Raw genomic sequence first — 57671 nt, 5'->3', positions numbered from 1 at the left:
CGGCTTGCATCGGGGTAGGTCGACAGCAGCGTGACGGCGTCGATGACTGCGAGCACATCGCAACGAAGACCAGACATGGGCACCTCCTCCGCAACAAGGGGGGCGGCGCGGACGGCCGTCGCGCGGCCGCCCGCCTGCCGCGATCAGTTATGGATCGAGATGAACGGATCCCACGAGAAGCAGCCCTGGCTCTGACAGTTGCGATCGATGATCTGGAACTGGAAGTGGTAGGTCACGCGGCCGACCTTCAGGCATTCCGACGACCAGTAGTAGTTCGCGACTTTCTGGCACGTCGGCACTTCCGGCTTGCTGGTGTTCGGCACCGGGATCGACGCTTCCGCGACGCGCGGCGTCGGCGTCGAGATCAGGTCGTTGCCGACGTTGCCGATGAACTTGTAGAACACCACCTGGTTCTCGAAGCCCAGCGACAGGCTCGTTTCGCGCCAGCGGATCAGGTCGCCGACCTGCGCTTTCAGGTCGAGCTCGCCGCCCGCCTGCCCGGAGATCACGTTGTCCTGGTTGGTCACCATATAGACGTAATGCCAGTCGATCAGCGTCGGTGCGGCCGGGTTCCTGCTGGGATTCGGATATTTTTTGAGAATGGTTTCGGTATCGAACGAAACGAGCACATCGGTAACGCGTGACATAGAAGCTCCCGTTTTAAGTAATGGGACTTATCGTTGCGCGAATTGCTTCGTGCGGCCGCCATCGCCTTGTGCCGCAAGGCTTCGCTGCGGAATCGGCAGGTGCTGAAGCGACGGCGAATGCAGGTTATCCCGTTTGGTTAATCGTGGAAGCTGTAAAAGTAAACAGGTCGCCAATATTATCTGTATTATTAATTTTGAAATCGGAATCAATCGAATCGATACGCTACATAAATATAGCGACATTGAATCTGTTAATCGATTGGCCGATTATCTGCGGGGGAGGGGAAAGGCGGGGAAGCCGCTTACCGGTACGTCCACAGCCGGTGCAGCACGAACGTCGTCGGCGGGATCAGCAGCGCGATCGCGGCGATGCTCGTCCCGCGCGACAGGTCGAGCGCTTCGGCGCCGCGCGCCAGCAGCATCGTCTCGACGAAGCCGGCCAGCGTGACCGCGAGAAAGCGCACCACGTTGCGCGTGTGCACCGTCGACGAGAAGCTCCACAGCGTGTTCGCGAGATACGAGAACGCCGTCGCGCACAGGAAGGCGACCGCGTTCGCGGTCACCAGCGTCGCATCGAACAGCGTGAACAGCGCCGCGGCGACCAGCGTGTGGATCGCGGTCGAGAAAAGTCCGGACACGCCGAAGCGCACGAGCCGCGTGCGTTCGGCGCAGAGCAGGTCGATCATGGCGGCACGTGTGCGTCAGCGGGCGCCGATCCGCGCGCGGGTCGGCTGCGCGCGGCGGCGGGGGGCCAGGCGGCGCGCATCGCGCGCAACCGGAAGCTCGATCACCTTGCCGTGCGCCTGGTAGCGGCGGCGAATCAGGTAGACGGGCCGTTGCTTCGACTCGTCGTAAATTCGTCCGACGTATTCGCCGACGACACCGATCCCGATCAGCTCGATGCCGCCGATGAACAGCGTGACCGAGATCAGCGACGCGTAGCCGAGCACCGGATTGCCGAACAGCAGCGTGCGGAAGATGATGAACGAGCCGTACAGGAACGCGAGCGCGGCGATGCCGAGGCCGATGTAGGTCCAGCTGCGCAGCGGCACGGTGCTGAAGCTGGTGATGCCTTCCAGCGCGAAATTCCACAGCTTCCAGCCGGAGAATTTCGAGTGCCCGGCGCTGCGCGGGTCGCGCTGGTATTCGACGATCACGGTCTTGTAGCCGACCCACGCGAACAACCCCTTCATGAAGCGGTGCCGCTCGGGCAGGCTGCGCAGCGCATTCACGACCTTGCGGTCCATCAACCGGAAATCGCCGACGTTCTCCGGTAGCTTCACGTCCGACAGGATGTTGTGCACGCGGTAGTAGATCGCGGCGGCGGTGCGCTTCGCGAACGAATCGCACGCGCGGCTGCTGCGTTTCGCGGCCACGACTTCCGCACCGTCGCGCCAGTGTTCGATCATCACGGGGATCAGGCTCGGCGGATCCTGCAGGTCGGCGTCGAGCGGAATCACCGCGTCGCCGGACGCTTCGTCGAGGCCGGCCGTCAGCGCCGCTTCCTTGCCGAAGTTGCGCGTGAGGTCGATCACGCGCACGCGCCGTTCGGCGGTGCTGATCCGGACCAGGCGCTCGAGCGTGTCGTCGCGGCTGCCGTCGTTCACGCAGACGATCTCGAAGCGGATCGCGTCGATGGCCGTCAGCAACGGAATCACGACGTCGAAGAAGCGCTCGACGGCCTCGCCTTCGTTGTAGAACGGCACGACCAGCGAAACGAGCGGTGTATAGAGTGGTTCCCGCATGATGATTCCCCTTGTAATGACGCGTCACCGGTCGGCGCCGATGGTCGGGCGGCCGGTGCGGCGCATTCCGTACGCCGGGCGGTGGTGCGGCCGGACCGGATGAGCAAACCCGGTGTCGGTCGAGTGGTCGCGCGCGTCGGGCATCGACGGCACGTCGTGTCTTTCCTGCGCGATCCGGCTGACGAGCAGCGCGAGCGACGCCAGCGTGACGAGCGGCATGAACTGGAACGGCAGGTGCGGCATGACCGTGAGGCCGGCGAGCGGCATCAGCCACAGCAGCATCAGCCATTCGCGATCGAAGCGCCGCCAGCCGTGGGTCCATGCATAGCGGGCGTACCACGCGATCACGAGGCCGTACCAGGTCAGGTCGTAGTCGTACAGGTACGGGCTGACGAGCAGGCATGCGCATGCGAGGGTTGCGGCGCGCAGTGCGTAGGAGCACGCGCCGCGCCACGCGTAGACGGTGGCGAATGCGGCGGCGGTGGCGGACAGCAGTTGCAGGACGCGGGCAACGAGCACGGGCCAGCCGGCCATCGTCGCGAACGCGAACACGGACGGCATGCGCGAGAGCTTCGCGTGCCCGGTGCCGACGGCCGCGTAGACGTTGCCTATCACATGCGCGAACGTGACCCACGGGCCGACGCCGAACGCGAGCGTCGCGAGCGCGGCGCTACCGGCGATCGTCGCGGCCCACGCGGCCAGCGCGCGCCACTGGCCCGCGCACAGCAGCGCGAGCGGGAACAGCACCGCGAGCTGCGGCTTCATCGTCAGCAAGCCGAAGCAGATGCCTGCGACGACGGGGCGGCGGTTCAGCGCGAGCAGGCCGGCGCCGGCGAGCATCGCAGTGAAAAGGCTGCTCTGGCCGACGATCACGGTAAGGAATGCGCCAGGGAACGCGAGTGCGCACAGCCAGGCGGTATCGCGTTGCACCGTCGCGCGGATCGTCACGGCGAACAGCGTGTATGAGGTGGCGAGCCACAGCACGAGCGCCAGCGTGTACGGCAGCCAGCCGAGCGGCAGCACGAGCAGCAGCATCGTCGGCGGATAGAGCCAGGGCTGCGTGCCGTCCGTGAGCGTCATCGTCGGGACAGCAAGCTTCTGGACCGCGAACAGCGTGGGGAAATGCCACGCGTCGGCGCCGTGACCGTGCGCGGCGAGCCATGCGGCGCTCCAGATCGGCGAGAAATCCGGCGACAGCGGTTCCGGCGCGCCATGGTTCGACAGGATCACGCGGATCAAGTAAATGCCGATGAACAGCAGCTCGGTCAGCAGCGCGGCGGCCGCATAGAGGCGTACGCGGTCGCGATTGAGCCAGTGCGGGTAGCGGCGCGGGCCCGCGATCGGGAGTTCCGGATGTGCGTCGATGGCGGAATGCGCATGGCGGGCGAACGAAGGCGCTTTCATTGCGCGCTCCGTGACGTCAGTGCCGTGCGACGCACCGCGACGAACAGCACCGCGAGCAGCACGACCGGCCCGATCTGCGGCAGCTTCGCCAACCGGTTGAACATCTCGAAGAGCGGCAGCAGCCACGCGAGCACGAGGATGCCCTGGTCGCCGGGAAGCCAGCCTTCGTCGAGACCGTGCGCAATCAGGCAGAAGACCGCGATGCCGAGCCACGTCAGTTCGTAGTGCCACAGATACGGCGTCGTCAGCAGCGTGGCGACCGCCAGCACCGCGCCGCGCAGGCGCATGTCGTTCGTGCGGCGCCACACGCTGACGGCCGCGGCGATCGCGAGCAGCGCGACCGCCGCCTGTGCGGCCAGCGCGGCGGCAACCGGTGCGCCCGCGAGCCGCAACGCGGCGAACGGCGTCGGCGACGCGAGCCAGTACGACGCGAGCATGAAATGCTGCGCGCGTACTGTCGACATTGCGTGAGTCAACCCGTGCAGCGCGGCCGGGCCGGTCAGTGCGACACCGGCTGCCGCGAACAGCGTCGCGCTGATCGCCGCCGCCGCGAACGTGCGCCACGCACGCGTGGCAACCAGGACGATCGGGAACAGCACGGCCAGTTGCGGCTTGATCGCGAGCAGGCCGATCAGCACGCCGGCCACGACGGGGCGCTTGCCAAGCAGATGCAGCGCAAGCGCGGCGAGGCCGGCGGTCAGGATGCTGTTCTGCCCGAACAGCGCGGACATGCACACGCCCGAGTACGCGACCACGACGAGCGCCGCGGCGCGCGGCACGGGAAGATGCGCACGCAATCCCGACAACCGCGAGACGGCGAGCGCGTAGCATAAAAGACTGCCCGCGAAAAAGAGGAAATAAGCGGGCAGGAAAGGCACGAGGGCAACCGGCGCGATGAGCAGCAGCATCGTCGGCGGATAGAGCCAGGGAAGCGGCCGGTGTTGCAGAAACGCACCGAAGTGCGCGAACTCGGCCTGCGTGAATGACGAAGTGTCGTAGGCCGATGCGGCATGGCCTTGCAACACGAGATGCGATGCAGTCCAGAAGACCGAGAAGTCGGTGCCTGGACGGGCAGTGGCGTTCGACGTGAAGCCGTCGGTCACGACGCCCCACACGACCACCAGTGCGACGAAGAGCATCAGCATGATGCAGCTGTACGGAATGATCCGGTCCGCTGTCAGCCATTGAGCACAGCGTATGGCGCGATCGCGCGTTTCACGATTGGCTGTGTACATGATGCCCCGTCTGTCGTAGTGGCTGCGTGGTCTGTCACAGCCGTTTGATGTGGTCGTGCCCGCGGATCGAATCGCGTTGAAACGGCGTTGTCCGGTGAATTCATTGTTGAAGAAAAAATCGCGTGATGCAAATCACGCACTGGCTGCCGGAATTTCGATCGCCGAGTGACGGCCTTGAAAACCGTGTTTTCAAGTATGAAAAATCGAGGTAATCGGGTTTCGTGTTTCTGGCTTGAAACATTCGGTGAATTTCGCCGGGTTCGCACGCCGCCGAACGCGCGGCACGCGACCGGCGTTGCGCATCCGGGAAAGTCCCGACGAAATTTTTTCTGCCCTTTGTGCAGCGCGGCGGCGGGCATTCGGGCGGGCCGCGCCGGCCGCCGCGGGTCGTTCAAGTTTGAAACATTTCGGGCATCGCGCCGTGGGCCGGGGAGGGGGGAAATCGCCGGAACCCTTGATACGCAGAGATTCCACTCGGGATGGCCTGCTCTTTGCGTAAGCGTTGGCACGGCAGTCGGGCGACGTGACGACCGGGCGGTTCCGAAAAGACACACGGAACCGGCTACGGAGTCACCTGCGGAAGAGATGACCGGAGCGCGTCGGGGAACACGCAGCGCCAGGTCGACGAACCGCGAAACCAGTCGTCGATCGACCCAGCAGACCCGGAATCTTCAGGGCAATAAGAATTCGGCATGGCAGCACATGGGGAATAAAAATGAAAGACCACAGCACATCGCGGATCGCAAGCCGCGTTAAAGACACATTGCGGATGTGCCGGGAACTCGTCTCCCGTTCAACTGGATTCCATGCGTCGAGCGGCCGTCGTGCCGTTCCGGTCGGTCGGCATGCCCGGTTCGTCCGGCTGGTCGCCCCGTATACGCCTCTCTCGCGTTCCGCTTCACTGATACCCGTTCGCACGGACAGGGGTGTGCATCCCCGTTCCCGCAGCTGAACGTCGCGTTCCGTTTTTTCGTGTAGTGCCGGTGGTGCCCACCCCGACGTCTTGATCGACGAAGGGTATTTAATAGCAGTCCGAAAGGAGAGTGCTCATGTCGAGAATCATCGAAAAGATCGCCTGGTTCGCCGAGGATCAGGACGGTGTGACGGCCATTGAATACGGTCTGATCGCCGCGCTGATCGCGATCGGCATCGCCGCCGCGCTGACGACGGTCGGTACGGATCTGAAGACCGTGTTCAGTACGGTCGCCGACGATCTGGACTCTGTAGTAGCAGCAATTTGATGAGCGGTACGGCGGACGGCTCCTCCGAACTGTTCGTCGGCACCACACGGCATCAACAACCTGCCTCGACGTATCGATGCCGGATCATTCGATCCAGCCGGCACGCGAGGGCTTCGAAAGTGACTACGCAAGGAGAACGCCATGTCCAAGTTCATTCAACAAGTCAGCCGTTTCGTTCGCGATGAAGACGGCGTCACGGCCATCGAATACGGCCTGATCGCCGCCCTGATCGCCATCGGCATCATCGCCGCGCTGTCGACGGTCGGCAAGGACCTCAAAACCGTGTTCACCACGATCGCGGACGACCTCGATTCGGCGGTCGCAGCGATCTGATGGACCGTGCCGCGGACGGCTCGGCTGGTGCAGTGCTCGAGCCGTCCCCGGCCATCCGATCAACCAGGAACCGGAGACCATCATGCAAGCCACGATGCGTGCCGTCTGTCGCTGGATCGCCGACGAGCAAGGCGTGACGTCGATCGAATATGCGTTGCTCGCGGCGATGTTCGCCACCGCGGTACTGGGCAGCGTCGTCACGCTGAAAGGCTCGCTTGTCGACACGTACGAGGTGATTGCCACGGCCGTGACGTCCGCGGTAACCAACGCGCTGGCAATGGTTTCCTGATCCATCGATTCGATCCGAGAGGTCCGCCATGTTACCTGTTGCGCCGCCTTACCCGGTCCCGTTGTGCGTGACGCTGCTCGCCGTCGCCGCGGCCAGCACGGACATTGCAAGCCGCCGCATTCCGAACCGCCTCGTCGCGTTCGGGCTCGTCGGTGCGCTGGTCGCGCAGTGCATGCTGCACGGCGTCCTGGCCGGCGCACTCGAGTGGCTCGCAGGTGCGGCGACCGGCTTCGGCCTGCTGCTGCCGTTCTACCTGTTGCGCGGGATGGCGGCCGGCGACGTGAAGCTGATGCTCGCGATCGGCGCATGGGTCGGGGCGGAAATGACGTTCTACATCGTGCTGGCCACGTTCCTGGCCGGCGGGATCGGCGCCATCGCGTTCGCGCTGCTGCGCGGCCGGATGCGCCAGATGTGGGCGAACGTTCGCGTGCTGATCGCGCGTCGTTTGCAAGGGGCGCACGGAGAAGCCGCCGGCGGCCCCGTGGAAATCGCATCGGTCGGCACGCTGCCGTATGGCGTGGCGATCGCGGCCGGCACGCTGGGCATGTTGTTCGTGTCGTGTGCATAGCGCGACGAACACGCAACGAGGACGGAGCGACCATGAACACGAATCACACCGAACCGAGACGCGACGCGCAGGTGGCGCACCTGCCCGATCCGCTGCCGTCTCGGGAAGCCCATACCAAACTGGGCACGCAGTTGCCGACGGCGCCGCGCACGCTCGAGGAAACCGGGCTGAGCATGACGTTCGTCGCCGGGCTCGTGCTGAAGTCGACGCTGGTGCTTGGCCGCCCGTCGTACGGCGACCTGGTCGAGCGGCACTGCCTGCCGCTCGCGGTGCTCGACGACGTCTTCGCATTTCTGGTGCGCGAGCGTCTCGTCGAGCTCACCCATCGCGGGGCGACCGATCTCGACGTGTCGTTCCGCCTGACCGACGCGGGCCGCGTGCTGGCGCTCGAGGAACGGGCGCGCAGCGGCTACAGCGGGCCCGCGCCGGTGACGCTCGACGCGTATCTCGCGTGCCTGGACAAGCATTCGGTACGCAAGCTGCAGATCAACCAGAGCGACGTGTGGACCGCGTTCGAAGGCATCGTGATCGACACGTCGATCCTCGATGCGGCGGCCGCGGCGCTGAATTCAGGCCGGCCGCTGCTGATCTATGGTCCGGCCGGCAGCGGCAAGACCTTCCTCGCCGAGCGGCTCGGCTCGCTGATGCGCGGCCACGTGCCGGTGCCGTACGCGATCCACGCGGCCGGCGAAGTGATCCAGATCTACGACCCGCTCGTGCATGTCGACGCGGGATCGCGGGCCGGCGGCCAGTCGGTCGACCGCCGCTGGCGCCTGTGCGAACGGCCGATCGTGATGTCCGGCGGCGAGTTGACGCTCGGCGAGCTCGATCTCCGTCGCGACGAAGCCGCCGGTTTCTACCAGGCGCCGCCGCACATGAAGGCCAACATGGGCATGTACGTCGTCGACGATCTCGGCCGCCAGCGCGTCGAGCCGCGCGACCTGCTCAATCGCTGGCTGCGCCCGCTCGATCGCGGCGTCGATTTCCTGACGCTCGAATCCGGTAATCGCTTCGTGATGCCGTTCGATGTGTGGCCGGTGTTCTCGAGCAACCTGTCGCCGGAGCAGATCTGCGACGACGCGTTCCTGCGCCGCCTCGGGTCGAAGCTGCACGTCGGCGCGATGTCGGTCGAAGACTACCGTGCCGTGTACGACGCGGCCTGCGCATCGCTGGGGCTCGTCTCCGCGAGCGATGCCTTCGACTACCTGCTGCATCGGCTGCATCTGCCGACCGGCAAGGCGTTTCTCGCCTGTTTTCCGTCGGACCTGCTGCGTCTCGTGGCGGCCGGCGCGCGGTATCGCGGCGATCCGCTCGAAGTGACGCACGACGCGCTGTACGACGCATGGGCGAGCTATTTCGGTTCGGCGCCCGAACGTGACGGCGGTCATCCACCGACCGTCGAACGCGGTGGCCGTACGTTCATCACCGGTTGAGCCGTTTCTTTCACGAATCGTCGAGGAGCATTGCCATGAAAAACAGTCGAGCGGTCATGATGCTGGTCGTCGCGATGATCGCGGGTCTTGCCGCGGTCGTGTTCGCGTCCCACTGGCTGGTGCAGACATCCACGAATTCGGTCACGCCGGTCGCGGTGGCCACCACCGACCTGAACCTGGGCGAACCGCTCGGGCCGAACCAGATCCACATGGTCAACTGGCCGTCGGGCAGCGTGCCGACAGGCGCGTTCACCGATACGAAAGCGCTCGAAGGGCGCGTCGTGCGCACCAGCCTGTCGCGCGACGAGCCGGTGATCGAGTCGAAGCTCGCGCCGGTCGGCACCAAGGGCGGGCTGTCCGCGGTGATCGCCGACGGCAGCCGCGCGATCACGGTGCGCGTGAACGACGTGGTCGGCGTCGCGGGTTTCGCGCTGCCGGGCAATTACGTCGACGTGATCGTCAACACGCAGGAACAGCAGGGCAAGACCGACGGGCAGAGCATCTCCAAGATCGTGCTCGAGCACATCCTCGTGCTGGCCGTCGCGCAGCAGGTGAGCCGCGACGACACCGCACCGAAGGTCGTCAACGCGGTGACGCTGGAAGTCACGCCCGACCAGGCCGAACGGCTCGACCTCGCACGCAGCGTCGGCACGCTGTCGCTCGTGCTGCGCAACCAGATCGACCAGAAGACGCTGAACACCGGCGGCGCGACCAAGCTGACGCTGCTCGGCAAGGAACCCGCACCCGAAGCGCCGCCGGCTCCCGCACGCGTGCGGCCGGTACGCATGCACGTCGCATCGCACGCTGGGCCGGAAGTACGGCGCGACTGCGTCGGCGTACTGACGGGTGTGAAGGGCAGCGTCGAGTGTTTCTGAAACAGATCAAACCAGCCATATAAACAGATCGGCCGCCGGCAACGTGCGGCGGCCTTGGAAGTCGAAAACCGGCACGGCGCCGGTCTCTCGGGGGATCAGACGAAATGAAGATCAAACCGCAATGCACAGGTACCGGCCCGCTGCGGACACGCGTCGCACGGGGCACGATGATGGCCGCGATCCTCTGTACGGGATGGCTGACCGTTTATGGCGCACTCGCGCAGGAAGGCGTCGAGTCGGCCGTGCTGACGAAGGGCGGCGCCAGCGCGCCGGCCGCGGTCGGCAAGGGGCCGATGCAGATGACGATCAGCATGGCGCCGGTGCCGGCCGCCGCGCCCGCCGCCTCGGCGGGGCCGCTGCGCGGGCCGAACTGCGTCGGCGCCGTGCGCGAGTCGACCAGCGTCAGCGTGCCGCTCGGCAAGTCGCTGCTGGTGCCGATGCCGGAGCCGGTCCGCAATCGGACGATCGGCAACCCGGCCGTCGCCCAGGCCACGATGGTGTCGCCGCAGACGCTGTACATCCTCGGGCTTGCCGTCGGCACGACCAACATGATCGTGCAGGGCAAGAGCGGTGCTTGTCGCGTGATCGACGTCGCGGTCGGCGCGGACGCCGGCGGTTTGCAGGCGTCGCTGCTGCAGCTGATGCCGACCGAGCGCGACATCCACGTATCGACCGCGGCCGGCACGATCGTGCTGGCGGGCACCGTGTCGAGCTCGCAGGCCGCGCAGCAGGCCGTGCAGATCGCCCATGCGTACGGCGACAGCGCCGGCGACCCGGCCGCGGGCGGCAAGGGCGGCGGCGGTGTGTTGAACATGCTGAACGTCACGTCGCCGCAGCAGGTGATGCTCGAGGTGAAGGTGGCCGAGGTGTCGAAGACGCTGATCAACCAGATGGGCAGCGCGTTCAACATCCAGGGCGGGTTCGGTTCGTGGAGCGGCGCGCTGGTCAGCAACCTGCTGGCGGGCGTGGCGAGCGGCGCCGTCTTCAACAAGGCGAACAACAAGCCGTTCAGCATCGCGGCCGACGCGCAGAACACCGACAACCTCGTCAAGATCCTCGCGGAGCCGAATCTCGTGACGATCAGCGGCCAGGAAGCGACGTTCCTCGCCGGCGGCAAGATCTTCATCCCGATCCCGCAGAGCGGCAGCAACGGCGTCTCGTCGATCACGCTGCAGGAAGAGGAATTCGGCGTCGCGCTGAAGTTCACGCCGACGGTGCTGGCCAACGGCCGGATCAGCCTGAAGGTCGCGCCGGAAGTGTCGGAACTGTCGCAAACGGGCGTCACGCTGAGCGCGTCCAACATCGGCGGCACGTCGATCCTGCCGCTGATCACGACGCGGCGCGCGTCGACGACGGTGCAGATGGGTGACGGCGAATCGTTCGCGATCGGCGGGCTGATCAAGGACAACGCGAGCGGTGCGCTGAAGGCGATCCCCGGCGTCGGCGAAGTGCCGGTGCTCGGCGCGCTGTTCCGCAGCACGTCGTTCCAGCAGGACCGCACCGAGCTGATCTTCCTGATCACGCCGCACCTGGTGAAACCGCTGCAGACCGCGGACGTGCCGCTGCCGACCGACAGCTTCTCCAAGCCGAACGAAGCCGACGTGTACGCGACCGGCAACATGGAAGGCCGTGGCGGGGTTCGCAAGGCAGGCGCGCAACCCGCGAACGGCGCAGCCGCGGCACCGCAGGCACCGGCCCAGGCGCCGGCACCGGCACCGGCACCGGCACCGGCTCCGCAATCGGAAGTGCCCACCGGTCCGACCGCCGCGCTGCCCGCGCCGCGCGCACCGCAAGGCGCCGATGCGCAGTCGCCGGTGCTGGCCGAGCCGCAGAAGGTGCCCACGCCGGTGGTCGCCACCGTGCCGCAGCCCGACACGTCGAACGCGGCCCGCATCGCGCGCATCGAAGCCACCGCCGCGCGCCTCGCGGCAGGCGGCCCCGACACGCCGGCCAAGCCGGCGGCGCGACCGAAGCACCGGGTGACGGCAGCGCAGGCGCAGGTCGCGCGTGCGGGCACCGAACCCCAGTCCACCGATCGTTGAAGCCATCCAAGGGGACACTCATGAAATCCGCCTACCTCGTATTCGTGCGCCGCGCGGCGCTCGCCGTCCCGCTCGCGTTCGCGCTTGCCGGCTGCATGTCGTCGACCCCGGTGTGGGACAGCCGCTTCGGCGATTCGGTCCGCACCGTGATGCAGGCCCAGATCATCGATCCGCATGCCGGCGAACACCCGGCATCGGCATCGGGGGTCGACGGCGCCGCCGCCGCGGCCGCGCTCGACAACTACGAAAAGTCGTTCAAGCAAGCCGTGCCGCCTGCCAATGCCTTCGTGATCGGCATCGGCAAGTCCACCCAGTAACGACAGGACGCTCAGGGAGAACGCCATGAACAGCGCAGCCCGCTATCCGAAAGTCACGCGTCGCAACCTGCATCGCCAGCGCGGTGCCGTCGCGATCATCGTTGGTCTCGCACTGGCGGTGATGATCGGGTTCGTCGGGCTCGCGCTGGATCTCGGCAAGCTGTACGTCACGCGCAGCGAACTGCAGAACAGCGCCGATGCGTGCGCGCTGTCGGCTGCGCGCGACCTGACCTCGGCCATCAGCCTGTCGGTGGCCGAGGCCGACGGCATCGCCGCCGGCCACCTGAACTTCGTGTTTTTCCAGAACCAGTCGGTGCAGTTGTCGACGAATTCGAACGTCACGTTCAGCGATTCGCTGACCAACCCGTTCCTGACCAAGAACTCGGTCACGACACCGGCGAACATCAAGTACGTGCAGTGCGCGACGAAGCTGAGCAACATCGCGCACTGGTTCATCGAGGTGCTGAACGTGCTGCCGGGCACGAAGCTCGCGAACGCGGCGGAAGTGTCGGCGAGCGCGATCGCGACCGTCGGCGGCGGGCAGACGGCCTGCGCGATTCCCGTGTTCGTGTGCCGCGGCCCGTCCGATCCGGCCTACAAGGTCGGCGACTGGCTCACGTCGCCGTCCGGTTCATCCTACGGGCCCGGCAATTTCGGCTGGGCGGCGCTCGACGGCACGACGAACGAGCCGACGCTCGCGAGCGAACTGTCGGGCAATAGCTGCAATATCAAGAGCCCGCCCGATCTCGGCACCACCGGCTTGAAGTCGGCGTCGCTGCGCGCCTGGAACACGCGCTTCGGCATCTATACGAACGGCGCGAACGGCTCGAGCGGCCAGCCCGACTTCACCGGCTACGCGTATGTCGGCCCGAACTACGGGCCGCCCGGAACAGCGGGCATCAAGGGCGACGCCTACACGCAGTTCGTAGCCGACCGCGCTGCTTTCAAGTCCTACCAGGGCGACGGCGCGCCGCCGACGGGCAGCGGGATCGCCACCAACGGCACCGCGACCGCGAGCAACTACCAGAGTTACGGCGGCGACCGCCGAGTCGCGCTCGCGCCGGAAGGCGACTGCTCGACACTGAACGGCAGCAGCGGCAAGGTGCACGTCACGCAATGGGACTGCGTGCTGATGCTCGATCCGTTGCCCTTCAGCGCCGGCAGCGGCAACGTCATCGCCCACCTCGAATACCTCGGATCGTCCGTCTCCGGCAACAACCCGTGCGCGACGCACGGTTTGCCCGGCGACGGCAGTGCGTCCGGGGTCCAGGTGCCGATGCTGGTCCAATAGGGAGTGACGATCATGAAAATGCCCCCGATTCGTCGTTCGCGCACCCGTGGCGCCGTTGCCGTCGAGTTCGCACTCGTGCTGATGCCGATGATCATGCTCGCGACCGGCGTGGCCGAGTTCGGCCGTGCGATCTACCAGTTCGAGACGCTGACCAAGGCGACGCGCGACGCGGCGCGCTACCTGTCGATCTGGCTGCCGACCGACAGCGCATATCCGGTGTCACAGGCGCAGTGTCTCGTCGTCTACGGCAGCACGACGTGCGGTGCTTCCGGCACTGAGCTGGTGCCGGGGCTCACGACGTCGATGGTGACGATCTGCGACGCGCAGCACACGACCGGCTGCAGCGACGCGTCCGATCCGTCGCAGTTCGCGAACCTGCCGACCTACGACTCGAACAACAACGCGGCGGGCGGCACGGCGATGGGCGCGATCAACGTCGTCGAAGTGAAGATCACGGGCTACAAGTACCAGCCGATCCCCGCGTTCCCGGGGCTGCCGTCGATCACCTTCAACAACATCGTCACCGTGATGAGGCAAGTGTCATGAGCGCGCGCCATGCCCTCCCGTCACGCCGGCGCACCCAGCGCGGTGCGGCAATCGTCGAGTTCGCGCTGATCGCGTCGGTGCTGATCATGCTGCTGATCGGCATCTTCGAGTTCGGCCGCGTGCTGTTCTACTGGAGCACCGCGAGCGAGGCCGTGCGCCTGGGCGCGCGCACGGCGGTGGTCTGCGACGTGAACGCGGCCGGTGTCGTGAAGCGCGTGAGATCGCTGCTGCCGCTGCTGTCGAACGCGAACGTGTCGGTGAACTACTCGCCCTCAAGCTGTGACGTGAATTCTTGCGCGTTCGTGACCGTCAGCGTCACGAACGTCACCGTCAAGACGATGATCCCTTTCGTGAACGTCACGGTGACGATGCCGCCGTTCACGACGACACTGCCGCGCGAAAGTCTGACTTCCGCGACGGGCGGCACCGCCTGCAACTAATCGAACAGACGAGGCACACGACATGATCAACCTCCTCGTAGCTTCCGACGACACCGCGCGCCTCTCGCAGATCGCGCGCCTCGTGGCCGACTGCGGACGCTATCGCGCGACACGCGCGACCGGCCGCCCGTCGCAGATCGAGCATCGCACCGACGGGCTCGACGCGTTCGATGTCCTGCTGGTCGACGGCACGTCGCTCGACGCGTCCGAACTGTCGGCAATCGAGCGCATCTGCCGCGCACATGCGAACCTGACCTGCATTCTCGTGACGGCGGACGCATCGCCGCACGTGCTGCTCGACGCGATGCGCGCAGGCGCGCGCGACGTGCTGCAGTGGCCGCTCGAGCCGCAGGCGCTCGCCAACGCGCTCGAACGGGCGGCCGCGCAAAGCACGCGGCGCGACACCGACGATACGCGGATCGTGTCGTTCATGTCGTGCAAGGGCGGGGTCGGCACGAGCTTCGCGGCCAGCAACGTCGCATTCGAGATCGCCGAAGGCTTCAAGCGCCGCGTGCTGCTGATCGACCTGAACCAGCAGTTCGCCGATGCGGCGTTTCTCGTGAGCGACGAAACCCCGCCGTCGACGCTGCCGCAACTTTGCGCGCAGATCGAGCGGCTGGACAGCGCGTTTCTCGACGCGAGCGTCGCGCACGTGACGGAAAACTTCCACGTGCTCGCGGGCGCCGGCGACCCGGTCAAGGCCGCGGAGATGCGCGAGGACGCGCTCGAATGGATCCTGGGCGTCGCCGCGCCGCGCTACGACTTCGTGATCTTCGACGTCGGCGTCGGCATCAATCCGCTGACGATGGTCGCGCTGGATCGCAGCGACCAGATCCAGATCGTGCTGCAGCCCGCGATGCCGCACGTGCGCGCCGGCCGCCGGCTGCTGGAGATCCTCGTGTCGCTCGGCTACTCGACTGATCAGATGCGGCTGATCGTGAACCGCACGACACGCGCCAGCGAGCGCACCCGCACCGCGCTCGAGGAAGTGCTGGGCCTGCAGGCGGCCTGCACGATTCCCGACGATGCAGATACCGTGCTCGAGGCGATCAACCAGGGTCATCCGGTGTCGCGGCTCGCGCGCGGCACGGCGGTCGTGCGTGCGTTGCAGGGGTATGCAAAAAAGCTCGTCGACGGGGAGGTGCGCACCGGGCATGGCGCGGTGAACAGCGAACCGTTGATGTCCAGGCTCTTTGGCCGCAAGGCCACGCCGAAGCTCAAGTCCATGTAACTCTTTCGGGGAACCATCATGTCATTGCGCGAACAGATGTCGTTGCACCGGGCCCAGCCGCTGGCGGCGGGCAACGAGCCGGCCGGCCCGGCCCATTCGTCGGTGCGCGACGCCTACCAGAAGCTGCGCCGCGAGATCCACCTGGCCGTACTCGAACGCGTCGAACTCGAGCGCCTGTCGCGGCTGCCGCAGGATACGGTCCGCATGGAAATCGGCGCGCTGATCGCGCGCATCCTCGACGAGGGGCGGCTCCCGGCGAACGACATCGAGCGCCGGCAGCTCGCGGTCGACGTGTACGACGAGATGTTCGGCTTCGGCCCGCTCGAAGCGCTGCTGCGCGACCCCGGCATTTCCGACATCCTCGTGAATACGTACCAGCAGGTCTACGTCGAACGTTGCGGCCAGCTCGAACTGACCGACGTGACGTTCTACGATGACGCGCACCTGATGAAGGTGATCGAGAAGATCGTGTCGCGCGTCGGGCGCCGCATCGACGAATCGAGCCCGATGGTCGATGCGCGCCTGCCGGACGGCTCGCGCGTGAACGCGATCATCCCGCCGTCCGCGATCGACGGGCCGCTGATGTCGATCCGGCGCTTCGCGGTCAACCCGCTGAAGATGGACGACCTGGTGCGCTACCACAGCCTGACGCCGCCGATGGCCGAGCTGCTCGACGCGCTGTCGCGCGCGAAGGTGAATGTGCTGGTGTCGGGCGGCACCGGCAGCGGCAAGACGACGCTGCTCAACATCCTGTCCGGCTTCATTCCGCGCAACGAGCGGATCGTGACGATCGAGGATGCGGCCGAGCTGCAACTCCAGCAGCCGCACGTGCTGCGCCTCGAAACGCGCCCGCCGAACATCGAGGGCAAGGGCGAGATCACGCAGCGCACGCTGGTGCGCAATGCGCTGCGGATGCGCCCGGACCGGATCATCCTCGGCGAAGTGCGCGGCGCCGAAGCGCTCGACATGCTCAACGCGATGAACACCGGCCACGAAGGCTCGCTCGCGACGATCCACGCGAACACGCCGCGCGACGCGCTGACGCGGCTCGAGAACATGATCAGCGTCGCCGGCCTGACGCTGCCGCCGAAGACGATGCGCCAGCAGATCGCGTCGGCGATCTCGGTGGTCGTGCAGGCGGCGCGGCTGACGGACGGCAAGCGCAAGATCGTCAGCATCCAGGAACTGACCGGGATGGAAGGCGACATCATCAACATGCAGGAGATCTTCACGTTCAAGCGCACGGGCGTGGATCGCGACGGCTCGGTGCGCGGCCACTTCTGCGCGACCGGCGTGCGGCCGAAGTTCGTCGAGCGGCTGCAGGCGTTCGGCATCAACCTGCCGGATTCGCTTTACGACCCGTCCCAGCGGTACGAGACGAACTGACGACAGGGCACCGTTCGCTGCCGGGGAGGCTTCATGAACACGATCTTTTACGGTTTTGTGATTCTCACCTTCGTCGCGGTGGTGCTCGCGATCGAAGGCGCCTATCAATGGTGGAACGCGCGGCACGGCAGCGCCGCGCGCCGGATCGAAGCGCGCATCCGCGCGATGTCGGCCGGCGGCAACGTGCAGCAGGAGCGGCTGTCGATCCTGAAGAAGCGGATGCTCGACGAGTCGAAGCCGTTTGACCGGATGCTGCTGCGCATGCCGCGCGTGCAGGCGCTCGATCTCATGATCCAGCAATCGGGCCTCGACTGGACGCTGCCGAAGCTGATCATGCTCAGCGTGGTGTTCGCGGCGTTCGCGTGGATCGTGACGAGCTTCGCCTCGCGCATGCAGCTCGCCGCGCTGCCGGTCGCGCTGTTCGCCGGCTGCCTGCCACTGATGTACGTGATGCGGTGCCGTGGGCGCCGGTTGCGCAGGCTCGAGCGGCAGTTGCCGGAGATCTGCGACATGATCGCGCGCGCGCTGCGTTCCGGTCACTCGTTCACGAGCACGCTCGGGATGGTCGGCGACGAGTTTCCCGATCCGATGGGCGGCGAATTCCGCGTCACGTTCGACGAGGTCAACTACGGCGTGTCGCTGCACGATGCGCTGATGAACCTCACGACGCGCGTGCCGGTGCAGGACCTGCGCTACTTCGTGATCGCGGTGCTGATCCAGCGCGAGACGGGCGGCAACCTGGCCGAGCTGCTCGACAGCATCGCCGCGCTGATCCGTGAGCGCTTCAAGCTGTTCGACAAGGTGCGCGTGCTGTCGGCGGAAGGGCGGCTGTCGGCATGGATTCTCGGGCTGCTGCCGTTCGGTACCGCCGCGGTCATGGCGCTGCTGAACCGCGAATTCCTGTCCGTGCTCTGGGAGGATCCGGCCGGGATCAGGATGGTCGGCACGATGCTGGTGTCGATGCTGTTCGGCCTGTTCTGGATCCGTCGTATTGTCCGCATTCGCGTCTGACGCGAGTGCTGAATAACGAACCGTTGCGAGGTTGTCATGCAAAACCTGAGCGTGATCCAGGCCGTGATGCTGGGCGGCTTGTTCATCTTCGTGGCCGGCGGCGTGCTCATCGCGATGCTGCTGTTCGCGCCGCGCAGCATCCAGCGCCGGCTCCAGCAGGCTGGCGCGGCCGGGGCGGGAGGGACCGTCGTCGGAGGGGCGGGCGCGGGCGACGACATGGCATCGCGCTGGGTCGCGAAGCTGGTCGAGCTGTCCACCCCGATCTCGAAGCTGTCGGTGCCGAAGGAGGGCTGGGAGAATTCGCCGCTGCGCATCCGGATGATGAACGCCGGCTGGCGCAACCAGAGCGCGGCCGCGCTGTATTTCACGGCGAAGACGGGGCTTGCGCTCGGGTTGCCGTGCGCAGCGCTGCTGGTGCTGATCACGACGTCGCTCGGCAACGAGCGCGCGCTGCTGTCGGTCATCCTCGTCGCGCTCGCCGGGATCGGCTACTACATCCCGAACATCGTGCTGTCGCAGCGGGTCAAGGTGCGCCAGCGGACGATCTTCGAGGATTTCCCGGATGCGCTCGACCTGCTGACCGTGTGCGTCGAAGCGGGGCTCGGGCTCGACGCGGCGCTGATGAAGGTGAGCGAGGAACTGCGCTTCAGCAGCGACGTGGTCGCAAGCGAACTCGACCTGCTGCTGCTCGAGATGCGCTCGGGTTTCACGAAAGAGACGGCGCTGCGCAATCTCGCACTGCGGACCGGCGTCGAGGACATCGAGTCGTTCTGCGCGATGCTGATCCAGGCCGACCGCTTCGGCACGAGCATCAGCGAATCGCTGCGCGTGCTGTCGGACATGCTGCGCACGCGGCGCCGGATGCGTGCGGAGGAGCGGGCAGCGAAGATCGCGCTGAAGCTGCTGTTCCCGCTGATCTTCTGCATCTTCCCCGCGCTGATGATGGTGCTGCTCGGCCCGGCAATGATCCACGTGTATCGCGTGCTGCTGCCGACGTTCGTTGGCGTCACGCAGTGAGCGGCGAACCGGCGTTGCGCCGGGACGGCCGATAAAGGATGAACGTGCAGCGCGGCCTACCCGCCGGCCGGCACGGCAACAGGCTTCATGGAGGCTCCCTCCCCAGGCGGCGCCGCGAGACAGGTCGACCATAGCGGCGTCAATGCATCCTGGACCCATGGTCGGCCATGGAACAAGCCGTAGTCCACCGCCTTGCCGGCTGCCCCCTACTGCTAACCCGTGAAGCGGCGCTGCCGGCATCGCGCGGCACGATCGAACGCGATGTCGCAGGGATGAGCCGCCGCCGTCGAGTCAATGCATCTTCGAATACCGGTTCGGACGTCTGCGTGCGCTGTCCGGCGCGGCAGGTCGCGATCCCCGAACCCGATCGCGCCCGGTTTTCCCTCCGCGAATCGCGGATACCCATCACCTTGACGACAGGACCGACGCGCCGCCGGCTCCGACATTGCGACGCGCGCGGCCTGTCCGGTCCGCGCGACCGTTTCCTCCCTCGCGTCAATCGCATCGATGCCTTGAGTTTCATCATCCGCCGCGCTACATTGCCGCTCGCAGAATTCCGCGCGGGCACCTGCGCATCCTGTAACGCGTACGTAAGGAACCCCGATGGGGCAACAGCCGGAAGGCCACGACGACATTCCCGACAGCCCGGCCGGCAGTGACGCCCTCGCGCCGGTTGCAGGGGCCGCCGCGTTGCTGGCCGTCACGCTCGGCACGCTGAGCGCGGTCGACTTCCTGCCGGTCGACCTGCGCTGGTGCGCACCGCTCGCCAGTGCATGGTGCAACGTGCTCGTCGTCGCGATCGGCGTGCTGCTCGCCGGTCGCGCGCGCCGCGACCTGCCGCAGGGCCTGCTCGCCGACTGGCTGCGCAGCGCATTCCGTCGCAAGCAGGAGCAGGAGCCGGAGCAATACGACAATCCGTGGCCGGCCATTGCCGCCGCGATCGACTGGCGGCCGTGGGCCGTCACCGCGGGCGCCATGCTTTCCGTCGCGATGGCCGCGCTCGCGTGGCAACCGCCGTCGCCGGTGATGCTGATCCGCGCGATGGCCGCACCCGAACCCACGCTCGCGGTCGGCGCCGCCTGCCTGGTGCTCGCGTTTCTTACACTCGTCACCGAACGTCACCACGCGGCCGCCGCGGATCGCTCGGCCGTGTCCGCATCGCTCACGCGGATGCTGCGCGTGGCGCTCGTCACCGCGCTCGCGGGCGTGCTGGCCGCCGCATGGTTCGCATTCCGGCATCGCACGGCCGATTGGCTCGTGCATGCGGCCGCGCTGCTCAATGCCGCCGTGGCGGCCGAATTGGCCGTTCGCGGCGTGCTGTCGTGGTTTGCGGGGCCGCGCGGCGCCGTCGCGCCGACCAGCGCGATTGCCGGCCTGCTGAGCCGGCGCCCGTCGCCGTTCGCGTCGCTCGGCGCCGAGCTGCGGCATCGCTACGGCATCGATTTACGGCAGAGCTGGGGATGGCGCAGCTTTGTGCGGCTGCTGCCGGGTGCGCTCGGCGCGACCGTCGCCGCTGCGTGGCTGCTCACGGCCGTCGTCGTGCTGAGCCCCGAACAGCGCGCGGTCTATGAACGTTTCGGCGCGCCGGTCGCCGTCTGGCAGCCGGGGCTGCACATCGGGCTGCCCTGGCCGTTCGGGCGCGCGCGCATCGTCGACAACGGCGCCGTGCACCAGGTCGCGATCGCGGGCAACGCGAACGACGGCGGCGCCGACACGCGTGCCGCGCCGGCCGACGGCCCGACACCCGAAGCCATCAACCGCCTGTGGGATACCCCGCATCCGCAGGAAACCACCCAGGTGATCGCCGGCGCGAACGGCGATCGCCAGAACTTCCAGATCGTCAACGCCGACGTGCGGGTCGATTATCGTCTCGGGCCGACCGACGCCGACGCCCGCGCGGCGCTCTATCGCACGATCGATCCGGAAAGCACGGTGCGCGTGAACGCGAATCGCGAACTGGTCCACTACCTCGCGTCGCATACGCTCGAATCGCTGCTCGAAACCGATCAGGCCGCAATGGCCGATCAGTTGAAGCGCGCCATCCAGCAGCAGCTCGACCGCCTGCAGAGCGGTGTCGACGTGATCGCGGTCGTGATCGAGAGCGTGCACCCGCCGACCGGCGCGGCGGCCGCCTTTCACGACGTGCAGGCCGCGCAGATCCGCGCGCAGGGCAGTGTCGCGCAGGCGCGCGGCTTCGCGGCCGGCCTACTCGGCAACGCACGGCAGCAGGCGCTCGCGCGGATCGCGCAGGCCGAAGCGCAGGCGGGCGACACGCTGTCGTCAGCGCGCGTGCAACAGATCGATTTCGATGCCGACCTGGTCGCGTACCGGCTCGGCGGCCCCGCGTTTCCATTCGAGTATTACCTTGACCGGCTGCAACGCGGGCTGCGCAACGCACGCATGACGATCATCGACGACCGGCTGGCCGACGGCACGCGGGCAACCGTCGATCTGCGCAACACTCCCGCCGGCGATCTGGCCGGCATTCATTGACATGACGCGGCATGTTCCGCGCGGGCGGCGCACCACGGCGGCAGCGCGTGCCGCCGCGCCGCACGCGGGCGACACCGCATCCGGGGCGACATCGTGAGTCTGTTTCATTCGCACGCGCATGACCATGCGCACCACGGCCATGGCCACGACCACCATGCGCATCACGGCACACCGCAGCCGTCCGGCGCCTTCCGCCTGCGCGTCGCCGTCGCGCTGCTGTGCGTGCTCGTCGCGCTCGCGGTCGCGAGCTTCGTGCAGGTGCGTGCCGGCGAGGCCTCGGTGATCACGCGTTTCGGGCGTCCGGTGCGCGTGCTGCTCGAACCGGGGCTCGCGTGGCGCCTGCCGGCACCGATCGACGCGGTGACGCCGGTCGACCTGCGCCTGCACACGACGTCGAGCGGCCTGCAGGACGTTGGCACGCGCGACGGGCTGCGCATCATCGTCGAGGCGTACGTCGCGTGGCGCGTGCCGGCCGATGCGCGCGACATCGGGCGCTTCATGCGCGCGGTCGGCAACGAGCCGGACGAAGCGGCGCGGCAGATTCGCTCGCTCGTCGGTTCCGCGCTGCAGACGACGTCCGCCGGGTACGACCTCGCGTCGCTCGTCAACACCGATCCGTCCCAGGTGAAGATCGGCGAATTCGAGGACACGCTGCGCCGGCAGATCGACGCACAGCTCTATGCGGCCTATGGCGTGCGCGTGGCCCAGGTCGGGCTCGAGCGGCTCACGCTGCCGGCCGTCACGCTCGCCGCGACCGTCGAGCGGATGAGCGCGGAACGCGAAACGGTGGCCGCGCAGCGCACCGCGGACGGCAATCGCGAAGCCGCGCAGATTCGCTCGGACGCCGAGCGCGACGCGCGCATCGCGCTGGCCGATGCGAACGTCAAGGCGGCCGGCATCGAGGCGCAATCGCGCAAGGACGCGGCCGACATCTACGGCAAGAGCTATGCGGGCAACCCGCACCTGTACACGATGCTGCGCTCGCTCGACACGCTGAACACGGTGGTCGGCACCAATACGAACCTGATCCTGCGCACCGATGCCGCGCCGTTCCGCGTGCTCGTGCAGGGCCCGGCCGATGCGGCGGCGCAGGCTGCGCCGGCGTCGAAGCCGCGCAAGGCGGCCCGATGAGCGCACCGCCTGTCCCGCCGCTCGGGCCTGGCGCACAGGCCGTGCGCCTGTCGTTCTGGTTCGTCGCCGCGGTCGCGGTGCTGGCCGCGTGCGCATGGGCCGGCTCGAACATCCGGCGGATTCCGGCGGACAGCCGCGCGGTCGTGATGCGCTTCGGCGCACTCGTGCGCACGCAGGACGCCGGGCTCGTGATCGCGTGGCCGCAGCCGTTCGAATCGGTCCTGCTCGTGCCGGGCGCCGCGCGCGTGCTCGAACGGCGGATCCGCTCGCTCGATCGCGATCCGCGGGCGCTCGCGCCGTCCGCGCAGGGCGTCGCGCGGCTGCCCGACGCGCTGGCCGGTTCCGGCTACGTGCTGACCGGCGATGGCGGTGCCGTCGCGTTTAGCGCGGTGCTCTATTACCGGGTCAGCGATCCGTATGCCTACGTGCTGCAGCAGGACCGTCTCGACGCCGCGCTCGAGCGGATCGTGTCCGCGTCGGCCGTCGAGGTCGCGGCGACCCGCGATCTCGATGCGATCCTGGTCGCGCGCCCCGAGCAACTGGCCGCGGACCGGCAGATGGCGGCCCGCCGGGAACGGCTGCGCGGCGACCTCGCCGACGCGGTCGCACGGCACCTGCGCGCGCTGGACGCGGCGCACGCGGGGCTCGGCGTCGAAGTCGCCCGCGTCGACGTGCAGCCGGCGTTTCCCGGCGCGGCGGCCGATGCGTTCAACGCGGTGCTGACGTCGCTGCAACTCGTCGAACGGACCATCGCCGAAGCACGCACCGCCGCCGAACAGCGGCGGCAGGATGCGCAGCAGGACGCCGACCGGATCGTCCAGGACGCGCAGGCACGCGCGACCGAACGCGTCGCGACCGCGCAGACCGACACGCTGGAAATCCGGCAGCTCGACGCGACGGCGCGCGAGAACGGCGATCCGGGGCTGCTGGCGCGGCTCTATCGCGATCGCGTGCAGCGTGTGCTGTCGAAAGCCGGGCGCGTGACGACGATCGATCCGCACGACACCTCGAACCTGATCCTGCCCGGGAGCGCCCGATGAATACGCTCGCCGAACCGGCTGCCGCGCCGGAACCCGCGCCGTCGGCGACGGCTTACGCGCTGTCCGCCGACGAACGTCGCACGATCACGCGGCAGATCGCGCTGGCGCTGCTCGCAGGCGGGCTGCTGATGCTGTCGTTCGCGTGGCGCGCGCTGTCGCCCGGCGGCGACACGCTCGCGCAGCTGCTGGCCGCGCTCGCGTCGCTGATCGTCGCAGGGCCCGTGTTCGCGAGCGCGTGGCACAGCCTGCGCGCGCCGAGCCTGCACGGCGTGACCGACCGCCTGATCGCGCTCGCGATGCTGGCCGCGTGGGCCATCGGCGACATGACGACGGCCGCGCTGCTGCCGATCGTGATGACGTTCGGCCATGCGCTCGAGGAGCGCAGCGTGCTCGGCTCGCAGGAAGCGATCCGCGCGCTCGGCCGCTTGACGGCCGGCCGCGTGCGCCGCATCGGCGCCGACGGCAGCGTCGCCGAAGTCGCGTATGACGCGCTGCACGCGGGCGACTGCATCGAGGTGGTCGCCGGTGCGCGCATTCCGGTCGACGGCATCGTGACGGCCGGTGTGTCGAGCGTCGACAACGGACCGATCACCGGCGAATCCGTGCCGCTCGACGTCGACGCCGGCAGCACCGTCTACGGCGGCGCGCTGAATCTCGACGGCGTGTTGCGGATCGAGGTCACGCACACCGGCAAGGATTCGACGCTCGGCAAGATCATCGCGCTGATGCAGCATGCGGAGCAGGCGAAGCCGCCCGTCACGCAGGTGCTCGAGCGGCACATGGGCGCGTATCTCGCGCTCGTGCTGCTGATCGCGGCGATCGTGTGGTTCACGTCGGCGAACGCAGCGGCGATGCTCGCGGTGATCGTGGCCGCGTGCCCGTGCGCGCTGGTGCTCGCCGCGCCGTCCACGGCCATCGCCGGCATCGCCGTCGGTGCTCGGCACGGGATCCTGTTTCGCAATGCCGCGTTCCTCGACAAGATCGCCGAGGTCGACGCGCTCGTGATCGACAAGACGGGCACGCTCACCCGCGGCGAACTGCAGGTCCGGCAGGTGTGGCTGCAACCGGGTGTCGACGGAACGCACGCGCGTACGCTGGCCGCCCGGCTCGGCGAGGGCAGCGCGCATCCGGCGAGCCGTGCGCTCGTACGCGATGCCGTCGCATCCGGCCTCGTGAGCGCGGCCATTGCGCCGTTCGAGCGCACGCGGGAGTTGCGCGGGCTCGGCGTCGTCGCCGATACGCCGGACGGCACGGCCGTACTCGGCCGGCCCGCGCTGCTGGCCGATCATGCCGGCGCATTGCCGCCGCCGCCCGACGGTTTCGACGGGCCGCTCGTCGGCCTCGTGCTCGACGGGCGGCTGCTCGCGTGGTTCGGTTTCGCCGACACGCTGCGGCCCGACGCGCACGAGGCGCTCGCGGAGCTGCGTGCGCTCGGCCTCGCGCGCCAGACGCTGCTGACGGGCGACCGCGAGCCCGTCGCGCGCAAGGTCGCCGCCGAGACCGGCATCGATACGGTGGTCGCGCAGGCGCTCCCGCACGACAAGCTCGATTACGTGATGCGCGAGATTGGCGCCGGCCTGCATCCGCTCGTCGTCGGCGACGGGCTCAATGACGTGCTGGCGATCAAGGCCGGCTCGACCAGCATTGCGATGGGCGAACGCGGTGTCGACATCGCGATCGCGTCGGCCGACGTCGTGCTGCTCGGTGACGACCTGAAGCGGATTCCGACCTGCATCCGCCTCGGCCGGCATTGCCGGCGCACGGCGACGACCAACGCGGCGATCGGGCTCGCATGGACGCTCGCGGTGATCGCGCTGGCCGCGACCGGTGTGCTTGGCGCGGTGTGGGCCGCGATCCTGCACAACATCGGCACGTTCATTGTGATCGCCAACGCGGGCCGGTTGCTGCGGATCGACGAGCCCGTTCACGCGGCCTGAGCGAACGTGGCGCGCCGGCCCCGCCGCGTCACTGGAAGTGATGAACGTAGCGCAGCACCATCCGCGTCCCCTGCGGCCGGTTGCGCGCATGGGTCTCGAAGTACGTGTTGAACAACAGGTGGTCGTGCGGCGAGAAGCTATACATGGCGCCCGGCCCGATCGCGAACACGGCCTCCCGCGTGCCGGGCACGTCCTGCCCGTTCTCCTTCATGTCGGTGGTCTGGCGCAGCCAGTAGCCGTTGAGCCCCAGGCGCAGGCCCGGGCGCACTTCGTACTCGGTCGCGAAGTTCACGTGGATCGCCTGGCCGGCCTGCGTCGACGTCACGTCGGGGCCGAGCGACGTGGCCGGCCGATGGTTGGTCGCGTTCCACAGATAGTGCAGCCGCCACGACACGGTCCATTTCGGCGTGAGCCACAGCGTCGCCGCCCAGTACGGGTCGAACGACCAGAAATGACTGCCCGGATTGATCGCGCGCGACGGATCGTACGCGCCGGTCGGCGCGATGAACTGGAATTCCACGCGCTGCGCGAAGCGCGGGCCCTGCGCGCCCATCACCGGGTCGAACTGGATGAACGGGCCGATCAACAGGTCGCCGAACCCGGCGCGCGCATTCAGCGCGACGTTGCCGATGCCGTCGTCGGTCCGCGCGGACGCGATCCACGGCAGGATCACGTCGAGGCCCGGATGCATGCCCGCGAACGTCAGCGGCGACTGATAGACGAGCTGGCTCAGCCCCGCGAACAGGTCGATGTCCTGCTTCGGCAGCCCGACCTTGTTGCCCGCGTTGTCGTTGACGCGGCCGGCCGTGTAGTACTGCAGGTACTGCGTGCCGTACCAGCCGGAGCCGGCCGGTGGCATCCCGTCGAGGAAACTGGTCATGCCGAGGTTGACCGGCGGCAGGTCGGCCGCATGGGCCGGCGCGCTTCCGGCGATGCCGGCGAGCGCGAAGCCTGCGACGACGAGCAGGCGAGAGCCGAGTTTCATGTTCACCACCTCCTGGTTATTTGTCTGTATAACTAATCAAATGGCACGTAAAAGATCGGGATGATCGGCGATCGCACGATACTGGCCGGCATGGAACACGAGCGGCGCCTTGCCGTAGGTGTCGAACTGCTCGATCTCGCCGATGAAGAGCAGGTGATCGCCGCCTTCGTAGTGACCGACGTTGCGGCACACGAAGCGCGCGCTTGCGCCGTCGAGGCACGGCACGCCGCCGCGATCCGATTCGACGTGCAGCACGCCGTCGAACTTGTCGGCGCTGGGCGTCGCGAAGCGGCGCGACAGGTCGATCTGGTCGTGCGCGAGGATGTTGATCGCGAAGTGGGTGGCCGCGATGAAATCCGGCCGGCTCGGCGCGACCTTGCGAAGACTCCACAGCACGAGCGGCGGGTCGAGCGACAGCGACGAGAACGAATTGGCGGTGAGGCCCACCTTGCGACCGTCGGCCGCGCAGGTGGTGATCACGGTGACGCCGGTCGGGAACTGCCCGAATGCGGCACGCAATTGCATCGGGTCGATGGCAGGACGGTCGGTCATGATCGTTTCCATGTCGGTCACGCCGCTCGCACGCTGTGTTCGCGGATCATCGCCGCGCAGGCCGACGGCTCGAACCACCACGGCGAGAAGCGGCGCGGATCGTCGAAGCCGTCGACGATCGCCGCGGCGAGCGACGGCAGCTGGCCGGCCGCGCCGAGCAGTTCGAGGATGTGCGGCGGCGGCGGCGTGAGCAGCGAGTTGGTCCAGCGCACCACATGCTGCGCGTAGGCCCAGTAGCCTTCGAACGTCTGCTGCATCCAGTCTTCGCCGAAGGGCGCGGTATCGCGCGCGACGATCGCGTCGAAATACGCCTTCGCGCACTTCGCGGCGTTGTTCGATCCCTGGCCCGTGATCGGATCGTTGACGACCACCGCATCGGCCATCCCGAACACCGTGCGGCCCGACGGCAACCGGAAGAACGGCTTGCGCACCGTCGGCGCGAAGCGCCCGGCCAGCGTGCCGTTCGAATCGGTCAGCTCGACGTCGCGGCAGCGCTCGAATTCCCACGGCACGTATTGCCGCAGGAACGACAGGCTGCGGTCCAGATGCTGCTCGGGCGTCTTCACGTCGGCCCAGCAGTCGAGCGGGCCGCCCGGAATGCCTTCGAACACCATGATTTCGCACGGGCCCGTCGTGGTCAGCGCGGGGAACACGAAGTATTCGCCGATGCCGGGCAGCAGGTTGAAGCGCACGCGCGAATACGGCTGGCTCGGCGTCATGCCCTTCACGTAGGTGAGCGCCAGCGCGCGTTGCGGGCGGTCGAACGCGCTGCGCGCGTCGTCGCGGCCGAGCAGGTTGACGATGTCGCCCTTGCCGGCCGCGAGCAGCACGAGATCGTGACTGCGCGCCAGTTCCTCGAGCTCGGGTACGCCGACATCGCCGATGCGCACGTCCGCGCCGCGGCGCCGGACGCCGTCGAGCCAGTCGGCCATCTTCACGCGCTGATCGACCGATTGCGCATAGCGCGTCAGCCGCGACGACCAGTCGATCGCCTTGCGGCCGTTGCCGTCCGGATGCGGCACCGCGACGCCGATCCCCTCGACGGACGGGCACGCTTCCTCCCACGCATTCAGGCCGAGGTCGCGCTCGATCTGCAGCGCGGTATGGAACATGCACTGGCTCGACATGACCTTGCCCGTGCGGATCTGCTCCGCGTCGCGGTTGGTCGAGAGCGTGACGTGATAGCCCTGGTCGAGCAGGGCGAAGGCGAGTTGCAGGCCGGACTGGCCGGCGCCGACGATAGCGATGCGTCTCATGGAAATGTCCTTGGTTGGCCGCGTGGCGGCCGGAATGATTGCGTGAAGGGGCGACGCGAAGCGGTCACTCCGCCAGACGCGGAATGGCCGGCAGCGCCTGTTCGGGGCCCATCGCGGCGTAGCCGCCGTCCACTGCGTAATCGGCGCCGGTCACGAAGCTCGCAGCGTCGCTGCACAGGAACGTCACGACCTGCGCGACCTCGGACGGATCGCCGACGCGGCCGAGCAGGTGGAACGGCGCGGCGACGCGATCGGTCTTCGCGCGGTCGCCGTGCGTCATCTCGTCCATCACGCGCGACCACGTCCACCCCGGCGACACCGAGTTGACGCGAATGCGATCGGGCGCGAGATCCATCGCCATGCTGCGCGTGAGCTGGCGGATCGCGGCCTTGGACGTCGGATACAGCCAGCGGCCGGTTTGCGCGCACTGCGCGGAGATCGAGCTGAAGTTCACGATCGCGCCGCCGCCGCGCCGCGCCATGTGCGGATGCACGGCCTTCGCGAGCATCGCGGCCGACACGACGTTGACGTCCATCGCGGCGAGCCAGTCGTTGCGGGTTGCGTGGATGCCGTTGTCGACGTAGCTGCACGCGAGGTTGACGAGCACGTCGATCGCAGCGAAGCGGTCGACGATCGCCGCGATCGCGCGCTCGATCGCGCGGTCGTCGGTGATGTCGAGCGCGACGAACAGCGCACGTTCGCCGAGCGAATCGGCCACGCTTGCGCCGTTCTGCGCATCGAGATCGAGGATCGCGACGTGCGCGCCGGCGCGGATCAGGTCCTGCGCGACCGCGGCGCCGATCAGCGTGGCGCCGCCGGTGACGATCGCGACTTTGCCTGCAAGGGCGGTCATGGGGTGTCTCCCGGAATCGTTGAGTGAGGGAAGGGGCGCGTCAGCGCGCACCCGTCGACGGCTTGCTGTCGTGCCAGCGGCGCATCAGGCCGTTCGACGGCACGGTTTCGTCGAGCAGCTTGCGGGCCGTTTCGACGCCGGCTACCGGCAGCCCGGCCGGCTCGAGCAGGCCGACCTGCACGAGCACGCTCGCCTGGTCCCAGTAGATATGCTCGTGATAGAGCTTGTCGCCGCGAAACTTGACGATCGCGACGAGCGGGATCTCGACCCGCTTGCCGGTCGGCGCGACGCCCGGCAGCATCCAGTCGATCTCGGTGGTGTGCGTGAAGCAGAACAGCAGCTCGTCGACGATCTGGCTCGCACCGATCGTGCGCGAGATCGGCGTGATCGTCGTGTCGGGCGGGTTCGCATGCACGAAGTGATGCGTATAGAAGCGCTTCAGCTCGTCGTGGCCGACGCCGCCCGTCAGCGTCGGAATATGGTTGACGTACGGCTCGGCGACCATCGTGGCCATCGTCGCGTCGACGTTGCGCGTGTCGAATTCGTGCTTCAGATGGGTTTCCCACAGTGCGGACAGGTCGTAGTGCGGGCCGAGCGCGGCGCGGAATGCGGCGATCGCGCGCTGGTGCGCCATGATCGCGGCGGCCTTGTCGAAATGATCGCCGCCGGCGCGGGCGAATGCGTGATCGACGCCCGGATACACGTATACCTCGACGCCGTCGCGCGCGGTCAGCGCGTCGGCGATGCGCTGCTGCGCGTCGGGCGGGCAGAAGCGGTCCTGCCCCGCGATCTGCAGCACGAGCCGCCCGCGCAAGTGGGCCGCCTCGTCCAGCGCGTGCTCGATGCCGACGCCGTAGTAGCTGACCGCCGCGGCCACGTCCGGCAGCCGGCACGCGGCGAGATACGCGAGCTTGCCGCCGAGGCAGTAGCCGAGCACGCCGGCTTCGCCCGTGCATTCCGGCCGCTGCCTGAGCGCGTTCAGCGCGACGCGGACGTCCTCGACGCCCTTGTCCTCGTCGTATTCGCGATAAAGGGCCATCGCGCGCTCGGAATCGGCGGCCGTATAGCCCAGCTCGACTCCCGGCGACTGACGCCAGAACAGGTCGGGCACGAGCACCGTATAGCCTTCCTCCGCGTAGTAGTCGGCCGTTTCGCGCATCGTCGCGTTTGCGCCGAAGATCTCGTGACAGAGCACGATGCCCGGCCCCGTGCCGCCGGCCGGCGTGCTCAGGTACGCGCGGAACGCGCCGCCGTCCGGCGACGGAATCTCGATGTGACGTCCTTTCATGTGTCCCTCCAGTCGGTTCATCTCTTGACGGGCCCAGTATTGGCAGCCGAAAAGCACGCTTCTATCCGCTTTCTTCGGCCGGTATCCGCGAATTCCGGAAACCTGTTGCACCGGCCGCCGCGCGTGGGCAGGCGCGCGGCTGACTGCGGGTATGTGCGGATGCGGAAGGCCCGCACAGTTTTCTACGATGCGCGAACGGTCCGCTTCTTGCGTCGTTTGCGCGGGACTTGCGTGTTTTGAGGGGCAGACTGTCCGGATACTCCGGGCGCTGTCCGGATCGTGCAGAGGATTCCCCAATACCGGGAACGCATGCACGGCGCGAGTGCGATCGAGCATGACGGGAGAACTTCGATGGCGCAATTTTCCGAAACCGGCTGGCTGGCCGACGCCGCCTGTTTCAATCACGACACGCTGCTGCTGGAGTCGAACGACGTCGACGAGGTGCGCGCGCGCGTTGCCGACGTGTTCAAGCCGCACCGCCTGACGCCGACCGGCGAATCGCGCGCGCTGCACAGCTGCATGCATCACGCGCGCTGGGGCAACCTGTCGCTGAACCTGCTCGATTACGGCGGCGGCGTCAGCATCGAGCCGGGGCCGCTCGAACACTTCTTCCTGTTGCAGATCCCGCTGCGCGGCGACGCCGAGATCGAATGCGGCTCGACGCGCTTCGTGTCGTCGCCCGGCACCGCGTCGCTGATCTCGCCGACGCTGCCGCTGAAGATGCAGTGGGGCGATGCATGCCCGCAGGTGATCCTGCGCATCGAGCGCGAAGTGATGGAGCGGCATGCGCAACGGCATTTCGGCGATGACCGGCGTGTGCCGGTCGAATTCGAGCCGGCGTTCAGCCTGTCGTCGCCGCAAGGGACGTGTCTGGCGCAGCTGTTGCCGGTCCTCGCCGGCGCGATCTCGACGGATGCGCATCCGCTGCGCCATCCGCTCGCATTCGAGCAGCTCGAATCGACGCTGCTCAACCTGCTGCTGCACGGCCACCCGAACAGCGCGCGCAACGGCACGCGGCACTTGCCGGTGGCGCTCGCGCCGTTCTACGTGCGGCGCGTCGAGGAATACATCCGCGCGCATCTCGACGAGCCGCTGACGATCGAACGGCTTGCCGAACTCGCCGGCGTCAGCCCGAGTACGCTGTTCGCCGGTTTTCGCAATCGTCACGGGATCACGCCGATGGGCTTCGTGCGGCAGTTGCGGCTGCAACATGTGCGCGAGGAATTGCTGGCCGACGACACGCCGGGGCTCGCGTCGGTGACGGATGTCGCGCTGAAATGGGGTTTCGCGCACCTCGGGCGGTTCGCGATCGAGTACAAGCGGGCGTTCGGCGAATCGCCGTCGGCGACGCTGAGGATGCGGCGCGGGCGGGGGTGAACGCCACGGCGGGACATCGTGCCCGCCGTGGCGATGGTTGCCGGCCCGTGCCGGCGGCCGACGCTTGCCGGATCGTCTACGTCACACCGTGCCTTTCTTCAGATCATCGATGCACGGGATGCCGGCGCGCCGTTTCGGCCGCAGGAATTTCGGCACCGCGCTCGCCTGGCCGACGCCTGCGTGGCTCTGGTCGGCCCTGGGCTTCAACGCGGCCCGCTTGACCTTGTGCGGAATCCGGCAGCCGCCGGCCGGCAGGTCGCCGTACGGATCCTCGTCGGCAGCGGCTGCGGGGGCCGGCGACATCGCGGGGGCGGCCGCTGCGACCAGCATCGGCGCGAACGGCAACGCATGCAGCCGCTCGCCGGTCAGGACGAACGCACCGTTGGCCACCGCCGGCGCGATCGGCGGCACGCCGGCGTCGCTCAAGCCGGTCGGCTGGGCATCCGACGGAACGAAGAACACATCCACCGGCGGCGCTTCCTGCATGCGCACGGGCGGATAGTCGGCGAAACCGGCGTTGCGGACCGCGCCGTGGTCGATGTCGATCGCGAAGCCCGGCTTCGTCGTCGCGAGGCCGAACAGCGCGCCGCCCTGGATCTGCGCTTCCGCGCCGGTCGGGTTGACGATGCGGCCCGCATACACGCCGGCCGTCACGCGATGCACGCGCGGCTGCTGCGCGTCGATCGACACTTCCGTCACGTACGCGACGACCGAGCCGGCCGTTTCGTGCATCGCGACGCCCCACGCGTGCCCGGCCGGCAGCGTGCGCGTGCCGTAGCCCGACTTGTCGACGGCCAGCGCGAGCGCCTGGCGATGGGGCGTATGCTCGGGCCCGGCCAGCCGCGCCATCCGGTAGGCGACCGGATCCTGCCGCGCCGAGTGCGCGAGTTCGTCGACCAGCGTTTCCATCACGAACGCCGTATGCGTGTGGCCGCCCGAGCGCCACGACTGGACCGGCACGTCGGCGTCGGTCTGATGGACCGATACCTGCATCGGGAAGCCGTACGGGCTGTTCGCCACGCCTTCGGTCAGGCCGGGATCGGTGCCGCGCTTGAGCATCGTCGTGCGCTCGAGCGGCGCGCCCTTCAGCACGGACTGGCCGACGACCACATGCTGCCAGTCGCGCACGGCGCCGCTGCCGTCCACGCCGATGTCGACACGGTGCAGCACCATCGGGCGGTAATAGCCGCCGCGCAGATCGTCCTCGCGCGTCCAGATCGTCTTGACCGGGCCGAGGTGGCCGGCCGCGAGATAGGCGGCCGATACGTGGGCGGCTTCGACCACGTAGTCCGACGTCGGCGTCGAGCGCCGGCCATAGTCGCCGCCCGACGTCAGCGTGAAGATCTGGACTTTCTCCGGCGCGACGCCGAGCGCCTTCGCGACCGCCGCGCGGTCGGTCGTCTGCAGCGACGAGCCGCCCCAGATCTTGATCCCGCACGCGCAGCTCGCCGGGCCGACGTCGACCGTGCAGCTGAGCGGTTCCATCGCCGCGTGCGCGAGATACGGAAATTCGTAATCCTTCCGAATTCGCGTGGCAGCCGGCGGCGCGCTGCCGGCGTCGGCCGTGCGCACCACGGTGCCCGGCGTGCCGGCGAGCTGCTTGTACGCCTGCATCTGTTCGGCGGACGTGACGGTCGAGCCGGCGTCCTTCCATGTGACCTTCAACGCATCGCGGCCGAGCTTGGCCGGCCAGTAGCCCTCGGCGATGACCGCGACGCCGGTGCCGCCGCGATCGGTCGGGATCTCGACGACCTCGACCACGCCCTTGACGGCCCGCGCCGCCGCTGCATCGTAGCTCGCGACCTTGCCGCCGAAGCGCGGCGGGCGCGCGACCACGGCCACCATCGTGTCCGGCAGGCGCCAGTCCATCCCGTACTTGAGCGTGCCATCGAGCATCGCGCGTGAATCGAGGCGCGGTGTCGGCTTGCCGATGATGCGGAACTGGTCCGGCGACTTCAACGGCACCTGCTGCGGTACCGGCATCGCCATCGCGGCTGGTGCGAGTTCGCCGTACGTCGCGCGGTAGCTGCCGGACGTCACGACACCGTTCGCCGTCCGGCACGTGGCGGGATCGACGTTCCAGCGCTGCGCGGCGGCGGCGACGAGCATCGCGCGAGCGGACGCGCCGAGTTCGCGGTATTGCGCGAACGAATGATTGACCGACGTCGAGCCGGCCGTCATCTGGATGCCCGTCACCGGATCCTTGTACGGCTCGCCGGCCGGCGCGAGCACGGTGCGCACGTTGCGCCAGTCGGCATCGAGTTCGTCGGCCAGCGCCATCGGCAGCGCGGTGCTGACGCCCTGGCCGGATTCCGTCCGGTTGACGGCGACCGTTACGGTGTTGTCCGGCGCAATGATCAGGAATGCTTGAGGAGGGGAGGTCCGGAGGGCCGTGCCGGCTTCGGCCCGGACTCGCGTCGGCGCGATCCCCAGCGCGAGACAGCCGCCCGCTGCGATCGTGAGCTTCAGGAAGCCGCGCCGGCCGGGCATCGGGGCATCGGCTCCGGTGACGGGCAGCGCGTCGCGGTGAGCGGTGTCGGCGCTTGCCGGGCGCCCGAAAGTGCGGATACGCATGGTCGATGTCTCCCGGCAGGCTCAGGCAAGCGCGTGGGCCGCGTCGTGAATCGCGGCACGAATGCGCTGGTAGGTTGCGCAACGGCACAGGTTGCCGGCCATCGCGCGATCGATGTCGGCATCGGTCGGCGCCTTGTTGCCGTGCAGCAGGCCGGCCGCGCTCATCATCTGGCCGCTCTGGCAGTAGCCGCATTGGGCGACGTCGTGCCGGATCCACGCGGCGAGGACGGCCTTGCCGACCGCATCGTCGGCGAGATGTTCGGACGTCGTGATGCGCGCACTCCCGACTGCCGACAGCGCCAGCGTGCAGCTTCGGGCCGGCTGCCCGTCGACATGAACGGTGCAGGCGCCGCAGTCGCCGGTGCCGCATCCGAACTTGGTGCCGGTCAGGCCGAGGTTGTCGCGCAGTACCCAGAGCACCGGTGTCGACGGATCGGCGTCGATCTCGGCCGGCCGGTTGTTGATATTCAGCGTCACCATCGTGAAAGTCTCCCTTGGACACCTCGTTATTGCCCGCGAAGCAGAAAGGCAATGCAGCGGATCTGAATCAATTAAAGCAGATTCCTGAAAAATTCTGCATGGGCGAATTTTAATTTTTTGCCTTTCTTAATGATTTTCGCGATTTATTTAAAGTGAATCACCTTCATCATGAACTCGAAGGAATTAATGCAAACGAAAGAATGTTGATATTTGACAAAAGCGTGTCGGACCCATGGAAAACGTTTGCGAGTCAGGCCTATATTTGACTCGCGATCACCCCTGGAGACATGTGGATCGAACGACAGGCGCTGACGAATCGATACCCGGAGCGACTGGCACACGGTTTTTCGGCCGGTCCGGAATCGGTGCTCGATCGTCGTGAAAGCGGGCCCCGTGTGGACATCGATTCGGCACGCATGCCGAGCGGCCTGTATAGACAGACGCACCATGACCCGCGGTCGCCGGGGTAATGCCTTTCATTTTAAAAAACAGCATCTTCCTATCAGGGAGAGATTTACCGGGCAAGGGGGCTTAAAAGTAAAATATGCCGATCACGTAATTCTCGCCAATTAATTTCCGTTTTCCTTCAATCAAGCCGATCAGTTTCTGACCGGCGACGGGACGGTATTTTTCAAAAGCATCGAATAACGCATTCCGGTATTCACGCCCGGCATTCTGATGTGCCGTGGCGAGGCCCGGTGTCGTCGATTTTCTTATGGGAAGGTGTGATCATGCGTACGGGTTCGAATAAAAAGCGCGCGGAAGCACGTCCGAAACTCCTTGTCCCGACCGGCATGCTGGTCGCGCTGGTCGGCGCGGGGATCGTTCCCGTCGATGCATTGGCCGCCTGCACTGGAACGACGACCATCACCTGTACCGGGGCCAACACCACCTATTCGAACGGCACGAACAATCTCAACCTGACCGTTGCGCCCGGCGCGACCGTGTCCGTGGTGCCGCTGATCGGCGGCACCGCGTTGTCGCTGACGGGCAGCGGCGTCACGCTGACCAACAGCGGCAGAATCGACCCGGCGTTGTCCGGCCTGAGTTTCGTATCGAACGGCACCGTCGTCGGCAATATCGCATCGGCGAGCACCGTCAACGTCACGAACGCGAGCACGGGCGTGATGATGGGTTCGACGAGTTCGCTGCTGAACGGCCCGGCATTGACCGTATACAACGGCACGGGCGGCACGACGAACATCACGAATGCCGGCACGATCGGCACGACGGGGCTGCTCGGCTTTTCCGCCGGGCCTACGGCGCAGGTCGTCACCACGTCGGGGGGCGCGCAAGTCAACTTCACGAACGTGAGCGGCGGCGCGATCAACGGCTCCATCGTGCTTGCGCCCAGCACCCTGGCCGGCACCGGCAATACGTTTACCAACGGCGGAACCGTGACGGGCAACGTGTCGCTGGGCGCGGCGCTCGGCACGGCCAACACGTTCAACGCGATGACCGGGTCATCGGTCGGGCTCGGTGTCGATGCGGGCCTGGGCGGCAACAACACGCTCAATCTGCAGCAGAACACCGCGACCGGCAGCCCCACGAGCGGCACCATTGCGGTCGATACGTACGGCAATTTCACGAATCTCGCGGTGCAGGGCGGCACCTGGAACATCACCGGCGCGTCGAGCGCATCGAACGCGTCGCTGACCGGCGGCACCGCGATCGTCAACGGCACCGGCGCGCTGGGCACGGGCACGATCGTCGGTGGCGGGGGCACGCTCGAGGCAGGCACGGCCGGCGTGAATCTCCTCAACAACGTGACGCTCGGCGCGGGCCTGACGGTCGACGGTGCGACCGGTCTCGCGCTGTCGGGCTCGATCAGCGGCAGCGGCGCGCTGAACGCGAGCGGCACCGGCACGCTGACACTCAACGGCGCCAATGCGTTCACGGGGGGGACGAACCTGTCGGGCGGCGGCGGGCTCGTCGTCGGCACCGGCGTGGCGCTCGGCACGGGCGCGCTGCACGTGAGCGGCGCGGGCGGCACGCTTGGCACCAGCGTCAGCGGCACGCTACTCGGCAATGCGGTGAATCTCGATACCGGCGTGACGCTGGGCCTGAACGGTTCGGCCAATCTCGGCCTGATCGGCACGATCGCAGGCAATGGCGGCCTTGCGCAAACCGGGACGGGGGCGACGACGCTGTTCGGCGCGAACACGTTCACCGGCGGCACGGCGCTGAGCGGCGGCGGCCTGATCGCGGGCAACGGTTCGGCGCTCGGCACCGGCGCGCTGCACGTGACCGGTGCGGGCGGCTCGCTTGCGGCGAATGCGACCGGCATGGTGCTCGGCAATGCGGTGAATCTCGATGCAGGGGCCACGCTGGGCCTGAACGGTGCGGCAGGCCTGAGCCTCGGCGGATCGATCGCCGGTAACGGCGGCCTCGCGCAAAGCGGCACGGGCACGACGACGCTGCTCGGCGTGAACACGTTCTCGGGCGGCACCGCACTGAGCGGCGGCGGGTTGATCGCCGGCAATGGCGCGGCGCTCGGCACGGGCGCGCTGAGCGTGTCCGGCACGGGCGGCACGCTCGCGACAAGCGTCGGCGGCACCGTGCTCGACAATCTGGTGAACCTGGGCGCGGGCGCCACGCTCGGCCTGAACGGCTCGGCCGACCTGAGCCTGCGCGGCGCGATCGGCGGGAACGGCCAACTGGCGCAAACCGGGGCCGGCACGACGACGCTGCTCGGCCCGAACACCTTCACGGGCGGCACGGTGATGAGCGGCGGCGGCCTCATCGCCGGCAACGTCGTGGCATTGGGCACGGGCGCACTGAACGTGACCGGCGCGGGCGGCTCGCTGGCCACGAATGTCAGCGGCACGGTGCTCGACAATACCGTGAACCTCGGTGCGGGCGCGACGCTCGGCCTGAACGGCGCGGCCGATCTGGGCCTGAGCGGCGTGATTTCCGGGGCAGGCGGCCTCGCGCTCGGCGGTACCGGCGCCACGACGCTGTCCGGCGCGAACACCTTCACCGGCGGCGCGAGCCTGACGGGTGGCGGCAGCCTGATCGTCGAAGGCGGCACGGCGCTCGGCATCGGCGGCGCTTTGAACGTGAGCGGCCTGGGCGGGTCGCTGAGCGCGGATCTGGCCGCCGGTGCGACACTGGCGAACACGATCAACCTGAACGGCGCGGCGCTCACGCTGAACGGCGCGCACGACCTCGGTCTGAGCGGCGCGATCGGCGGCAGCGGCGGTCTCGTGCTGAGCGGCACCGGGACGACGACGCTGTCCGGCGCGAACTCCTTCGGCGGCGGCACGACGCTGAGCGCCGGCACGCTGCTCGCAGGCAACAACTCGGCGCTGGGCAGCGGCGCGCTGAATGTCGCCGGTACGGGCGGCGCGCTCGGCGCGAGCGTGAACGGCATCGCGCTGGGCAACGCGGTGAACCTGAACGCGGGCGCGACGCTCGCGTTGACTGGCGCGAACGATCTCGGCCTGAGCGGCACGATTGCCGGTAACGGCGGGCTCGCGCAAATCGGCTCGGGTATCACGACGTTGACCGGGACGAACACGTTCTCGGGCGGCACGACGCTGAGCGGCGGCGGCATCCTCGCGGGCAACGGCGCCGCGCTGGGTACGGGCGCGCTGAACGTGACCGGCGCGGGCGGCTCGCTCGGCACGACCGTCGGCGGCACGGTACTCGGCAACGCGATCCAGCTCGGCGCGGGCGCGGCCCTGACGGTTGGGGGTGCGAACGATCTCGGGCTGGGCGGGATCATTTCCGGTACCGGCGGCTTGTCCGTGAACGGCCCGGGCACGACGACGCTCACCGCGGCCGAGACGTTCACCGGCGGCACCACGATCGGCAGCGGCACGCTCGCGATCGGCGCAGGCGGCAGCCTCGCCGCGTCGAGCCCGGTCAACCTGACCGGCGCCGGGGCGCAGTTCAACATCGCCGGTGCGACCACGCCGCAGTCGATCGGCACGCTGTCGGGTGTCGCGGGTTCGGCGATCGATCTCGGTTCGAATCACCTGACGCTGGCGGGCAGCGGCAGCGGCGTCTTCGCCGGCAACATCGGCGGTGCGGGCGGGCTGACGCTGTCCGGCACCGGTTCGCAGGCGCTGACCGGCAACAACACGTATGCGGGCGGCACCGCGCTGACGGGCGGCAGCCTGGTCGTCGGCAGCGGCGCGGCGCTCGGCCTGGGCGCACTCGATGTCAACGGCTCGGCGTCGCTCGGCGCGAGCGTGCCGGGCGTGACGCTCGGCAACGCGGTCAATCTCGGTGCCGGTGTCACGCTGGGGCTGAACGGCGCGAACGATCTCGGCCTGAGCGGCACGATCGCCGGAACCGGCAGCCTCGCGCAAACCGGAGCCGGCACGACGACGCTGCTCGGGGCGAACACGTTCTCGGGCGGCACCACACTGAGCGGCGGCGGGCTGATCGCCGGCAATGGCGCGGCGCTCGGCACGGGCGCGCTGAGCGTCGCGGGCACGGGCGGCAAGCTTGCCACGAACGTCGCCGGTACGGTGCTCGGCAACGCGGTGAACCTCGGTGCGGGCGCGACGCTCGGCCTGAACGGCGCGGCCGATCTGAGCCTGGGCGGCGTGATTTCCGGCAACGGCGGCCTTGCGCAAACCGGCAGCGGCACGACGACGCTGCTCGGCGCGAACACGTTTACCGGCGGCACGACACTGAGCGGCGGCGGGCTCATCGCCGGCAACGCCTCGGCGCTCGGCACGGGCGCGTTGAACGTCGCCGGCGCGGGCGGCTCGCTCGGCACGAGCGTCGGCGGCACGGTGCTCGGCAACGCGGTGAATCTCGGCACGGGCGCGACGTTGACGGTCGGCGGCGCGAACAACATCGGTCTCGGCGGCGCGATTTCGGGCGGCGGCAATCTCGCGGTGAGCGGCCCGTCGACAACGACGCTGACCGGCGCCGGGTCGTACACCGGCGGCACGACGATCGGCATCGGCAGCACGCTGGCGGTCGGCGCGGGCGGGAGCCTGTCGGGCGGCAGCCTGTTCGATCTGGCCGGCGCGGGCGCGACGCTCGACCTGAGCGCGGCCACGTCGCCGCAGACGACGGGCGGGCTGGTCGGTACCGCCGGCTCGACGGTGAATCTCGGCGGCAATACGTTGACGCTCGGCGGTTCCGGCAGCGGCACGTTCGGCGGCACGATCGGCGGGGCCGGCGGGCTGACGCTGGCAGGCACCGGCACGGAGACGCTGACCGGCGCGAATACGTACACGGGCGGCACGACGATCAACGGCGGCACGCTGGCGATCGGCGCCGGCGGCAGCCTCGCAGCCAGCGGCGCAGTGAATCTGGGCGGCGCCGGCGCGACCTTCGACCTGAGCGGTGCAGGGTTGCCGCAGGCGATCGGCACGCTGTCGGGCGTGGCCGGTTCGACGGTGAACCTCGGCGGCAACGGCCTGACGCTGGGCGGTGCCGGCAGCGGCACGTTCGGCGGCACGCTCGCGGGGGCAGGCGGCAGCCTCACGCTGTCGGGCACGGGCACCGAAACGCTGAACGGGGCCAACACGTATACGGGCGGCACGAACCTCACCGGTGGCGGCACGCTGCTCGCCGGCAACGGTGCGGCACTCGGCACGGGCGCGTTGAACGTCGCCGGCGCAGGCGGCTCGCTCGGCACGAGCATCGCCGGCACGACGCTGAACAACACGGTGAATCTCGGCACCGGTTCGGCACTGACGCTCGGCGGCACGAACGACCTGGGCCTCGGCGGCGTCATCGCCGGCGGCGGCGGTCTCGCGCAAACCGGCAGCGGAACGACTACGCTCACCGGCGCGAACACCTACACAGGCGGCACGACGCTGAGTGCCGGCGGCCTGTCGATCGGCAGCAACACGGCGCTCGGCACGGGCGCGCTCAGCGTCACCGGCGCCGGCGGGACAGTCAGCGCGAGCACCGCCAACCTGCTGCTGGCGAATGCCATCGGCCTGGGCGCCGGTTCGTCGCTGAATCTCGGCGGCGCGTTCGACTTCGGCCTGAACGGCGTCATTTCCGGTGCAGGCGGCGTGGTGCAGTCCGGCACGGGCACGACCACGCTCGGCGGCGCGAACACGTACGGCGGCGGAACGACGCTGAACAGCGGCGGGCTGAGCGTCGGCAGCAACACCGCGCTCGGCTCCGGGGCATTGAACGTGACCGGCAACGGCACGCTGAACGCGAGCGTGAGCGGCACGACGCTCGGCAATGCGGTCACGCTCGGCGCGGGCGCGACGCTCGGGCTGAACGGCGCGAACGATCTCGGCCTGAGCGGCACGATTTCCGGCAGCGGCGGGCTTGCACAGACTGGCACGGGCACGACGACGCTCACGGGCACGAACACCTATGGCGGCGGCACCACGCTGAGTGGCGGCGGGCTCATTGCCGGCAACGGCACCGCACTGGGCTCCGGCGCACTGAACGTGACGGGCGCGGGCGGTTCGCTCGGCACGAACGTCGGCGGCACGACGCTCGGCAATGCGGTGAATCTCGGTGCAGGGTCGACGCTGACCGTTGGGGGTGCGAACGATCTCGGGCTGGGTGGCGCGATCTCGGGCAGCGGCGGTCTGTCGGTCAGCGGCCCATCGACGACGACGCTCACGGGCGTGAACACCTATACCGGCAATACGACGATCGGCGGCGGCAGCACGCTGGCGGTCGGCGCGGGCGGCAGCCTGTCGGCGGGCAGCGCGCTCGACCTCGCGGGCACGGGCGCGAAGCTCGACATCAGCGCGGCGACCACGCCGCAAACGAGCGGGATGTTGTCCGGCGTAGCGGGCACGAACGTGAATCTCGGCGGCAACACGCTGACGCTGGCCGGCACGGGCAACGGCAGCTACGCGGGGACGATCGGCGGCACCGGCGGGCTGACGATGTCCGGTACGGGCACGGAAACGCTGACGGGGACCAACACGTACACGGGCGCGACGACGATCAACAGCGGCACGCTCGCGATCGGCGCGGGCGGCAGCCTGTCGGGCAGCAGCCCGGTGAATCTGGCCGGTGCAGGCGCAACCTTCGACGTCAGCGGCGCGACCACGCCGCAGACGACGGGCACGCTGTCGGGCGTGGCCGGTTCGACGGTGAACCTCGGCGGCAACAACCTGACGCTCGGCGGTGCCGGCAACGGCACGTACGGCGGCACGATTGCCGGCACGGGCGGCAGCCTCACGTTGTCGGGCACGGGTACCGAAACGCTGATGGGCAACAACACGTACACGGGCGGCACGACCCTGAGCGGCGGCGGCACGTTGCTCGCAGGCAGCGGTTCCGCGCTCGGCACAGGCGCACTGCATACCAGCGGCGCGGGCGGCACGCTCGGTACGAGCGTGGCCGGTACGACGCTGACCAACGCGATCGATCTCGGTACGGGTTCGACGCTGACGGTTGGCGGTGCGAACAATCTGGGCCTCGGCGGCGCGATCTCGGGCAGCGGCAACCTCGCGGTGAACGGCCCGTCGACGACGACGCTGACCGGCGCCGGGACGTACACCGGCAACACGACGATCGGCAACGGCAGCACGCTGGCGGTCGGCGCGGGCGGCAGCCTGTCGGGCGGCAGCGCGATCAACCTGGCCGGCGCGGGCTCGACGCTGGACGTGAGCGCGGCCACGTCGCCGCAGACGACCGGCACGCTGTCGGGCGCAGCGGGTTCGGCGGTGAATCTCGGCGGAAATACGCTGACGCTCGGCGGGTCGGGCAACGGCACGTTCGGCGGAACGGTCGGCGGCACGGGTGGCCTGACGCTGTCGGGCACCGGCACGGAAACGCTGACGGGCACCAACACGTACACCGGCGCGACGACGATCAACAGCGGCACGCTGGCGATTGGCGCAGGCGGCAGCCTGTCGGCCAGCAGCCCGGTGAATCTGGCCGGTGCGGGCGCAACCTTCGACGTCAGCGGCGCGACCACGCCGCAGACGACGGGCACGCTGTCGGGCGTCGCCGGTTCGACGGTGAACCTCGGCGGCAACAACCTGACGCTCGGCGGCACGGGCAACGGCACGTACGGCGGCACGATCGCCGGTACGGGCGGCAGCCTGACGTTGTCGGGCACCGGTACCGAAACGCTGACGGGCAACAACACCTATACGGGTGGTACGAGCCTGACGGGCGGCGGCACATTGATCGCGGGCAGCGGCTCGGCGCTCGGCACGGGCGCGCTGAACACGAGCGGCGCAGGCGGCACGCTGGCCGCGGGCACGCCCGGCACGACGCTCGGCAACGCCGTGAATCTCGGCGCGGGTTCGACGCTGACAGTTGGCGGTGCGAACAACCTGGGCCTGGGCGGCGGAATCTCGGGCAGCGGCAACCTCGCTGTGAACGGCCCGTCGACGACGACGCTCACGGGTGCCAGCTCGTACACCGGCAGCACGACGATCGGCAACGGCAGCACGCTGGCGGTCGGCGCGGGCGGCAGCCTGTCGGGCGGCAGCGCGATCGACCTCGCCGGCACCGGCGCCACGCTCGACCTGAGCGCGGCCACCTCCGCGCAGACGACGGGCGCGCTGTCCGGCGGCGCGGGCACGAACGTCAACCTGGGCGGCAATACGCTCACGCTCGGCGGCGCAGGCAGCGGCACATACGGGGGCGTGATCGGCGGCACGGGCGGGTTGACGCTGTCGGGCACCGGCACCGAAACGCTGACGGGGACCAACACGTATACCGGCGCGACGACGATCAACAGCGGCACGCTGGCGATCAGCGGCAACGGCAGCCTGTCGTCGAGCAGCCCGGTCAGCCTGACGGCGTCGGGCGCGACGCTCGACCTGAGCGGCGCGTCGTCGCCGCAATCGACCGGCGCGATCTCGGGCGTGGCCGGCTCGACGGTGAACCTGGGCAACAACAACCTGACGCTCGGCGGCACGAGCAGCGGCACCTATGCGGGCAACATCGCCGGCACCGGTGGCGTGACGATGAACGGCACGGGCACCGAAACGCTGACGGGCGCGAACTCCTATACGGGGGCGACGACGATCAACAGCGGCACGCTCGCGATCGGCGCGGGCGGCAGCCTGTCGGGGACGACGCCGGTGAGCCTGACGGGTGCGGGCGCAACCTTCGACCTGAGCGGCGCGACCACGCCGCAGACGACCGGCACGCTGTCGGGCGTCGCGGGTTCGACGGTGAACCTCGGCGGCAACAGCCTGACGCTCGGCGGCACGGGTAGCGGCACGTACGACGGCACGATCGCGGGCGCGGGCGGCAGCCTCACGCTGGCGGGCACGGGCACCGAAACGTTGACGGGCATCAACACCTATACGGGTGGTACGAGCCTGACGGGCGGCGGCACGCTGATCGCCGGCAACGGCGCGGCGCTCGGCACCGGCGCGTTGAACACGAGCGGCGCAGGCGGCACGCTCGGCACCAGCGTGGCCGGCACGACGCTCGGCAACGCGATGAATCTCGGCGCAGGCTCGACGCTGACGGTCGGCGGCGCGAACAACCTCGGCCTCGGCGGCGCGATCACCGGCAGCGGCAATCTCGCGGTGAACGGTCCGTCGACGACGACGCTGACCGGCGCGAGCGCGTACACCGGCAACACGACGATCGGCAACGGCAGCACGCTGGCGGTCGGCGCGGGCGGCAGCCTGTCGGGCGGCAGCGCGGTCAATCTGGCCGGCGCAGGGGCAACGCTCGATCTGAGCAGCGCCACGACGCCGCAGTCGACCGGCGCGTTGTCGGGCGTGTCGGGTTCGACGGTGAACCTCGGCGGCAACGCGCTGACGCTCGGCGGTTCCGGCAGCGGCACGTACGGCGGCACGATCGCCGGCACGGGCGGCAGCCTGACGCTGGCGGGCACGGGCACCGAAACGCTGAACGGGACGAACACGTACACGGGCGGCACGACCCTGAGCGGCGGCGGCATGCTGCTCGCCGGCAACGGTTCGGCGCTCGGCACCGGCGCGTTGAACACCAGCGGCGCGGGCGGCACGCTCGGGACCAGCGTGGCCGGCACGACGCTGACCAACACGATCAATCTCGGCGCGGGGTCGACGCTCACCGTTGGCGGTGCGAACAATCTGGGCCTGGGCGGCGCGATCGGCGGCAGCGGCAACCTCGCGGTGAATGGTCCGTCGACGACGACGCTCACGGGCGCCAGCTCGTACACCGGCAGCACGACGATCGGCAACGGCAGCACGCTGGCGGTCGGCGCGGGCGGCAGCCTGTCGGCGGGCAGCGCGGTCGATTTGTCCGGGACGGGCGCCACGCTGGACCTGAGCGCTGCGACGACGCCGCAGACCACGGGCGCGGTGTCGGGCGTGTCGGGTTCGACCGTGAATCTGGGCAGCAACACGCTGACGCTGGGTGGTTCCGGTAACGGCACGTACGGCGGCACCGTCGCCGGCACGGGCGGCTTGACGTTGTCGGGCAGCGGCACGCAAACGCTGACGGGGGCCAACACGTACACCGGCGCGACGACGATCAACAGCGGCACGCTCGCGATCGGCGCGGGCGGCAGCCTCTCCGGCAGCAGCCCGCTGAACCTCGCCGGTGCGGGCGCAACCTTCGACGTCAGCGGGGCGACGACGCCGCAAACGACGACCGCGCTGTCGGGCGTGACCGGTTCGACGGTGAACCTCGGTGCGAACAACCTGACGCTCGGCGGGTCGGGCAGCGGCACGTTCGGCGGCACGATCGCCGGCACGGGCGGCAGCCTGACGCTGGGCGGCACGGGCACCGAGACGCTGACCGGTCCGAACACGTATTCGGGCGGCACGAACCTGACCGGTGGCGGCACGCTGGTCGCGGGCAGCAACACGGCGCTCGGTACCGGCGCGCTGAACGCGGGCGGCGCAGGCGGCACGCTGGCGGCCGGCACGCCGGGCACGACGCTGGCCAATGCGGTGAACCTCGGGACGGGTTCGACGCTGACGGTGGGCGGCCCGAACAGCCTCGGCCTGACCGGTGCGATTTCCGGCAACGGCAATCTGTCGATCGCCGGCCCGGCGACGACGATGCTGTCGGGTGCGAACACCTACACCGGCGGCACGAGCGTCACCGGCGGCGGCACGCTGGTCGCCGGCACGCCGACCGCGCTCGGCAGCGGCACGCTGAGCGTCGGCGGCAACGGCGGCACGCTCGGCACCAGCGTCGCGGGCACGACGCTCGGCAATGCGGTGAACCTCGGCACGGGCTCGACGCTGACGGTCGGCGGCGCCAACAACCTCGGGTTGAGCGGCGCGATCTCGGGCGGCGGCAACCTGGCGGTGAGCGGCCCGTCTACGACGACCCTCAGCGGTGCGAACTCGTACACGGGCGGCACGACGATCGGCAACGGCAGCACGCTGGCGGTCGGCGGCAACGGCAGCCTGTCGGCGGGCAGCGCACTGACGCTGGCCGGCAACGGCGCGACGCTCGATGTCGGCGCGGCCAGGACGCCGCAGGCGGCGAGCGCGCTGTCGGGCGCCGCCGGTTCGACCGTGAATCTCGGCGGCAACACGCTGACCGTGGCCGGACCGACGGGCGGCTCCTTCGGCGGCACGATCGCGGGCACCGGCGGCTTCGCGGTGCAGGGCGGCGGCACGCAGACGCTGACCGGCGCCAACACCTATACCGGCAGCACGACGATCGGCAGCGGCAGCATGCTCGCGCTCGCCGGCGCAGGCAGCCTCGCGCCGACGAGCCCGGTGATGCTCGCGGGCAGCGGCGCGACGCTGAACCTGACGGCTGCGGCCGTGCCGCAGTCGATCGGCACGCTGTCGGGTACGACGGGCTCGAACGTGAATCTCGGCAGCACGCCGCTGACGGTCAATACCGCGGGCACCAGCTCGTTCGCGGGCACGCTGTCGGGTACCGGCCCGCTGACGCTGGCCGGCACGGGTGCGCAGGTGCTGAGCGGGACCAACACGCTGTCCGGGCCGACGACCGTGACCGGCGGCACGCTCGCCGTCACGGGTTCGCTGGCCGGCTCGCCGGTGACCGTCGGCAGCGGCGCGACCGTCACGGGCACGGGCACGATCGGCGGCCTGGCCGTGTCGGGCGGCGGCACCGCATCGGTCCTCCAGCCTGGGCAGACGCTGAAGGTCGCGGGCAACGCGACGTTCCAGCCGGGTTCGACGCTGCAGGTCGGCGCCACGCCGCAGCAGAGCGGCGGCCTCGACGTGACCGGCTCCGCCACGCTCAACGGCGGGTCGGTACAGGTCGTCGCGGCGGCCGGGCAATACCAGCCGGGCAAGCTCTACACCATCGTGAATGCCGGCGCGGGCGTGCAAGGGCAGTTCAGCGCGGTGAACTCGACCTATGCGTTCCTCACGCCGACGCTCACGTACAACCCGGCGCAGGTGCTGATGTCGCTGGCCCCGAACGGCACGCCGTTCGCGTCGGTTGCGACGACGCCCGACGGGCGAGCGGCGGCGGGCGCGGTCGGCACGCTCGGCGCCGGCAATCCGCTGTTCGATACGGTGCTGACGTCGGATTCGAAGACCGCGAACCGCGCATTCACGCAGCTCGCCGGCGATCTGTATCCGAGTACGCGAAGCGTGCTGCTGTCGGATAGCCGCTACGTGCGCGACGCGGTGCTCGATCGTGCGCGGCTCGGTTCGCAGCCGGGCGGGGCGCTGTGCGGATGCGAGGCGCCGGTGTCGGCGGACGATCACGCGGCGGCGCTTGACCGGCGCATGGCCGCGGAGAACGGCTGCACGCCCGCCAGGTCGTACAAGCCGGCGGTGTGGGGCCGGCTGTACGGCTCGCATAGCCGGTTCGACGGCGATAGCGTCGCTTCGATCGATCGCAACCTGTACGGCTTCGTCGTCGGGACGGATGCGGAAGTCAGCAGCCACTGGCGCGTCGGTATCGCGGGCGGTGCATCGCGCAGCCAGCTCAATACCGACCAGAACGAGTCGGCGAAGGTCAACGGCGAGACGATCGCGCTGTACGCCAGCGGCCGGTACGACGCGTGGAACGTGCGCGGTGGCGTGTCGCAGTCGTGGTACCGCGTGCATAGCGAGCGCAATCCGTCGTTCGGCAGTTTCGCCGATCACGACACGGCCAGCTACGACGCGAACGCGACGCAGGTGTTCACCGAGATCGGCTACTCGACGGCGTTCCGCAACATCGCGCTCGAACCGTTTGTCGGGCTCGCGTATGCGAGCCTGCACACCGGCGGTTTCAAGGAGAACGGCGGCGCGGCTGCCCTGCAGGGCGATTCCGACACGACGGGCCTCGGCTTCTCGACATTCGGCGTGCGGGCCTCGACGGACCTCGCGGTCACGACGAAGGGCAAGGTCACGGCCTTCGGCACGGTCGGCTGGCGGCATGCATTCGGCAATACGCAGCCGGCGTCGACGCTGTCGTTCGCGAGTGGCGGGTCGCCGTTCAGCGTGGTCGGCGTGCCGATCGCACGCGATGCGGCCGTGCTCGAGGTCGGCGTCGATGCGGCCGTGACGAAGAACCTGTCGCTCGGCCTGTCGTACAGCGGCCAGCTCGGCGGCCACATCAGCGATCACGCGCTGTACGGCAATCTGTTGTGGAAGTTCTAAGGGGGTGGCCGCTCGCGATGGGGGGCGTGAGCGGCCGATCGATCGTTGGTCGATGGTTCGGTGATGGCTGGTTTTCAGATTCGAGAAAACAGCACCCGCGCGACCCACGCCACGCCGTTCATTCCCGACGCATACGCTGCACGCCACGCGCGCAAGCGGGCGCATATCGAACCGTCAGTCCGGCGCCGTTCCGGTCGACTCTCGCACGACGAGCTCGGGCGAGCCGATCGTATGCACGGCCGCGGCCGGCTCGATCCCGTCGATCATATCGAGCGTCAGCGCGATCGCTCGCGCGGCGATCTGCGCCGTCGGGAACCGCACGGTCGTCAGCGCGGGGCGGAACTGGTGCGCGAGCTGGATATCGGTCATGCCGACCACCGACAGATCGGCCGGCACGCGCAGCCCGAGATCGGCGGCCGCCTGCATCGCGCCGATCGCCATCAGGTCGTTGGTCGCGAATAGCGCGGTGAGGCCGGGTTTCTCGCGCAGCAGCGCGGCGGCCGCTTCGTAGCCGCCTTCGATCGAATCGTGCGTCGACACGGTCGTCAGCGCGTCGGCCGGATGGCCGCGGGCCGCGAGTTCGTCGGCGAAACCGTGCAGCCGCACCGACTGCGGACCGCCCGACCCCTTGCCGACGAGCGCGCCGAACGCGCGATGCCGCAGCCCGGACAGATGCGCGGCCGCCAGCGCGCCCGCCGCCGCGAAATCGACGGTCACGCACGGCAACGTACGCGATGCATGCACGTGTTCCCACATGCACAGCACGATCGATGCGCCGTGCCGCGCGATGTCGGCGAGCTCCGCTTCGGCGAGATCGGTGTTCATCACGATCGCGCCGGCCGCGAGCGTCCCCGCGATCCGCTCGAGGTAGTTGCGCGTGATCGCCGGATCGTCGTCGGTATTGGAGACGAGCAGGTAATGGCCGCGCTTGCGCGCCTCGCGTTCGGCGGCCAGCACGAACTCCGGGTAGAACGGGTTCGTGATGTTCGACAGCATCAGCGCGAGCGTCGACGTACGGCCCTCCGCGAGTGCGCGTGCGGTCAGGTTCGGCCGATAGCCGAGTTCGCGGATCGCCGCCATCACGCGTTCGACGGTCGCCGGCTTCACCTTCTGAGGATTGCGCAGCACATTCGAGACGGTCGCCGCCGTGACGTTCGCGCGCTGTGCGACTTGCGCGAGCGTCACCATGCGCGGCCTCCGAGCGGCCTGTTGGCAGGGGGCAGCGGAAGGGAAGCGGGAGGGTGTCTGCTCATATTCTGGGAGTGTGTCCCACAAGTTGCACAGGGACAGCCGATACGCTAATTTCTCGACACATCAGAGGAAGGAGACGACATGGTACGGCGAACCGGGCGAATTGCGCCAACAAAATTTAAGCGTTTAAATTTTCCGCTCCGATGCGTGTGACAGGCGAGAGGAGAGCGCGATGACCGCCATTTCATTGAAGGAAGTATCGAAGCGCTACGGCGACCATGCGCCGGTGCTGCGCGACGTGAATCTCGAGATCGCGTCGCACGAATTCTGCGTGTTTCTCGGTCCGTCGGGCTGCGGAAAATCCACGCTGTTGCGGATGATCGCCGGTCTCGAGGACGTGACCGAGGGCGAGCTGCGGATCGGCGGCTCGCGGATGAACGACACACCGCCCGCGGAGCGCGGCGTCGCGATGGTGTTCCAGAGCTACGCGCTGTTTCCGCACATGACCGTGTTCGACAACATCGGTTTCGGGCTGCGGATCGCCGGCACGCCGAAGGACGAGGTCCGCCGCCGCGTGACCGAGGCCGCGCGCGTGCTGCAGCTTGAAGCGCTGCTCGATCGCAAGCCGAAGGCACTGTCCGGCGGGCAGCGCCAGCGCGTCGCGATCGGCCGCGCGATCGTGCGCGAGCCGCGCGTGTTCCTGTTCGACGAGCCGCTGTCGAACCTCGATGCGACGCTGCGCGGCCAGACGCGCGTCGAAATCGCGCGGCTGCACGCGCGCTTCACGCAATCGAGTTCGGTCTACGTCACGCACGACCAGATCGAGGCGATGACGCTGGCCGACCGGATCGTGTTGCTGCATGCGGGCGACGACGTCGCGCGTTTCGGCAGCATCGCGCAGGCCGGTGCGCCGCTCGAGCTGTATCACCGGCCGGCCAACCGCTTCGTCGCCGGCTTCATCGGCTCGCCGCGGATGAACTTTCTGCCAGCCGTCGTCGACGCGAGCGATGCTGATGGCTGCCGGCTGACGCTGGAAGGCACCGGCGAAACGCTGACGCTGCGCGATCGACCGTTGCCGCGCCACGTCGGCCGCAGGGCGCGCGTGACGCTGGGGATTCGTCCCGAGCACCTGACGGTCGCGACGTCCGGCGATGCCGGCTTGCCGTCGATCGTCCGCGACATCGCGCTCGTCGAGCAGCTCGGCGAAGCCGCGTACGTGCATCTCGACCAGCCCGCCGGTGCGTCGCTGCTCGCGAAACTGCCGGGGCAGGCCGCGTTGCGGCGCGGCGAGCGCCACGCGTTTTGCGTGCAGCCGTCGAGCTGCCACCTGTTCGACGAAGCCGGCATCGCGTTGCCGGCCGTTCACGCCGAAGCGGCGTTCGCGTAGCGGCGCCATGCCGACCCGCCGCGTGCGACGCGGCATTCAACACACCAATACCAGGAGACAACGATGAGACTTCGTGCGAGCCGACTGCTGCTTGCCCTGACGACTGCCGCGGCGTGCGCCGCGGGCACGGCCGATGCGGGCACGCTGAAAGTGAACGTCGCCGCGCGCGGCAACCAGCGTGCGACGTGGCAGGCAGCGTTCGACCAGTTCCACAAGGCGAATCCGGACATCGACCTGAAGGTCAGCTACGTCGGCGAGGAGGCGTACAAGGTGCAGATGTCCGGCTGGCTCGCGACCGATCCGCCCGACGTGCTGAGCTGGAACAACGGCGAGCGGCTCGCGTATTTCGCGAAGCGCGGGCTGATCGAGGACCTGAGCGCGGACTGGCAGAAGAACGGCTGGACCGATACGTATGCGTCCGTCAAGCAGTCGTCGACTTACGGCGGCAAGCTCTACAGTCTGCCGCTCGGCTATGACGCGTACGGGTTGTTCTATCGCAAGGACCTGTTCGAGAAGGCCGGCATTCACGGCGAGCCGGCCGACTGGCCGCAGTTTCTGGATGCGTGCCGCAAGCTGAAGGCGGCCGGCATCGCGCCGATCGCGGTGGCCGCGCGCGATGCGTGGACGCTCGCTGCGTGGTTCGACTACCTCGACCTGCGGATCAACGGCTATGCGTTCCACCAGAAGCTGATGGCCGGCGACGTCGCCTATACCGATCCGCGCGTGCGGGCCGTGTATGCGGCATGGAAGAAGCTGATCGACGACAAGTATTTCATCGACAACGCGCTGTCCTACGACGTCGATTCGCTGAGCCCGCTGATCGTCAACGGTCAGGCCGCGATGACGCTGATGGGCACCTGGTATTCGGCAGGACTGCTGAGCGCGACGCGCAACCCGATCAGCTTCTTCCGCTTCCCGGTGATCGACGCGTCGGTGCCGCTCGCCGAGGACGGACCGGTCAACGTGCTGATCGTCCCCGCGAAGGCACACAACAAGGCCGATGCGCGACGCTTCCTCGCATTCATGGGGCAACCGGCGATCAGCGGCGAGTTCGCGAAGGGAATGGGGCAGCTGCCGTCGAACAACAAGGCGCCCGAGCCGCAGGATCCGATCTCGAAGATCGGCTTCCATACGCTGGCGACGACGCCGGGCGGGATCGCGCAGTTCTACGACCGCGACATGACGAAGGAAATGGCCGATGAGGGGATGAAGGCGATGCAGCAGTTCCTGTCCGACCCGACGCAGCTCGATGCGATCCTGCAGCGCCTCGAGCAGACCCGCAAGCGCATCTACCGCAAGTAATGCGCCGCGCGCCCGGGCCGGCGAGGATGTCGGTCCGGCGCTGCGTCGTCACCGTCACGTTCGTTTCATCGAAGGCCATCTCATGTCAACCAGCCTGTCCGAAAGCGCCGCGCGCCGCGATGCCGGCCCACGGCGGCCCGTGCGCGCGTCGCTCGCGCGGCGGCGCAACCGCGCGGCCCTGTGGTTCGTGCTGCCGGGTTTCACGCTATTCACCGTGTTCGTGCTGTACCCGATCGTCAGCAGCATCTGGCTGAGCTTCCATCAGTGGGACGGGATGACGCCGATGACGTTCGCCGGGCTCGACAACTATCGCGAGCTGCTGCAGTCCGACACGTTCTACGTCGCGCTGAAGAACAACGTGCTGTGGCTCGTGCTGTTCCTCGCCGCGCCGCCGCTCGGCCTCGCGCTCGCGCTGTACCTGAACCAGAACGTGTTCGGCATCCGGCTCGTGAAGTCGCTGTTCTTCGCACCGTTCGTGCTGCCGGGCGTCGTGGTCGGTCTCGTGTTCTCGTGGTTCTACGACCCGACGTTCGGGCTGCTGAAGCTGATCGTCGGGCACGGGATCCCGGTGCTCGGCGATCCGCGCTATGCGACCTACGGCGTGATCGCCGCCGCGCTGTGGCCGCAGATCCCGTTCTGCATGATCCTGTACCTGACCGGGCTCACCGGCATCAACGGCGAGATCGTCGAAGCGGCACGGATGGAAGGCGCGCGCGGCTTCACGCTGCTGTGGCACGTGATCCTGCCGCAACTGCGGCCCGCGACCTTCATGGCGGTGGTGCTGACCGTGATCGGCGCGCTGCGCAGCTTCGACCTGATTTCGGTGATGACGGGCGGCGGCCCGTTCGACAGCTCGACCGTGCTCGCGTATTTCATGGTCGACCAGGCGATCAAGTACTACCGAGAAGGCTATTCGGCCGCGATCGCCGTCGTGCTGTTCGCGATCATGCTCGTCTATATCGTGTGGCAGCTGCGCAAGCTGGTGCGCGTCGAGTCGTAAGGATAACAAACATGTACCCGATGCCCGTGTCCCGCTGGGGACGTCCCGCCCGCCTGCTGTACCGGCTGTCGCTGCCGTGCGCGCTCGCGCTGTGGCTCGTGCCGCTGCTCGCGGTGCTCGTCACGTCGATCCGCTCGACCGACGAGATCATGGCCGGTCATTACTGGAGCTGGCCGAAGCAGTTCGCGCTGCTCGACAACTATGGCGCCGCGCTCACGCAGACGCCGATGCTGCATTACTTCGCGAACAGCCTCCTGATCACGGTGCCGTCGGTCGCCGCGTCGATCCTGCTCGCGTCGCTCGCCGGGCACGCGCTCGCGAACTACCGGTTCCGCGGCAACCTCGCACTGCTCGGGCTGTTCGTCGCCGGCAACTTCGTGCCGATCCAGATCCTGATGATTCCGGTGCGGCAGATCATGCTCGGCGTCGGCCTGTACAACACCGTGTGGGCGCTCGTGCTGTTCCATACCGCGTTCCAGACCGGCTTCTGCACGCTGTTCCTGCGCAATTTCATCCGCGAACTGCCGTTCGAGCTGATCGAGGCCGCGCGCGTCGAAGGCGCGTCCGAGTGGGCGATCTACTGGCGCGTCGTGCTGCCGCTCGTGCGGCCCGCGCTGGCGGCGCTCGCGATCCTCGTGTTCACGTTCGTGTGGAACGACTACTTCTGGGCACTGTGCCTCACGCAAGGCGACGACGCGGCGCCGATCACCGTCGGCGTCGCCGCGCTCAAAGGGCAGTGGACGACCGCCTGGAACATCGTGTCGGCCGGCTCGGTGCTCGCCGCGCTGCCGTCGGTCGCGATGTTCTTCGCGATGCAGAAGCACTTCGTCGCGGGGCTCACGTTCGGCGCGACGAAGGGCTGATCTGTCCCATCCTCTTTCTTCAGCAAGGAATCCACGATGCACCTCGGCGTTTGCTACTACCCCGAACACTGGCCGCGCGAACAATGGGAGCGCGATGCACAGCGCATGGCCGAACTGGGCCTGACGCGCGTGCGGATCGCCGAATTCGCGTGGAGCCGGATGGAGCCGGAGCCCGGCCGTTACGACTGGGCCTGGCTCGACGACGCGATCGACACGCTCGCGCGCCAACAGTTGAAGATCGTGCTCGGCACGCCGACCGCCGCGCCGCCGAAGTGGCTCGTCGATCGTCATCCTGAGATTCTGCCGGTGGGCGCGGACGGCGCGGTATGGCAATTCGGCTCGCGCCGCCATTACGACATCGCGAGCCCCGTGTATCGCGAGCACTGCGTGCGCATCGCCGACGCGATGGCGCGGCGCTACGGCGCGCATCCGGCGGTAATCGCGTGGCAGACCGACAACGAACTCGGCTGCCACAACACGCTGCCGAGCTATACGCGGGCCGCGCTCGAAGGCTTCCGTGCATGGCTCGCCGCGCGTTATGGTGACATCGGTGCGCTGAACCGCGCATGGGGCAACGTATTCTGGAGCATGGAATATCGCGGCTTCGACGAGATCGAACTGCCGCGTCATACGCCGACCGACGCGAATCCCGCGCACCTGCTCGACTTCCGGCGCTATCAGTCGGACGAGGTCGCGCGGTTTCATGCCGCGCAGGTCGACGCGATCCGTCCGCACGCGCCGGGCCGCGACGTGCTGCACAACTTCATGGGCTTTTTCACGGAGTTCGATCACTACGCGTTCGCGCGTGGCGGCCTCGATGTCGCCGCGTGGGACAGCTATCCGGTGCCGCGTACCGAAGTGCTGCCGTTCGACGAAGCGGACAAGCGACGCTGGGCCCGCACCGGGCATCCTGACGTATCGGCGTTCTCGCACGACCTGTATCGCGGGGTCGGCAACGGCCGCATGTGGGTGATGGAGCAACAGGCGGGGCCCGTCAACTGGGGGCCGTACAACCCGGTGCCGCACGCGGGCGCGGTGCGGCTGTGGACGTGGGAGGCGTTCGCGCACGGCGCGGAGCTCGTGTCGTACTTCCGCTGGCGGCAGTATCCGCATGCGCAGGAGCAACTGCATTCGGGGCTCAACGCGCCGGACGACCGGCTGGCGCCGGGCGGTCATGAAGTCGCGCGCGTCGCACGCGAGATCGCCGCGCTCGGTCCGGCGCTCGTCGTCAGCGAGCGTGACACGGCCCGCGTGGCGCTGCTGTTCGACTACGAGGCCGACTGGATGATCCGGATCCAGCCGCACGGTGCCGATTTCGACTATCAGCAGCACGCGTTCGACTGGTATCGCGCGCTGCGCGAGCTGGGCCTCGACGTCGACATCGTCGCGGCGGGCGCCGACCTGTCGCGTTATGCGCTCGTCGTCGCGCCGACGCTGCCGGTCGTCACGGATCGGATCGTGGAGCAGGCTGGAAGCGGACGCGCGCACTGGCTGTTCGGGCCGCGCACGGGTTCGCGTACCGCGGAATTCGCGATCGCGCCGGGTCTCGCACCGGGCAAACTGCGCGACGTGCTGCCGGTGCGGATCGGTCAGGTCGAGTCGTTGCGGCCGTCGCTCGCGCCGCGTGTCTCGTTCGATGGCGTCGACGGCCATGCGCTGAAATGGCGCGATCACATCGACAGGGAAGCGGCACCGGGCGTCGACGTGCTCGCCGCGTGCGACGATGGTGTGCCGGCAGTCGTGCGGCGCGGTCATGTGACGATGGCGACTGCCTGTTTCGACCGCGCGCTGTTGCGCGCGATCATTGCCCGCTGCGCACACGATGCCGGGTTGCAGGTGCGCGCGCTGCCGGACGGCGTACGGTTGCGTCGGCGCGGGCGCGTCACGTTCGCGTTCAACTATGGTGACACGCCGTGCATGCTGCCCGCGCCGGGCGGCGCGCGCTTCGTGCTGGGCAGCCGCGACCTCGGCGCGGTGGATGTCGCCGCCTGGGTCGAACCGGACTGACGCGATGCAATCGTTGCGGTCGCTGCGCCTGCATTTCGCGCGCCTGGCCGGGATCGAGCACTTCGTGCCGCTGTCCGCGGCGGCGCTGATGCTCGGCATCGCGATGTCGTTTACGGCGCCGTACCTGTCGCTGTTCGGTGTGGAAGCGGCGGGGATGTCGCCGTTTCTCGCCGGCATCTTCATGACGCTGATCGCGGCGAGCGGCGTCGTCGCGAGCACGTGGGCCGGGCGCTGGTCGGACCGACGCGAGCGGCACCGGCCGCTGCTCGTGTTGTCGCTCGCGGCTGCCGCGTTCGGCTTCGCGCTGCTGTGCGTGCTGCGCGCGCATGGGCCGGTGATCGCCGCCGGCACGATCCTGCTCGGCGCGGGCGCCGTGTCGCTGTCGCAGATCTTCTCGTTCGCGCGCGCGGTGCTGCCCGTCGCCGACGATGCGCAGCGCGAGCTTGCATCGGCCGCGCTGCGCACGATGCTGTCGATCGCGTGGGTGTTCGGTCCCGCGCTCGGTGCGCTGATTCTCGCGCAGACGGGCTTTACCGGGCTATTTCTTGCGGCTTCCGCGGGCTTCGTCGCCTGCGCGGCGATCGTCGCGCGGATTCCGGAGCAGGGGCGGTGGCACGCGGCCGTTCACGTGCGAGCCATTGACCGCGCCGCGCCGCCGCCTGACGAAGTGCGTGCGGAGATCGTCGTCGCGCCGCGCGCCAGCGTGCTGCGCACCCTCGTCGCGCTCACGCTGATCGGCCTCGCGGCGAACGCGACGATGATCGTGCTGCCGCTCTATATCGTGCGTGCGCTCGGCGGCACGCCGGCGAACGTATCGGCCGCGCTCGGGCTGGCCGCGCTGCTCGAGATTCCGATGATGCTGTGGCTCGGCATCCGCTCGACGCGCCTCGACAAGGCGCGCTGGCTGACCGCGTGCGCGCTCGTGCATGCCACGTATTTCATCGGCCTCGCGGCGGTGACGCGCGTGAACCTGATCCTGCCGCTGCAACTGCTGAGCGCATGCGTGGTCGCGATCACGTCGTGCCTCGGGATGACGCATGTATGCGACCTGATGCCCACGCGCCCCGGCACCGCGACCGCGATGTTCTTCAGCACCGCGCGGGTCGGCTCGATCGCATCGGGTGTGCTGTCGGGCGCGTGCGTCGACCTGTTCGGCTATCGCGCGACGTTCGCCGGATGCTGCGGGCTCGCGCTGGTGGCGTGCGTGCTGCTTGCCGTGGATGCGAGCGGCGAGCGTGGCGGCGCCGGCGGTGAGAGCGATACGAGCGCCGCGCGCCGCGGCTTCGACTCACCGCACTGACGCGGCATGCGCCGGTGCGGTGAAGCAGCGACGGCGTGACGCGTCAGCGCTGCCGGAACGCGTCGAGCGACGGCAACGCGTGACCGTGGAAGTCGAACAGCGTGTTGTTGTCCCACTGATCGCCCGCACCGAGCTTCCAGCCGACACCCGGCGTCGGGATCC

The 57671-nt window shown here is 68.7% G+C and carries 42 protein-coding genes (2 of these 42 running past the window's edge); 27 read left to right on the top strand and 15 right to left on the bottom strand.

The annotated features are described in order from the left end of the window. The 6 genes from U5798_RS02300 to U5798_RS02275 form a co-directional block, all read right to left on the bottom strand. Positions 1-77, bottom strand: partial view of an AidA/PixA family protein gene (locus tag U5798_RS02300; protein WP_124448410.1) — the start only. It extends 814 nt beyond the left edge of the window; only the first 77 of its 891 coding nucleotides appear in the window; it begins with the start codon at positions 75-77; its stop codon lies off the left edge, out of view. Between the two features lie 66 nt (positions 78-143). Beyond that, a complete protein-coding gene (locus tag U5798_RS02295) occupies positions 144-647 on the bottom strand; it encodes an inclusion body family protein (RefSeq protein WP_124448408.1) in 504 nt (167 codons plus the stop codon). Between the two features lie 302 nt (positions 648-949). Then, complete coding sequence (locus U5798_RS02290) at positions 950-1333, bottom strand: GtrA family protein (protein ID WP_124448406.1); 384 nt, start codon at positions 1331-1333, stop codon at positions 950-952. A gap of 15 nt (positions 1334-1348) precedes the next feature. Continuing rightward, positions 1349-2392 (bottom strand): glycosyltransferase family 2 protein, encoded by a 1044-nt coding sequence (locus tag U5798_RS02285; protein WP_322081036.1) that lies wholly within the window; start codon positions 2390-2392, stop codon positions 1349-1351. A gap of 24 nt (positions 2393-2416) precedes the next feature. After that, positions 2417-3796, bottom strand: coding sequence for a glycosyltransferase family 87 protein (locus U5798_RS02280; protein ID WP_322081035.1), 1380 nt, complete (start codon positions 3794-3796; stop codon positions 2417-2419). After that, the gene (locus U5798_RS02275; protein ID WP_322081034.1) at positions 3793-5031 is read right to left on the bottom strand and encodes a glycosyltransferase family 87 protein; all 1239 of its coding nucleotides are present in this window, start codon (positions 5029-5031) and stop codon (positions 3793-3795) included. Before U5798_RS02275 ends, U5798_RS02280 begins: the two co-directional genes overlap by 4 nt. 1049 nt (positions 5032-6080) lie before the next feature. Between U5798_RS02275 and U5798_RS02270 the strand changes: the two genes are divergently transcribed. From U5798_RS02270 to U5798_RS02180, 19 genes are all read left to right on the top strand, one after another. Continuing rightward, positions 6081-6272, top strand: coding sequence for a Flp family type IVb pilin (locus U5798_RS02270; RefSeq protein WP_124448399.1), 192 nt, complete (start codon positions 6081-6083; stop codon positions 6270-6272). Between the two features lie 141 nt (positions 6273-6413). After that, complete coding sequence (locus tag U5798_RS02265) at positions 6414-6605, top strand: Flp family type IVb pilin (protein WP_059241391.1); 192 nt, start codon at positions 6414-6416, stop codon at positions 6603-6605. Positions 6606-6687: 82 nt separating this feature from the next. After that, positions 6688-6894, top strand: a complete 207-nt coding sequence (locus tag U5798_RS02260; protein WP_322081033.1) for a Flp family type IVb pilin — start codon at positions 6688-6690, stop codon at positions 6892-6894. Between the two features lie 28 nt (positions 6895-6922). Further along, the gene (locus U5798_RS02255; RefSeq protein ID WP_322081032.1) at positions 6923-7462 is read left to right on the top strand and encodes a prepilin peptidase; all 540 of its coding nucleotides are present in this window, start codon (positions 6923-6925) and stop codon (positions 7460-7462) included. Between the two features lie 32 nt (positions 7463-7494). Then, on the top strand, positions 7495-8895 hold the full coding sequence (locus U5798_RS02250; protein WP_322081031.1) for an ATP-binding protein: 1401 nt from the start codon (positions 7495-7497) through the stop codon (positions 8893-8895). Between the two features lie 35 nt (positions 8896-8930). Further along, positions 8931-9770 (top strand): Flp pilus assembly protein CpaB, encoded by an 840-nt coding sequence (gene cpaB / locus U5798_RS02245; protein WP_322081030.1) that lies wholly within the window; start codon positions 8931-8933, stop codon positions 9768-9770. Positions 9771-9874: 104 nt separating this feature from the next. Further along, positions 9875-11812, top strand: a complete 1938-nt coding sequence (locus U5798_RS02240) for a type II and III secretion system protein family protein (protein WP_322081029.1) — start codon at positions 9875-9877, stop codon at positions 11810-11812. A gap of 20 nt (positions 11813-11832) precedes the next feature. Next, positions 11833-12129, top strand: a complete 297-nt coding sequence (locus U5798_RS02235) for a hypothetical protein (protein WP_322081028.1) — start codon at positions 11833-11835, stop codon at positions 12127-12129. A 25-nt stretch (positions 12130-12154) separates the two neighbouring features. After that, positions 12155-13420: a TadE/TadG family type IV pilus assembly protein gene (locus U5798_RS02230; RefSeq protein WP_322081027.1), complete on the top strand. Its 1266-nt coding sequence runs from the start codon at positions 12155-12157 to the stop codon at positions 13418-13420. Positions 13421-13432: 12 nt separating this feature from the next. After that, the gene (locus tag U5798_RS02225) at positions 13433-13966 is read left to right on the top strand and encodes a TadE/TadG family type IV pilus assembly protein (protein ID WP_124448384.1); all 534 of its coding nucleotides are present in this window, start codon (positions 13433-13435) and stop codon (positions 13964-13966) included. Continuing rightward, entirely contained in the window at positions 13963-14406 is a 444-nt protein-coding gene (locus tag U5798_RS02220) for a TadE/TadG family type IV pilus assembly protein (protein WP_124448382.1), read from the top strand. Before U5798_RS02225 ends, U5798_RS02220 begins: the two co-directional genes overlap by 4 nt. 22 nt (positions 14407-14428) lie before the next feature. Beyond that, the gene (locus U5798_RS02215) at positions 14429-15637 is read left to right on the top strand and encodes an AAA family ATPase (RefSeq protein ID WP_322081026.1); all 1209 of its coding nucleotides are present in this window, start codon (positions 14429-14431) and stop codon (positions 15635-15637) included. 18 nt (positions 15638-15655) lie between these two features. Further along, the gene (locus U5798_RS02210; protein WP_322081025.1) at positions 15656-17023 is read left to right on the top strand and encodes a CpaF family protein; all 1368 of its coding nucleotides are present in this window, start codon (positions 15656-15658) and stop codon (positions 17021-17023) included. Between the two features lie 33 nt (positions 17024-17056). Further along, positions 17057-18034, top strand: a complete 978-nt coding sequence (locus U5798_RS02205; protein WP_124448376.1) for a type II secretion system F family protein — start codon at positions 17057-17059, stop codon at positions 18032-18034. A gap of 36 nt (positions 18035-18070) precedes the next feature. Further along, complete coding sequence (locus U5798_RS02200) at positions 18071-19051, top strand: type II secretion system F family protein (protein ID WP_124448374.1); 981 nt, start codon at positions 18071-18073, stop codon at positions 19049-19051. A gap of 603 nt (positions 19052-19654) precedes the next feature. Continuing rightward, the gene (locus tag U5798_RS02195) at positions 19655-21544 is read left to right on the top strand and encodes a protease modulator HflK (RefSeq protein ID WP_322081024.1); all 1890 of its coding nucleotides are present in this window, start codon (positions 19655-19657) and stop codon (positions 21542-21544) included. 93 nt (positions 21545-21637) lie between these two features. Next, positions 21638-22675, top strand: coding sequence for a protease modulator HflC (locus tag U5798_RS02190; protein WP_322081023.1), 1038 nt, complete (start codon positions 21638-21640; stop codon positions 22673-22675). Then, positions 22672-23715: a protease modulator HflK gene (locus U5798_RS02185; protein WP_322081022.1), complete on the top strand. Its 1044-nt coding sequence runs from the start codon at positions 22672-22674 to the stop codon at positions 23713-23715. Before U5798_RS02190 ends, U5798_RS02185 begins: the two co-directional genes overlap by 4 nt. Next, a complete protein-coding gene (locus U5798_RS02180) occupies positions 23712-25652 on the top strand; it encodes a cation-translocating P-type ATPase (protein ID WP_322081021.1) in 1941 nt (646 codons plus the stop codon). Before U5798_RS02185 ends, U5798_RS02180 begins: the two co-directional genes overlap by 4 nt. Positions 25653-25680: 28 nt before the next feature. Here the strand turns inward: U5798_RS02180 and U5798_RS02175 are convergent, their stop codons facing one another. The 5 genes from U5798_RS02175 to U5798_RS02155 all read right to left on the bottom strand — a co-directional run bounded on the left by U5798_RS02175 (position 25681) and on the right by U5798_RS02155 (position 30586). Then, positions 25681-26637 carry a transporter gene (locus U5798_RS02175; protein ID WP_322081020.1) on the bottom strand — a complete coding sequence of 319 codons (957 nt, stop codon included), beginning with the start codon at positions 26635-26637 and terminating at the stop codon, positions 25681-25683. Positions 26638-26673: 36 nt separating this feature from the next. Then, positions 26674-27201, bottom strand: a complete 528-nt coding sequence (locus U5798_RS02170; RefSeq protein ID WP_322081019.1) for a flavin reductase family protein — start codon at positions 27199-27201, stop codon at positions 26674-26676. 5 nt (positions 27202-27206) lie between these two features. Further along, on the bottom strand, positions 27207-28445 hold the full coding sequence (locus U5798_RS02165) for a styrene monooxygenase/indole monooxygenase family protein (protein ID WP_322081018.1): 1239 nt from the start codon (positions 28443-28445) through the stop codon (positions 27207-27209). A gap of 64 nt (positions 28446-28509) precedes the next feature. Further along, positions 28510-29298, bottom strand: coding sequence for an SDR family oxidoreductase (locus tag U5798_RS02160; protein ID WP_322081017.1), 789 nt, complete (start codon positions 29296-29298; stop codon positions 28510-28512). Positions 29299-29338: 40 nt separating this feature from the next. Then, entirely contained in the window at positions 29339-30586 is a 1248-nt protein-coding gene (locus tag U5798_RS02155) for a dienelactone hydrolase family protein (RefSeq protein WP_322081016.1), read from the bottom strand. A 351-nt stretch (positions 30587-30937) separates the two neighbouring features. Between U5798_RS02155 and U5798_RS02150 the strand changes: the two genes are divergently transcribed. Beyond that, positions 30938-31963 carry an AraC family transcriptional regulator gene (locus U5798_RS02150; RefSeq protein ID WP_322081015.1) on the top strand — a complete coding sequence of 342 codons (1026 nt, stop codon included), beginning with the start codon at positions 30938-30940 and terminating at the stop codon, positions 31961-31963. An 81-nt stretch (positions 31964-32044) separates the two neighbouring features. On the opposite strand, the gene U5798_RS02145 is transcribed toward U5798_RS02150, so the two are convergent. Both U5798_RS02145 and U5798_RS02140 read right to left on the bottom strand, forming a co-directional pair. Further along, positions 32045-34537, bottom strand: a complete 2493-nt coding sequence (locus U5798_RS02145) for a xanthine dehydrogenase family protein molybdopterin-binding subunit (protein WP_322081014.1) — start codon at positions 34535-34537, stop codon at positions 32045-32047. A gap of 21 nt (positions 34538-34558) precedes the next feature. Continuing rightward, complete coding sequence (locus U5798_RS02140; RefSeq protein ID WP_322081013.1) at positions 34559-35017, bottom strand: (2Fe-2S)-binding protein; 459 nt, start codon at positions 35015-35017, stop codon at positions 34559-34561. A 731-nt stretch (positions 35018-35748) separates the two neighbouring features. Here U5798_RS02140 and U5798_RS02135 point away from each other — a divergent pair. Beyond that, positions 35749-48459 (top strand): autotransporter-associated beta strand repeat-containing protein, encoded by a 12711-nt coding sequence (locus U5798_RS02135; protein WP_322081012.1) that lies wholly within the window; start codon positions 35749-35751, stop codon positions 48457-48459. Positions 48460-48633: 174 nt separating this feature from the next. Here the strand turns inward: U5798_RS02135 and U5798_RS02130 are convergent, their stop codons facing one another. Further along, positions 48634-49647: a LacI family DNA-binding transcriptional regulator gene (locus U5798_RS02130; RefSeq protein ID WP_322081011.1), complete on the bottom strand. Its 1014-nt coding sequence runs from the start codon at positions 49645-49647 to the stop codon at positions 48634-48636. Between the two features lie 235 nt (positions 49648-49882). Between U5798_RS02130 and U5798_RS02125 the strand changes: the two genes are divergently transcribed. The 6 genes from U5798_RS02125 (at position 49883) to U5798_RS02100 (ending at position 57509) form a co-directional block, all read left to right on the top strand. Beyond that, complete coding sequence (locus U5798_RS02125) at positions 49883-51037, top strand: sn-glycerol-3-phosphate ABC transporter ATP-binding protein UgpC (protein ID WP_322081010.1); 1155 nt, start codon at positions 49883-49885, stop codon at positions 51035-51037. A gap of 63 nt (positions 51038-51100) precedes the next feature. Next, positions 51101-52339 carry an ABC transporter substrate-binding protein gene (locus U5798_RS02120; RefSeq protein ID WP_322081009.1) on the top strand — a complete coding sequence of 413 codons (1239 nt, stop codon included), beginning with the start codon at positions 51101-51103 and terminating at the stop codon, positions 52337-52339. A gap of 82 nt (positions 52340-52421) precedes the next feature. Then, positions 52422-53339: a carbohydrate ABC transporter permease gene (locus tag U5798_RS02115; RefSeq protein WP_124448341.1), complete on the top strand. Its 918-nt coding sequence runs from the start codon at positions 52422-52424 to the stop codon at positions 53337-53339. Positions 53340-53350: 11 nt separating this feature from the next. Beyond that, the gene (locus U5798_RS02110; protein WP_322081008.1) at positions 53351-54202 is read left to right on the top strand and encodes a carbohydrate ABC transporter permease; all 852 of its coding nucleotides are present in this window, start codon (positions 53351-53353) and stop codon (positions 54200-54202) included. Positions 54203-54238: 36 nt separating this feature from the next. Continuing rightward, complete coding sequence (locus U5798_RS02105) at positions 54239-56209, top strand: beta-galactosidase (RefSeq protein WP_322081007.1); 1971 nt, start codon at positions 54239-54241, stop codon at positions 56207-56209. Positions 56210-56213: 4 nt separating this feature from the next. Beyond that, a complete protein-coding gene (locus U5798_RS02100) occupies positions 56214-57509 on the top strand; it encodes a sugar efflux transporter (RefSeq protein WP_322081006.1) in 1296 nt (431 codons plus the stop codon). 43 nt (positions 57510-57552) lie between these two features. Here the strand turns inward: U5798_RS02100 and U5798_RS02095 are convergent, their stop codons facing one another. After that, a protein-coding gene (locus U5798_RS02095; protein ID WP_322081005.1) for an arabinogalactan endo-1,4-beta-galactosidase crosses the window boundary here: on the bottom strand, positions 57553-57671 show its end. 1045 nt of this gene lie beyond the right edge of the window; 119 of the gene's 1164 nt are visible here — the last part of the coding sequence; its start codon lies off the right edge, out of view; its stop codon occupies positions 57553-57555.

The organism is Burkholderia sp. BCC1972, from assembly GCF_905339605.1.
Taxonomy (GTDB): domain Bacteria; phylum Pseudomonadota; class Gammaproteobacteria; order Burkholderiales; family Burkholderiaceae; genus Burkholderia.
Note: the sequence above shows the minus strand (reverse complement) of the source record. Positions and strands in the feature narration are given on the sequence as shown.

Excerpts from the sequence above, each read along its gene's own strand:
- U5798_RS02150 (WP_322081015.1), top strand. The coding sequence starts at position 30,938 with ATGGCGCAATTTTCCGAAACCGGCTGGCTGGCCGACGCCGCCTGTTTC.
- U5798_RS02140 (WP_322081013.1), bottom strand. The coding sequence starts at position 35,017 with ATGGTGACGCTGAATATCAACAACCGGCCGGCCGAGATCGACGCCGAT.
- U5798_RS02200 (WP_124448374.1), top strand. The coding sequence starts at position 18,071 with ATGCAAAACCTGAGCGTGATCCAGGCCGTGATGCTGGGCGGCTTGTTC.
- U5798_RS02255 (WP_322081032.1), top strand. The coding sequence starts at position 6,923 with ATGTTACCTGTTGCGCCGCCTTACCCGGTCCCGTTGTGCGTGACGCTG.
- U5798_RS02120 (WP_322081009.1), top strand. The coding sequence starts at position 51,101 with ATGAGACTTCGTGCGAGCCGACTGCTGCTTGCCCTGACGACTGCCGCG.
- U5798_RS02100 (WP_322081006.1), top strand. The coding sequence starts at position 56,214 with ATGCAATCGTTGCGGTCGCTGCGCCTGCATTTCGCGCGCCTGGCCGGG.
- U5798_RS02225 (WP_124448384.1), top strand. The coding sequence starts at position 13,433 with ATGAAAATGCCCCCGATTCGTCGTTCGCGCACCCGTGGCGCCGTTGCC.
- U5798_RS02240 (WP_322081029.1), top strand. The coding sequence starts at position 9,875 with ATGAAGATCAAACCGCAATGCACAGGTACCGGCCCGCTGCGGACACGC.
- U5798_RS02145 (WP_322081014.1), bottom strand. The coding sequence starts at position 34,537 with ATGCGTATCCGCACTTTCGGGCGCCCGGCAAGCGCCGACACCGCTCAC.
- U5798_RS02230 (WP_322081027.1), top strand. The coding sequence starts at position 12,155 with ATGAACAGCGCAGCCCGCTATCCGAAAGTCACGCGTCGCAACCTGCAT.
- U5798_RS02105 (WP_322081007.1), top strand. The coding sequence starts at position 54,239 with ATGCACCTCGGCGTTTGCTACTACCCCGAACACTGGCCGCGCGAACAA.
- U5798_RS02195 (WP_322081024.1), top strand. The coding sequence starts at position 19,655 with ATGGGGCAACAGCCGGAAGGCCACGACGACATTCCCGACAGCCCGGCC.
- U5798_RS02210 (WP_322081025.1), top strand. The coding sequence starts at position 15,656 with ATGTCATTGCGCGAACAGATGTCGTTGCACCGGGCCCAGCCGCTGGCG.
- U5798_RS02160 (WP_322081017.1), bottom strand. The coding sequence starts at position 29,298 with ATGACCGCCCTTGCAGGCAAAGTCGCGATCGTCACCGGCGGCGCCACG.
- U5798_RS02290 (WP_124448406.1), bottom strand. The coding sequence starts at position 1,333 with ATGATCGACCTGCTCTGCGCCGAACGCACGCGGCTCGTGCGCTTCGGC.
- U5798_RS02220 (WP_124448382.1), top strand. The coding sequence starts at position 13,963 with ATGAGCGCGCGCCATGCCCTCCCGTCACGCCGGCGCACCCAGCGCGGT.
- U5798_RS02135 (WP_322081012.1), top strand. The coding sequence starts at position 35,749 with ATGCGTACGGGTTCGAATAAAAAGCGCGCGGAAGCACGTCCGAAACTC.
- U5798_RS02170 (WP_322081019.1), bottom strand. The coding sequence starts at position 27,201 with ATGGAAACGATCATGACCGACCGTCCTGCCATCGACCCGATGCAATTG.
- cpaB (WP_322081030.1), top strand. The coding sequence starts at position 8,931 with ATGAAAAACAGTCGAGCGGTCATGATGCTGGTCGTCGCGATGATCGCG.
- U5798_RS02265 (WP_059241391.1), top strand. The coding sequence starts at position 6,414 with ATGTCCAAGTTCATTCAACAAGTCAGCCGTTTCGTTCGCGATGAAGAC.
- U5798_RS02275 (WP_322081034.1), bottom strand. The coding sequence starts at position 5,031 with ATGTACACAGCCAATCGTGAAACGCGCGATCGCGCCATACGCTGTGCT.
- U5798_RS02280 (WP_322081035.1), bottom strand. The coding sequence starts at position 3,796 with ATGAAAGCGCCTTCGTTCGCCCGCCATGCGCATTCCGCCATCGACGCA.
- U5798_RS02165 (WP_322081018.1), bottom strand. The coding sequence starts at position 28,445 with ATGAGACGCATCGCTATCGTCGGCGCCGGCCAGTCCGGCCTGCAACTC.
- U5798_RS02175 (WP_322081020.1), bottom strand. The coding sequence starts at position 26,637 with ATGAAACTCGGCTCTCGCCTGCTCGTCGTCGCAGGCTTCGCGCTCGCC.
- U5798_RS02180 (WP_322081021.1), top strand. The coding sequence starts at position 23,712 with ATGAATACGCTCGCCGAACCGGCTGCCGCGCCGGAACCCGCGCCGTCG.
- U5798_RS02205 (WP_124448376.1), top strand. The coding sequence starts at position 17,057 with ATGAACACGATCTTTTACGGTTTTGTGATTCTCACCTTCGTCGCGGTG.
- U5798_RS02295 (WP_124448408.1), bottom strand. The coding sequence starts at position 647 with ATGTCACGCGTTACCGATGTGCTCGTTTCGTTCGATACCGAAACCATT.
- U5798_RS02115 (WP_124448341.1), top strand. The coding sequence starts at position 52,422 with ATGTCAACCAGCCTGTCCGAAAGCGCCGCGCGCCGCGATGCCGGCCCA.
- U5798_RS02215 (WP_322081026.1), top strand. The coding sequence starts at position 14,429 with ATGATCAACCTCCTCGTAGCTTCCGACGACACCGCGCGCCTCTCGCAG.
- U5798_RS02235 (WP_322081028.1), top strand. The coding sequence starts at position 11,833 with ATGAAATCCGCCTACCTCGTATTCGTGCGCCGCGCGGCGCTCGCCGTC.
- U5798_RS02285 (WP_322081036.1), bottom strand. The coding sequence starts at position 2,392 with ATGCGGGAACCACTCTATACACCGCTCGTTTCGCTGGTCGTGCCGTTC.
- U5798_RS02130 (WP_322081011.1), bottom strand. The coding sequence starts at position 49,647 with ATGGTGACGCTCGCGCAAGTCGCACAGCGCGCGAACGTCACGGCGGCG.
- U5798_RS02155 (WP_322081016.1), bottom strand. The coding sequence starts at position 30,586 with ATGAAAGGACGTCACATCGAGATTCCGTCGCCGGACGGCGGCGCGTTC.
- U5798_RS02270 (WP_124448399.1), top strand. The coding sequence starts at position 6,081 with ATGTCGAGAATCATCGAAAAGATCGCCTGGTTCGCCGAGGATCAGGAC.
- U5798_RS02125 (WP_322081010.1), top strand. The coding sequence starts at position 49,883 with ATGACCGCCATTTCATTGAAGGAAGTATCGAAGCGCTACGGCGACCAT.
- U5798_RS02110 (WP_322081008.1), top strand. The coding sequence starts at position 53,351 with ATGTACCCGATGCCCGTGTCCCGCTGGGGACGTCCCGCCCGCCTGCTG.
- U5798_RS02250 (WP_322081031.1), top strand. The coding sequence starts at position 7,495 with ATGAACACGAATCACACCGAACCGAGACGCGACGCGCAGGTGGCGCAC.
- U5798_RS02185 (WP_322081022.1), top strand. The coding sequence starts at position 22,672 with ATGAGCGCACCGCCTGTCCCGCCGCTCGGGCCTGGCGCACAGGCCGTG.
- U5798_RS02260 (WP_322081033.1), top strand. The coding sequence starts at position 6,688 with ATGCAAGCCACGATGCGTGCCGTCTGTCGCTGGATCGCCGACGAGCAA.